At 55.2% G+C, this 57,671-nt stretch carries 51 protein-coding genes, 5 tRNA genes, 1 pseudogene and 1 riboswitch (1 of these 58 running past the window's edge); of the genes and pseudogenes, 22 read left to right on the top strand and 35 right to left on the bottom strand.

The window, feature by feature from the left end; translation table 11 throughout:
• Positions 1-558: 558 nt before the first annotated feature.
• Together purH and purD are read left to right on the top strand one after the other, a co-directional pair.
• The gene (gene purH, locus H2Z33_RS06400; RefSeq protein WP_023295751.1) at positions 559-2,148 is read left to right on the top strand and encodes a bifunctional phosphoribosylaminoimidazolecarboxamide formyltransferase/IMP cyclohydrolase; all 1,590 of its coding nucleotides are present in this window, start codon (positions 559-561) and stop codon (positions 2,146-2,148) included.
• Between the two features lie 15 nt (positions 2,149-2,163).
• Entirely contained in the window at positions 2,164-3,456 is a 1,293-nt protein-coding gene (gene purD, locus H2Z33_RS06405) for a phosphoribosylamine--glycine ligase (protein ID WP_063134730.1), read from the top strand.
• Positions 3,457-3,504: 48 nt separating this feature from the next.
• Here purD and H2Z33_RS06410 read toward each other — a convergent pair whose 3' ends face one another.
• From H2Z33_RS06410 to nudC, 6 genes are all read right to left on the bottom strand, one after another.
• A complete protein-coding gene (locus tag H2Z33_RS06410; protein WP_063134729.1) occupies positions 3,505-4,197 on the bottom strand; it encodes a DUF1481 domain-containing protein in 693 nt (230 codons plus the stop codon).
• A gap of 11 nt (positions 4,198-4,208) precedes the next feature.
• A complete protein-coding gene (gene hupA / locus H2Z33_RS06415) occupies positions 4,209-4,481 on the bottom strand; it encodes a nucleoid-associated protein HU-alpha (RefSeq protein ID WP_002445246.1) in 273 nt (90 codons plus the stop codon).
• Positions 4,482-4,667: 186 nt separating this feature from the next.
• Positions 4,668-5,258 (bottom strand): YjaG family protein, encoded by a 591-nt coding sequence (locus tag H2Z33_RS06420; protein WP_003862310.1) that lies wholly within the window; start codon positions 5,256-5,258, stop codon positions 4,668-4,670.
• Between the two features lie 41 nt (positions 5,259-5,299).
• Entirely contained in the window at positions 5,300-5,971 is a 672-nt protein-coding gene (gene nfi / locus H2Z33_RS06425) for a deoxyribonuclease V (protein ID WP_003862312.1), read from the bottom strand.
• Positions 5,972-5,980: 9 nt separating this feature from the next.
• Positions 5,981-7,045, bottom strand: a complete 1,065-nt coding sequence (gene hemE, locus H2Z33_RS06430; RefSeq protein WP_022650209.1) for a uroporphyrinogen decarboxylase — start codon at positions 7,043-7,045, stop codon at positions 5,981-5,983.
• 38 nt (positions 7,046-7,083) lie between these two features.
• A complete protein-coding gene (gene nudC, locus H2Z33_RS06435; protein WP_015569966.1) occupies positions 7,084-7,857 on the bottom strand; it encodes an NAD(+) diphosphatase in 774 nt (257 codons plus the stop codon).
• A gap of 95 nt (positions 7,858-7,952) precedes the next feature.
• Here nudC and H2Z33_RS06440 point away from each other — a divergent pair, with 95 nt between their 5' ends.
• The 10 genes from H2Z33_RS06440 to H2Z33_RS06485 all read left to right on the top strand — a co-directional run bounded on the left by H2Z33_RS06440 (position 7,953) and on the right by H2Z33_RS06485 (position 16,738).
• Positions 7,953-8,450 (top strand): Rsd/AlgQ family anti-sigma factor, encoded by a 498-nt coding sequence (locus tag H2Z33_RS06440; RefSeq protein WP_017384077.1) that lies wholly within the window; start codon positions 7,953-7,955, stop codon positions 8,448-8,450.
• 54 nt (positions 8,451-8,504) lie between these two features.
• Positions 8,505-8,614: riboswitch (TPP riboswitch) on the top strand.
• Between the two features lie 79 nt (positions 8,615-8,693).
• Complete coding sequence (thiC, locus tag H2Z33_RS06445) at positions 8,694-10,589, top strand: phosphomethylpyrimidine synthase ThiC (protein ID WP_063134727.1); 1,896 nt, start codon at positions 8,694-8,696, stop codon at positions 10,587-10,589.
• The gene (thiE, locus tag H2Z33_RS06450; RefSeq protein ID WP_063134726.1) at positions 10,589-11,230 is read left to right on the top strand and encodes a thiamine phosphate synthase; all 642 of its coding nucleotides are present in this window, start codon (positions 10,589-10,591) and stop codon (positions 11,228-11,230) included. The genes thiC and thiE overlap by 1 nt, the downstream gene beginning before the upstream one ends.
• On the top strand, positions 11,217-11,972 hold the full coding sequence (gene thiF, locus H2Z33_RS06455) for a thiazole biosynthesis adenylyltransferase ThiF (protein WP_023302918.1): 756 nt from the start codon (positions 11,217-11,219) through the stop codon (positions 11,970-11,972). The genes thiE and thiF overlap by 14 nt, the downstream gene beginning before the upstream one ends.
• Positions 11,956-12,156, top strand: coding sequence for a sulfur carrier protein ThiS (thiS, locus tag H2Z33_RS06460; protein WP_015569971.1), 201 nt, complete (start codon positions 11,956-11,958; stop codon positions 12,154-12,156). Before thiF ends, thiS begins: the two co-directional genes overlap by 17 nt.
• A gap of 1 nt (position 12,157) precedes the next feature.
• Positions 12,158-12,925: a thiazole synthase gene (thiG, locus tag H2Z33_RS06465; RefSeq protein WP_063134725.1), complete on the top strand. Its 768-nt coding sequence runs from the start codon at positions 12,158-12,160 to the stop codon at positions 12,923-12,925.
• Positions 12,925-14,052, top strand: coding sequence for a 2-iminoacetate synthase ThiH (gene thiH, locus H2Z33_RS06470; protein ID WP_032672128.1), 1,128 nt, complete (start codon positions 12,925-12,927; stop codon positions 14,050-14,052). The genes thiG and thiH overlap by 1 nt, the downstream gene beginning before the upstream one ends.
• 338 nt (positions 14,053-14,390) lie before the next feature.
• Entirely contained in the window at positions 14,391-15,932 is a 1,542-nt protein-coding gene (locus H2Z33_RS06475; protein WP_198091828.1) for a sensor domain-containing diguanylate cyclase, read from the top strand.
• A 180-nt stretch (positions 15,933-16,112) separates the two neighbouring features.
• Positions 16,113-16,421 (top strand): PTS sugar transporter subunit IIB, encoded by a 309-nt coding sequence (locus H2Z33_RS06480; protein ID WP_010425948.1) that lies wholly within the window; start codon positions 16,113-16,115, stop codon positions 16,419-16,421.
• A complete protein-coding gene (locus H2Z33_RS06485; protein ID WP_003862327.1) occupies positions 16,421-16,738 on the top strand; it encodes a PTS lactose/cellobiose transporter subunit IIA in 318 nt (105 codons plus the stop codon). Before H2Z33_RS06480 ends, H2Z33_RS06485 begins: the two co-directional genes overlap by 1 nt.
• Before the next feature lie 115 nt (positions 16,739-16,853).
• On the opposite strand, the gene rpoC is transcribed toward H2Z33_RS06485, so the two are convergent.
• The 14 genes and pseudogenes from rpoC to H2Z33_RS06555 form a co-directional block, all read right to left on the bottom strand.
• Positions 16,854-21,077, bottom strand: coding sequence for a DNA-directed RNA polymerase subunit beta' (gene rpoC / locus H2Z33_RS06490; protein ID WP_017384083.1), 4,224 nt, complete (start codon positions 21,075-21,077; stop codon positions 16,854-16,856).
• Positions 21,078-21,153: 76 nt separating this feature from the next.
• On the bottom strand, positions 21,154-25,182 hold the full coding sequence (gene rpoB / locus H2Z33_RS06495) for a DNA-directed RNA polymerase subunit beta (RefSeq protein WP_008503453.1): 4,029 nt from the start codon (positions 25,180-25,182) through the stop codon (positions 21,154-21,156).
• A gap of 319 nt (positions 25,183-25,501) precedes the next feature.
• Complete coding sequence (gene rplL, locus H2Z33_RS06500) at positions 25,502-25,867, bottom strand: 50S ribosomal protein L7/L12 (protein WP_002445276.1); 366 nt, start codon at positions 25,865-25,867, stop codon at positions 25,502-25,504.
• Positions 25,868-25,933: 66 nt separating this feature from the next.
• Positions 25,934-26,431, bottom strand: a complete 498-nt coding sequence (rplJ, locus tag H2Z33_RS06505) for a 50S ribosomal protein L10 (protein ID WP_003862338.1) — start codon at positions 26,429-26,431, stop codon at positions 25,934-25,936.
• A gap of 289 nt (positions 26,432-26,720) precedes the next feature.
• Entirely contained in the window at positions 26,721-27,425 is a 705-nt protein-coding gene (rplA, locus tag H2Z33_RS06510) for a 50S ribosomal protein L1 (RefSeq protein WP_006810530.1), read from the bottom strand.
• Positions 27,426-27,428: 3 nt separating this feature from the next.
• Complete coding sequence (gene rplK / locus H2Z33_RS06515; protein ID WP_003862340.1) at positions 27,429-27,857, bottom strand: 50S ribosomal protein L11; 429 nt, start codon at positions 27,855-27,857, stop codon at positions 27,429-27,431.
• A 156-nt stretch (positions 27,858-28,013) separates the two neighbouring features.
• Positions 28,014-28,559, bottom strand: a complete 546-nt coding sequence (nusG, locus tag H2Z33_RS06520; protein WP_003862341.1) for a transcription termination/antitermination protein NusG — start codon at positions 28,557-28,559, stop codon at positions 28,014-28,016.
• 1 nt (position 28,560) lies between these two features.
• Positions 28,561-28,944 (bottom strand): preprotein translocase subunit SecE, encoded by a 384-nt coding sequence (secE, locus tag H2Z33_RS06525; RefSeq protein ID WP_003862342.1) that lies wholly within the window; start codon positions 28,942-28,944, stop codon positions 28,561-28,563.
• Between the two features lie 227 nt (positions 28,945-29,171).
• Positions 29,172-29,252, bottom strand: coding sequence for a hypothetical protein (locus H2Z33_RS23565; protein ID WP_000340867.1), 81 nt, complete (start codon positions 29,250-29,252; stop codon positions 29,172-29,174).
• A gap of 2 nt (positions 29,253-29,254) precedes the next feature.
• A pseudogene (gene tuf / locus H2Z33_RS06535) lies at positions 29,255-30,510 on the bottom strand (elongation factor Tu); the annotation flags it as partial.
• A gap of 118 nt (positions 30,511-30,628) precedes the next feature.
• Positions 30,629-30,704: transfer RNA gene (locus tag H2Z33_RS06540), tRNA-Thr, on the bottom strand.
• Between the two features lie 6 nt (positions 30,705-30,710).
• Positions 30,711-30,785, bottom strand: a tRNA-Gly gene (locus H2Z33_RS06545).
• A 116-nt stretch (positions 30,786-30,901) separates the two neighbouring features.
• Positions 30,902-30,986, bottom strand: a tRNA-Tyr gene (locus H2Z33_RS06550).
• A gap of 8 nt (positions 30,987-30,994) precedes the next feature.
• A tRNA-Thr gene (locus H2Z33_RS06555) sits at positions 30,995-31,070 on the bottom strand.
• A gap of 317 nt (positions 31,071-31,387) precedes the next feature.
• On the opposite strand from H2Z33_RS06555, the gene coaA reads away from it, so the two are divergent.
• Positions 31,388-32,338 (top strand): type I pantothenate kinase, encoded by a 951-nt coding sequence (gene coaA / locus H2Z33_RS06560; protein ID WP_015569977.1) that lies wholly within the window; start codon positions 31,388-31,390, stop codon positions 32,336-32,338.
• A gap of 42 nt (positions 32,339-32,380) precedes the next feature.
• Here the strand turns inward: coaA and dppF are convergent, their stop codons facing one another.
• The 9 genes from dppF to H2Z33_RS06605 all read right to left on the bottom strand — a co-directional run bounded on the left by dppF (position 32,381) and on the right by H2Z33_RS06605 (position 42,833).
• Entirely contained in the window at positions 32,381-33,394 is a 1,014-nt protein-coding gene (gene dppF / locus H2Z33_RS06565) for a dipeptide ABC transporter ATP-binding subunit DppF (RefSeq protein ID WP_017383568.1), read from the bottom strand.
• Entirely contained in the window at positions 33,391-34,374 is a 984-nt protein-coding gene (dppD, locus tag H2Z33_RS06570) for a dipeptide ABC transporter ATP-binding protein (protein WP_063134724.1), read from the bottom strand. Before dppD ends, dppF begins: the two co-directional genes overlap by 4 nt.
• Positions 34,375-34,384: 10 nt before the next feature.
• Positions 34,385-35,287, bottom strand: a complete 903-nt coding sequence (gene dppC / locus H2Z33_RS06575; protein ID WP_017383569.1) for a dipeptide ABC transporter permease DppC — start codon at positions 35,285-35,287, stop codon at positions 34,385-34,387.
• A 9-nt stretch (positions 35,288-35,296) separates the two neighbouring features.
• Entirely contained in the window at positions 35,297-36,316 is a 1,020-nt protein-coding gene (gene dppB / locus H2Z33_RS06580) for a dipeptide ABC transporter permease DppB (RefSeq protein WP_006810536.1), read from the bottom strand.
• Between the two features lie 161 nt (positions 36,317-36,477).
• Positions 36,478-38,085, bottom strand: a complete 1,608-nt coding sequence (gene dppA, locus H2Z33_RS06585; RefSeq protein WP_003860756.1) for a dipeptide ABC transporter periplasmic-binding protein DppA — start codon at positions 38,083-38,085, stop codon at positions 36,478-36,480.
• Between the two features lie 621 nt (positions 38,086-38,706).
• A tRNA-Pro gene (locus H2Z33_RS06590) sits at positions 38,707-38,783 on the bottom strand.
• A gap of 91 nt (positions 38,784-38,874) precedes the next feature.
• Positions 38,875-40,569: a kdo(2)-lipid A phosphoethanolamine 7''-transferase gene (gene eptB / locus H2Z33_RS06595; protein WP_017383570.1), complete on the bottom strand. Its 1,695-nt coding sequence runs from the start codon at positions 40,567-40,569 to the stop codon at positions 38,875-38,877.
• A 238-nt stretch (positions 40,570-40,807) separates the two neighbouring features.
• A complete protein-coding gene (locus H2Z33_RS06600) occupies positions 40,808-42,010 on the bottom strand; it encodes an MFS transporter (RefSeq protein ID WP_015569982.1) in 1,203 nt (400 codons plus the stop codon).
• 238 nt (positions 42,011-42,248) lie between these two features.
• Complete coding sequence (locus H2Z33_RS06605; protein ID WP_063134723.1) at positions 42,249-42,833, bottom strand: hypothetical protein; 585 nt, start codon at positions 42,831-42,833, stop codon at positions 42,249-42,251.
• 117 nt (positions 42,834-42,950) lie between these two features.
• Here H2Z33_RS06605 and tag point away from each other — a divergent pair, with 117 nt between their 5' ends.
• Together tag and H2Z33_RS06615 are read left to right on the top strand one after the other, a co-directional pair.
• Positions 42,951-43,532 carry a DNA-3-methyladenine glycosylase I gene (gene tag / locus H2Z33_RS06610; protein WP_063134722.1) on the top strand — a complete coding sequence of 194 codons (582 nt, stop codon included), beginning with the start codon at positions 42,951-42,953 and terminating at the stop codon, positions 43,530-43,532.
• Complete coding sequence (locus H2Z33_RS06615) at positions 43,510-43,950, top strand: N-acetyltransferase (protein ID WP_015569985.1); 441 nt, start codon at positions 43,510-43,512, stop codon at positions 43,948-43,950. Before tag ends, H2Z33_RS06615 begins: the two co-directional genes overlap by 23 nt.
• Here the strand turns inward: H2Z33_RS06615 and H2Z33_RS06620 are convergent.
• Positions 43,919-46,288, bottom strand: a complete 2,370-nt coding sequence (locus tag H2Z33_RS06620) for a molybdopterin guanine dinucleotide-containing S/N-oxide reductase (protein WP_063134721.1) — start codon at positions 46,286-46,288, stop codon at positions 43,919-43,921. The genes H2Z33_RS06615 and H2Z33_RS06620 overlap by 32 nt on opposite strands.
• A gap of 122 nt (positions 46,289-46,410) precedes the next feature.
• Here H2Z33_RS06620 and H2Z33_RS06625 point away from each other — a divergent pair, with 122 nt between their 5' ends.
• The 6 genes from H2Z33_RS06625 (at position 46,411) to ghrB (ending at position 52,463) form a co-directional block, all read left to right on the top strand.
• Entirely contained in the window at positions 46,411-47,073 is a 663-nt protein-coding gene (locus tag H2Z33_RS06625; protein ID WP_015569987.1) for an OmpA family lipoprotein, read from the top strand.
• A gap of 179 nt (positions 47,074-47,252) precedes the next feature.
• A complete protein-coding gene (locus H2Z33_RS06630; RefSeq protein ID WP_015569988.1) occupies positions 47,253-48,269 on the top strand; it encodes a LacI family DNA-binding transcriptional regulator in 1,017 nt (338 codons plus the stop codon).
• A 102-nt stretch (positions 48,270-48,371) separates the two neighbouring features.
• The gene (locus H2Z33_RS06635) at positions 48,372-49,121 is read left to right on the top strand and encodes a sugar phosphate isomerase/epimerase family protein (protein ID WP_033486944.1); all 750 of its coding nucleotides are present in this window, start codon (positions 48,372-48,374) and stop codon (positions 49,119-49,121) included.
• 3 nt (positions 49,122-49,124) lie between these two features.
• Entirely contained in the window at positions 49,125-50,063 is a 939-nt protein-coding gene (locus tag H2Z33_RS06640) for a sugar kinase (protein WP_063134720.1), read from the top strand.
• Between the two features lie 117 nt (positions 50,064-50,180).
• Entirely contained in the window at positions 50,181-51,461 is a 1,281-nt protein-coding gene (locus H2Z33_RS06645) for an MFS transporter (RefSeq protein ID WP_001089079.1), read from the top strand.
• 27 nt (positions 51,462-51,488) lie between these two features.
• Positions 51,489-52,463, top strand: coding sequence for a glyoxylate/hydroxypyruvate reductase GhrB (ghrB, locus tag H2Z33_RS06650; protein WP_047062489.1), 975 nt, complete (start codon positions 51,489-51,491; stop codon positions 52,461-52,463).
• Positions 52,464-52,521: 58 nt separating this feature from the next.
• Here the strand turns inward: ghrB and cspA are convergent, their stop codons facing one another.
• Together cspA and H2Z33_RS06660 are read right to left on the bottom strand one after the other, a co-directional pair.
• A complete protein-coding gene (gene cspA / locus H2Z33_RS06655) occupies positions 52,522-52,734 on the bottom strand; it encodes an RNA chaperone/antiterminator CspA (protein WP_003860775.1) in 213 nt (70 codons plus the stop codon).
• Between the two features lie 244 nt (positions 52,735-52,978).
• On the bottom strand, positions 52,979-53,689 hold the full coding sequence (locus H2Z33_RS06660) for a DUF3053 domain-containing protein (protein ID WP_017383576.1): 711 nt from the start codon (positions 53,687-53,689) through the stop codon (positions 52,979-52,981).
• A 330-nt stretch (positions 53,690-54,019) separates the two neighbouring features.
• Between H2Z33_RS06660 and H2Z33_RS06665 the strand changes: the two genes are divergently transcribed.
• Complete coding sequence (locus H2Z33_RS06665; RefSeq protein ID WP_003860776.1) at positions 54,020-54,307, top strand: HTH-type transcriptional regulator; 288 nt, start codon at positions 54,020-54,022, stop codon at positions 54,305-54,307.
• Positions 54,308-54,345: 38 nt separating this feature from the next.
• On the opposite strand, the gene H2Z33_RS06670 is transcribed toward H2Z33_RS06665, so the two are convergent.
• The 3 genes from H2Z33_RS06670 to ubiD form a co-directional block, all read right to left on the bottom strand.
• Positions 54,346-55,965, bottom strand: coding sequence for an ABC-F family ATP-binding cassette domain-containing protein (locus H2Z33_RS06670; protein WP_063134719.1), 1,620 nt, complete (start codon positions 55,963-55,965; stop codon positions 54,346-54,348).
• A gap of 216 nt (positions 55,966-56,181) precedes the next feature.
• Positions 56,182-56,883 carry an NAD(P)H-flavin reductase gene (gene fre / locus H2Z33_RS06675; protein ID WP_003860778.1) on the bottom strand — a complete coding sequence of 234 codons (702 nt, stop codon included), beginning with the start codon at positions 56,881-56,883 and terminating at the stop codon, positions 56,182-56,184.
• A 39-nt stretch (positions 56,884-56,922) separates the two neighbouring features.
• A protein-coding gene (gene ubiD, locus H2Z33_RS06680) for a 4-hydroxy-3-polyprenylbenzoate decarboxylase (protein ID WP_023295742.1) crosses the window boundary here: on the bottom strand, positions 56,923-57,671 show its 3' portion. Its footprint extends 748 nt past the window's final position; only the last 749 of its 1,497 coding nucleotides appear in the window; the start codon falls outside the window, past its right edge; it ends in the stop codon at positions 56,923-56,925.

The following is a 57,671-nucleotide window of genomic DNA, read 5'->3' on the forward strand; positions in this document are numbered from 1 at the left end:
TTTGATGCTCAATGAATTAAACTTCGTAATGAATTACGTGTTCACTCGTTGAGACTTGGTATTCATTTAGTGTCCGAGGACATTAAGAATCCATGTCACTTTGAGTGCCCACACAGATTGTCTGATAAATTGTTAAAGAGCAGTTGCGACGCGCTTCAGCGCTCTGTCGCGAGGTGGCGTATATTACGCTTTCCTCTTTCAGAGTCAACCCGTTATTTCAGGATTTTTTCTCTTCAACCGACCGGGTTATCTGTGAAGTGATTCACATCCGCCGTGTCGATGGAGGCGCATTATAGGGAGTTCTCCGCAGGCCGCAACCGCTAAATGACAGAAAAATGACTGACTGCTGCATTCCACAGCAAAACCCCGCCTTATACCTTTTTACGCACAGACTTATCCACAATGATACGAAAAAGTAAAAATGTGCGAGCGTTGCGCAAACGTTTTCGTTAAAATGCTCGCGCTTCACAAGGATGCCTCGTCAGGTGTGTTAGATGAGTTTTTCACAGGAAAATTCATCTAACGCTCTCTGTAATCGTGAAATCCAGGGGATTTACCATGCAACAACGTCGTCCAGTCCGCCGCGCTCTGCTCAGTGTTTCTGATAAAGCCGGTATCGTCGAATTCGCTCAGGCACTTTCTGCACGTGGCGTAGAGCTGCTTTCTACAGGCGGTACCGCTCGCCTGTTAGCAGATAAAGGTCTGCCGGTAACCGAAGTGTCCGATTACACCGGTTTCCCGGAAATGATGGATGGACGCGTCAAAACCCTGCACCCGAAAGTGCACGGCGGTATTCTGGGCCGTCGCGGTCAGGACGACGGCATTATGGAGCAGCACAATATTGCCCCCATCGACATGGTGGTTGTTAACCTCTACCCGTTCGCCCAGACCGTTGCCCGCGAAGGCTGTTCTCTGGAAGACGCTGTTGAGAATATCGACATCGGCGGCCCGACCATGGTGCGCTCCGCAGCCAAGAACCATAAAGATGTGGCCATCGTGGTAAAGAGCAGTGACTACAACGCCATTATTAATGAGATGGATGCCAACGAAGGGTCCCTGACGCTTGAAACGCGTTTCGATCTCGCCATCAAAGCCTTCGAGCATACCGCCGCCTACGACAGCATGATCGCCAACTACTTCGGTAGCCTGGTACCTGCCTACCACGGTGAAAGCAAAGATCCATCTGGCCGCTTCCCGCGCACGCTGAACCTGAACTTCATTAAGAAGCAGGATATGCGTTACGGCGAGAACAGCCACCAGCAGGCTGCCTTCTATATAGAAGAAGAGGTAAAAGAAGCCTCTGTAGCGACTGCCCAGCAGGTACAGGGCAAAGCCCTCTCCTATAACAACATTGCCGATACCGACGCCGCGCTGGAATGCGTGAAAGAGTTCAGCGAGCCAGCCTGCGTTATCGTCAAGCACGCCAACCCATGCGGCGTTGCGGTAAGTGCGTCTATTCTGGAAGCTTACGATCGCGCCTACAAAACCGACCCGACCTCCGCGTTCGGCGGCATTATCGCCTTCAACCGCGAGCTGGATGCGGAAACCGCGCAGGCCATCATCTCCCGTCAGTTTGTCGAAGTGATCATCGCGCCATCAGCATCCGAAGAGGCGCTGAAAATCACCGCGGCGAAACAGAACGTGCGCGTACTGGTTTGCGGCCAGTGGGCAGAACGCGTCCCGGGCCTGGACTTCAAGCGCGTGAACGGCGGGCTGCTGGTTCAGGACCGCGATCTGGGTATGGTGGGCGAAGCCGATCTGCGTGTCGTCACCAAACGTCAGCCAACCGAGCAGGAACTGCGTGACGCGCTGTTCTGCTGGAAAGTGGCGAAGTTTGTGAAATCCAACGCCATCGTCTACGCCAAAGAGAACATGACCATCGGAATAGGCGCAGGCCAGATGAGCCGCGTTTACTCTGCGAAAATCGCGGGTATTAAAGCAGGTGACGAAGGTCTGGAAGTCAAAGGTTCCGCCATGGCCTCTGACGCCTTCTTCCCGTTCCGCGACGGTATCGACGCGGCCGCTGCTGTGGGCATCACCTGTGTGATCCAGCCTGGCGGTTCAATCCGTGATGACGAAGTGATTGCCGCTGCCGACGAGCATGGCATCGCAATGATCTTCACCGACATGCGCCACTTCCGCCATTAATCCCCGGAGCAGAAAATGAAAGTATTAGTGATTGGTAACGGCGGGCGCGAGCACGCCCTGGCGTGGAAAGCAGCGCAGTCTCCGCAGGTTGAAACCGTCTTTGTGGCACCGGGTAACGCCGGGACCGCGCTGGAGCCCGCACTACAGAACGTCGCCATCGGCGTAACCGACATCCCGGCGCTGCTGAGCTTTGCCCAAAACGAGAATATCGATCTGACGATTGTTGGCCCGGAAGCACCGCTGGTGATCGGCGTTGTAGATGCCTTCCGCGCCGCGGGCCTGAAAATTTTCGGCCCAACGGAAGGGGCTGCGCAGCTGGAAGGCTCAAAAGCCTTCACCAAAGATTTTCTCGCGCGTCATAACATCCCGACGGCGGAATATCAGAACTTCACCGAGGTAGAGCCTGCTCTGGCTTACCTGCGTGAAAAAGGCGCGCCGATTGTGATCAAAGCCGACGGCCTGGCTGCCGGGAAAGGCGTTATCGTGGCGATGACCCTCGAAGAAGCGGAAGCCGCCGTGCAGGATATGCTGGCGGGTAACGCCTTTGGCGACGCGGGCCACCGCATCGTGATTGAAGAGTTCCTCGACGGCGAAGAAGCGAGCTTTATCGTGATGGTTGACGGCGAGCACGTTCTGCCGATGGCGACCAGCCAGGATCACAAGCGCGTAGGCAATGCCGACACGGGACCAAACACCGGCGGGATGGGAGCTTACTCCCCTGCTCCGGTGGTCACTGACGAAGTACACCAGCGCACCATGGACCGCATCATCTGGCCAACCGTGAAGGGGATGGCTGCGGAAGGCAATACCTACACCGGTTTCCTTTACGCAGGCCTGATGATCGACAAGCAGGGTAACCCGAAGGTGATTGAATTCAACTGCCGCTTCGGCGATCCGGAAACCCAGCCGATCATGCTGCGCATGAAGTCCGATCTGGTTGATCTGTGTCTGGCGGCGTGCGAAGGCAAGCTGGACGAGAAAACTTCCGAGTGGGACGAGCGTGCCTCTTTAGGTGTGGTGATTGCTGCGGGTGGCTATCCGGGTAGCTACAACACCGGAGATGAGATCCACGGCCTGCCGCTGGAAGAGATTGACAGTGCGAAGGTGTTCCACGCCGGTACAAAGCTCTCTGACGACGACCGCGTGCTCACCAACGGCGGTCGCGTGCTGTGTGCGACCGCGCTGGGCCAGACCGTGGCAGAGGCGCAGAAGCGCGCCTATGCGCTGATGGCGGATATTCACTGGAATGGCAGCTTCAGCCGCCAGGATATCGGCTATCGTGCCATTGCGCGGGAGCAGGGAGAGTAATTTCACACCCTCACCCTAACCCTCTCCCACAGGGAGAGGGGATTTACGTCAGAAACTCTTCTCTGTCGGCTGCCAGGTGCAGAAATCTTCATTCGCCACCAGCAACAGCTGAGAGCCTTCCGGCGCTTCCAGCCATGCCACACTCACCTCCACAGATGAATGCCGCTGACGACGCTGAATGTGTTCGGTTGCCCAGGATTCAAGCTCAGGCTTCACCGTCTGCCCTTCGCAGGTGGTCACCGTGCCGTCGGCATGCCAGCGCCCCTGGCGCAGCACCACGCGGCCCTGACGCAGCGCATCGCTGGTCTGGCGGAGTTGTTCAGCACGGTAGCGGTAGAGAGCGACCTGATCGCTGGAAAGCTGCTGTTTCAGTCCACTGACCTCATGCTGCATAAAGCTCAGCTCGCCGTGGTCGTCGAAACGCACCTTCACGTGTTCGGGAGTCTTACTGTAGATATTCAGTTCAATGAGCGACAGCGCATCGCCCTGCCAGCGGTATTCTGCGGTCAAGGTGTTGCCGTTATGCCACGGGCTGAATGCGGTGAGCATATGGACTTCATCGCTGGAATCTTTGCGCCAGATCCTGACCGCACCCTGGTTGTCAGCGTAGCCGCTGGCGGTAAACGGGGGGAGTGAGGAATCATGGCTACAGGCAGACAGCAACAGTACGCCTGCCAGCGCGAGCGTTCCACGCCAGAATGACAAAAGGGGCGTTGCCGCCCCTTCGTTAAAACTGTTCACTGCCACGCGTCTTACTTAACTGCGTCTTTCAGTGCTTTACCAGAAACAAATGCCGGCACGTTAGCTGCGGCGATTTTGATTTCTTTACCGGTCTGCGGGTTGCGGCCAGTACGCTCAGCGCGGTGGTTCACTTTGAAGGTACCGAAACCAACCAGTTGTACAGCATCGCCTTCTTTCAGAGACTCAGTAATAGCAGCCAGGGTAGATTCCAGAGCAGCTTTAGCCTGCACTTTAGACAGATCAGCCTTGTCCGCAATTACATCAATCAGTTGAGTCTTGTTCATAAGTTATCCTTTCAATGTGTTTATCGCTTGCTAAGCATCGAGTGCGACGAAAATGCCAAAAAAGCACTCTCCTGCATACACGCACCGATAGCCACTTTTTTTCGCCCCCCAAATGTAGACCAGACGGGGGGCGAAAGGGAAGAGTCGAGGAGTGACAAAACAGGCGTTAAATCACGTTTTGTTGTCTCATTGGTTAAAAATTATACCAATATTGCTCTCACCGGCCTCGCGAAGGTCCGCGCGAAGCCCTTTGATCAGCTCAATATCACGTTCTTCACACTCCGCCAGCAGACGGAAAATTTCCCACTGAATATCCCATTCCTGTTCAACCGCCGGGTTAGCACGCAGCTCCTCGTCGGTCATTTCACGGCCTTCCTGGGTCATTTCCAGCATCGCAACGGTGGTAATGGATGCCTTGCTGACTTCAATGGCGTGTTCCAGGGTTTCACCGCTCAGACGGGAGTGGATCAGCTCGCTCAACGCCACACAGGCATCAATGGCCGGGTAGACGCCATACAGGTCGAAATCATCCGCAGCCGGAATAGCCTCTTCCAGCTTTTCGAGCTGAGAGTCAAAATTTACCTTCGCATCTTTGACCGTCAGCGTCTCCCAGATTAAATCCAGGATACGACGATAAATCTGGCCTTCGCCAAACGCCGTCTGCTTGCAGAACGCGGCATAGTTGGGATACATGCGCTCGCACAGGCAAGCCATAAACGTCACGTGCTGCCAGCTTTCCAGCTTCTCAAGGCGCAGATGAATCGGGTTTTGTAACATGATGATGTCTCGAATCGAAAATTAGCCGCAGTTTACCTGAATCACGGCTGAATTTCCTGCCAACGAATGAATGCCGGACGTGAAGAGGCCACGGCGTCGGCCCAGCGGGTTGGCTCCGGTAAACGGTAGCCCTTCATACAGCGTTGCACCCACGCCAGGGCGCTATCCATGCTGACCCGATGCCCGGTGGCGATAAACAACGGGTTGCAGCGCGCTTTACTGCGCCAGACCCACGCCAGCTGCTCGCCTTTATGGATAAGCGGCGCCAGTGCGCCCGGTTCGGCAGAGAGCGGCTCAAACGCGCCGCACAGGCGTTTTTTCGCCACGCCGATGGTCGGCACGTCCACCAGCAGACCAAAGTGGCTGGCGACGCCTAAGCGACGCGGATGGGAGATACCATGCCCATCAACAAACAGCAGATCGGGTTTTTGCGAGAGTTGCTCCCACGCGGCCAGCAGCGCGGGATATTCGCGGAAGGAGAGAAAGCCGGGGATATAGGGCATGGTGGTGGCGATACGCGCCACCTTGTACTCCACCAGCTCCAGCGAAGGGTATTTCAGCACCACCATCGCCGCTCGCGTCACTTCACCGCCCTGCTCAAATCCGACGTCCGCCCCGCCAATGTACCGCGGAGGGTCCGTATCCAGACGATCCTCGCGGATCACTGATGAAGCCAGTTCGATTTGCTGAGCGCGTAGCGACGCGAGATCCATAACCACTCCTTACTTATGATACTGGGCAGAAAGCCGATGCACCGCCTCCACAAATACGCCAGCGTGTTCTGGCGGTACATCCTGATGAATACCGTGACCGAGGTTGAAGACGTGGCCTTCGCCCTGGCCGAAACCAGACAGTATAGTCGACACTTCTTCTTCGATACGGGCAGGCTGCGCATAGAGCATGGACGGATCCATGTTGCCCTGGAGCGCCACTTTGTCCCCCACGCGACGGCGCGCATCGGCAATATCGGTGGTCCAGTCGAGGCCCAGCGCGTCGCAGCCGGTGGCCGCCATCGCTTCCAGCCACTGACCGCCGCCTTTGGTAAACAGCGTCACTGGCACGCGACGGCCTTCGTTTTCACGCAGCAGGCCATCGACAATTTTGTGCATGTAGTACAGGGAGAACTGCTGATAATCACGTCCGGTCAGCACGCCGCCCCAGGTGTCGAAAATCATCACCGACTGCGCGCCCGCTTTAATCTGCGCGTTGAGATAGAGCGTGACGCTCTTCGCCAGCTTGTCGAGGAGGGCATGCAGGGCCAGCGGCTCGGCGTACATCATCTTTTTGATGACGGTAAAGGCTTTGCTGCTGCCGCCTTCCACCATGTAGGTGGCCAGCGTCCACGGACTACCGGAGAAGCCAATCAGCGGCACGTCGCCTTTCAGTTCGCGGCGAATGGTGCGCACGGCGTTCATCACATAGCCCAGCTCGCCTTCAGGATCGGGGATCGGCAGCTTATCAACGTCGGCTTTGCTTTTGATCGGAGAGGTAAAACGCGGGCCTTCTCCGGTTTCGAAATAGAGCCCAAGGCCCATCGCATCCGGAATGGTGAGAATGTCCGAAAAAAGAATGGCGGCATCGAGCGGGAAGCGGCGCAGCGGCTGGAGCGTCACTTCACAGGCCAGCTCGGCGTTTTTGCACAGCGACATAAAATCGCCTGCCTGCGCGCGCGTGGCTTTGTACTCTGGCAGATAGCGTCCCGCCTGGCGCATCATCCACACCGGGGTGACATCAACGGGCTGGCGCAGCAGCGCACGCAGATAACGATCGTTCTTCAGTTCGGTCATTTTGCAGTTCCTTATTGCGTCAGTCCGTCAGTGTAACACTACTCATACTCGGCCCGACACATTGCCACGGTATCTTCTATCAGGCGACGCGCCACCGTTCCCGGTGGGGGCAGCAGCGGTAAATCGTCGTAGCGATACCAGTTCGCCTCCAGCAGCTCTTTCTGATCGATAACAATCTCGCCGCTGTCGTATTCCGCCATAAACGCGGTCATCAGGGACATCGGGAACGGCCACGGCTGCGACGTCACATAGCGCAGGTTTTTCACCTTAATGCCGCTCTCCTCCATCACCTCGCGCGCCACCGCCTGTTCCAGCGTTTCGCCGACTTCCACGAACCCGGCGAGGACGGTGTGAATGCCGTTGCGATGGCGGGTATGCTGCGCCAGCAGGATGGAATCATCACGGCGGATGGCGACAATGATGCACGGTGCGATTTGCGGGTAGTAGCGTTCACGGCAGTGGCCGCAGAGCATTGCCCACTCGGTTTTGCTCGGGTGCATGGTGTGGCCGCAGTAGCCGCAGTATTTGTGCGAGCGGTAAAACTCCGCCAGCTGCACGCCGCGCCCCGCCAGCTGGAACAGGCCGACATCCCGATCCAACACCTGACGAACGGATCCCATATCCTGACGACGAGCCTGTTGGATCAACCATACCGGATCGCCCTGCCACTCGCCGATCCGCAGCGCCGGTTGGCCGACGAGATCGAAGATGTCTGCCGCACCGTAGGGTATCTCCCCACCGGGCAGCCATAATTTTTGTTCGTGACTGACGATCCACCAACCCAGATCTGATTTTTCAATAATACGATCCATATCTATTGCACTACCTTCGCTTCACTGACATGTTGTTAGCATTATGGTTACATTTTGGATAAGCAGATCCCATTCTAAACCTTATGGAGTCGACCATGTTAAACCAGCTGGAAAGCCTGACTGAGCGCGTTGGAGGAAGTAACACCCTGGTGGATCGCTGGCTACATGTGCGCAAGCATCTACTCGTGGCGTATTACAATCTGGTTGGTCTTAAGCCTGGCAAAGAATCCTTTATGCGGCTGAATGAAAAAGCGCTGGACGACTTCTGTCAGAGCCTGGTCGACTACCTCTCCGACGGCCATTTCAACCTTTATGAACGCATTATCCGCGAAATGGAAGGGACAACGCCGTATTTAGCGGCCAGCAAACTCTGTCCGCTGCTGGAAGCCAACACCCAGCAGATAATGGACTACTACGATTCCACGCTAGAGAACGCTATCGATCACGATAACTATCTTGAGTTTCAGCAGGCGCTTTCCGATCTTGGCGAAGCGCTGGAAGAGCGATTCACGCTGGAAGACAAGCTCATCGCCCTCGTGCTGGACAACAACCTGAATATCAGCACCAGCGATAACGTTGCGCGCCCTGCTTGAGTTCTTAATCGTTAACGAGTAATTTACAACCATTCGCCCCTCTCACGAGGGGGATTTTTCTTGTCGGAGTGCCCAGTGTGAAAGCACGGGCTGAGACCGTTAATTCGGGATCCGCGGAACCTGATCAGGTTAATACCTGCGAAGGGAACAAGAGTCACACTGCTGTTGTATCGCCCCTGAGGCGATCTTCTCTTGCTTCATCCGTCGTCTGACAAGCCATGTCCTTCACATCTGGAATGAGCTATGTCTACAACAAAACTGACCCGCCGCGAACAGCGCGAACACGCCCAACGCTTCATCGACACCCTGGAAGGCACCGCTTTCCCGAACTCGAAACGCATCTACATTTCCGGCTCACAGGCTGATATCCGCGTGCCGATGCGCGAAATCCAGCTCAGCCCGACGCTTATCGGCGGCAGCAAAGAAAACCCGCAGTTTGAAGACAACGAAGCCGTGCCGGTATACGACACCTCCGGCCCGTACGGCGACCCTTCTGTTGCTATCAACGTACAGCAGGGTCTGGCAAAACTGCGCCAGCCGTGGATTGACGCCCGTAACGACTGCGAAGAACTGAGCGTGCGCAGCTCGGCGTATACCAACGCGCGCCTGGCCGACGACGGTCTGGACGAGCTGCGCTTTACCGGCCTGCTGACGCCGAAACGCGCTAAAGCGGGCAAATGCGTCACCCAGCTGCACTACGCGCGCCAGGGTATCGTCACGCCGGAGATGGAGTTCATCGCCATCCGCGAAAACATGGGCCGCGAGCGCATCCGCAGCGAAGTGCTGCGCCACCAGCATCCTGGTGAAGGGTTTGGCGCTCGCCTGCCGGAAAACATCACGCCGGAATTTGTGCGTGACGAAGTGGCCGCCGGGCGCGCCATTATCCCCGCCAACATCAACCACCCGGAATCCGAGCCGATGATTATCGGCCGCAACTTCCTGGTGAAGGTCAACGCCAACATCGGCAACTCAGCGGTGACGTCATCCATCGAAGAAGAGGTGGAAAAGCTGGTCTGGTCGACGCGCTGGGGCGCGGACACGGTGATGGACCTTTCCACGGGCCGCTATATTCACGAAACCCGCGAGTGGATCCTGCGTAACAGCCCGGTGCCGATTGGCACCGTCCCGATTTATCAGGCGCTGGAGAAGGTCAACGGCATCGCCGAAAACCTCACCTGGGAAGCGTTCCGCGACACGCTGCTGGAGCAGGCCGAGCAGGGCGTGGACTACTTCACCATCCACGCGGGCGTGCTGCTGCGCTACGTGCCGATGACGGCGAAACGTCTGACCGGTATCGTCTCACGCGGCGGTTCGATTATGGCTAAATGGTGCCTTTCCCATCATCAGGAAAACTTCCTCTACGAACACTTCCGCGAAATCTGCGAAATTTGCGCCGCGTACGACGTCTCCCTGTCGCTGGGCGACGGCCTGCGTCCTGGCTCCATCCGCGATGCTAACGACGAGGCGCAGTTTGCCGAGCTGCACACGCTGGGCGAGCTGACCAAAATCGCCTGGGAGTACGACGTGCAGGTGATGATTGAAGGCCCGGGCCATGTGCCGATGCAGATGATCCGTCGCAACATGACCGAGGAGCTGGAGCACTGCCACGAAGCACCGTTCTACACCCTGGGGCCGTTGACCACCGATATTGCGCCGGGCTACGACCACTTCACGTCAGGCATTGGCGCGGCGATGATCGGCTGGTTCGGCTGCGCCATGCTCTGCTACGTGACGCCGAAAGAGCACCTCGGGCTGCCAAACAAAGAGGACGTGAAGCAGGGGCTGATCACCTACAAGATTGCCGCCCACGCGGCGGATCTGGCGAAAGGCCATCCGGGCGCGCAAATTCGCGACAACGCCATGTCCAAAGCGCGCTTTGAATTCCGCTGGGAAGACCAGTTTAACCTGGCCCTCGATCCGTTCACCGCCCGCGCCTATCACGACGAAACCCTGCCGCAGGAATCGGGCAAAGTTGCGCACTTCTGCTCCATGTGCGGACCTAAATTCTGCTCGATGAAGATCAGCCAGGAAGTACGCGATTACGCCGCCGCGCAGACCATTGAAGTCGGCATGGCGGACATGTCGGAAACCTTCCGCGCGAAAGGCGGCGAAATCTACCTCAAAAAGGAGGAGGCGTAATGTACCAGCCCGATTTCCCCTCCGTGCCCTTCCGCTTAGGGCTTTACCCGGTGGTGGACAGCGTGGAGTGGATCGCCCGCCTGCTGGAAGCTGGCGTTCGCACCCTCCAGCTACGCATCAAGGATAAACGCGATGAAGAGGTGGAGGCCGACGTGATCGCCGCTATCGCGCTGGGACGTCGCTACCACGCCCGCCTGTTTATCAACGACTACTGGCGGCTGGCGGTTAAACACCAGGCGTACGGCGTGCATCTGGGACAGGAAGATCTGGAAACGACCGATCTCACCGCGATCCGTGACGCCGGTCTGCGGCTGGGCGTTTCTACCCACGATGATATGGAGATCGACGTGGCGCTGGCGGCCCGCCCCTCTTACATCGCGCTCGGGCACGTTTTCCCAACGCAAACTAAACAGATGCCGTCCGCTCCACAGGGTTTGACGCAGCTGGCGGCCCACGTTAAGCGCCTTGCCGATTACCCCACCGTCGCCATCGGCGGGATCAGTCTTGAACGTGCGCCCGCGGTGCTGGAGACCGGCGTCGGCAGTATCGCCGTCGTCAGCGCTATCACCCAGGCGGCAGACTGGCAGGCCGCCACCGCGCAGCTTTTACAACTGGCAGGAGCAGGCGATGAAAGATCGTGATTTTATGCGTTACAGCCGCCAGATCCTGCTGGAGGATATCGCCATCGAGGGGCAGCAAAAGCTGCTCGCCAGCCGGGTACTGATTGTCGGTCTGGGCGGATTAGGCACCCCCGCCGCGCTGTATCTGGCCGGCGCGGGCGTGGGCACGCTGGTGCTGGCCGATGACGACGAGGTACATCTCAGCAATCTGCAACGGCAAATTCTCTTTACGACAGAAGATATCAACCAGCCTAAAGCGCACGTTACGCGCCAGCGGCTGAACCAGCTTAACCCCGATATCGAACTGGTCGCACTCCAGACGCGGCTGAGCGGGGAAGATCTGCAACGCGAAGTGGCCCTTGCCGACGTGGTGCTGGACTGTACGGACAATATGGCGACACGTCAGGCCATCAACGCGGCCTGTGTTGCGCAGAACACGCCGCTGATCACCGCCAGCGCGGTCGGTTTCGGTGGGCAAATAATGGTGCTTACGCCGCCGTGGGCACAGGGCTGCTACCGCTGCCTGTGGCCGGACGAGGCTGAACCGGAGCGTAACTGCCGCACGGCAGGCATTCTGGGCCCGGTGGTGGGCGTGATGGGTACTCTTCAGGCGCTGGAGGCCATCAAGTTGCTCAGCGGCATGGAGACAGAACGCAACACGCTGCGGCTGTTCGACGCCCGCTCCAGCGGCTGGCGCCATCTGGCGTTAAACCGTGCCAGCCACTGCCCGGTATGCGGAGGCCGCAATGCGCATTCTGTTTAACGATGAGCCGATGACGTGCGACGACGATCTCACCGTTGCCGCCCTGCTCGACATGCTGCGCCAGCTGAAGCCGGGAACGGCGCTGGCGCTCAATCAACAGATCCTGCCGCGCGAGCGGTGGGAACATCAGCAGGTCAATGAGGGCGACCAGATCCTGCTGTTTCAGGTTATCGCAGGGGGCTGAGATGTTACGTATTGCCGACAAAGTCTTTGATTCACATCTGTTTACCGGAACCGGAAAATTCGCCTCCCCGCAACTGATGGTGGATGCCATTCGTGAAAGCGGCAGCCAGCTGGTGACGCTGGCGATGAAGCGCGTGGATTTGCGTCAGCACAACGATGCCATACTTGCGCCGTTACTGGAGGCAGGCGTGACGCTCTTACCGAATACCTCCGGTGCGAAAACGGCCGAGGAAGCAATTTTCGCTGCGCAACTGGCGCGGGAAGCGCTCGGCACCCGCTGGCTGAAGCTGGAAATTCACCCGGACGCCCGCTGGCTGTTGCCCGATCCGATGGAAACCCTGAAAGCGGCAGAGAAGCTGGTGCAGCAGGGATTCACCGTTCTGCCCTACTGTGGTGCCGACCCCGTGCTCTGTAAGCGTCTGGAAGAGGTCGGCTGCGCGGCCGTAATGCCGCTGGGCGCCCCCATTGGCTCCAACCAGGGGCTGGAGACCCGCGCGATGCTGGAAATCATTATTGAGCAGGCGACCGTGCCGGTGGTGGTGGATGCGGGCATCGGCGTACCCAGTCACGCCGCGCAGGCGCTGGAGATGGGGGCCGATGCGGTGCTGGTCAATACCGCGATTGCGGTGGCCGACGACCCGGTGATGATGGCGCGTGCGTTCCGCCTTGCCGTGGAGTCCGGTCTGCTGGCTCGGCAGTCCGGCCCCGGCTCGCGCAGTGTTCAGGCGCAGGCCACCAGCCCGCTGACCGATTTTCTGGAGGCGCTCTGATGGCTACCTTTACCGATCGCTGGCGTCAGCTTAACTGGGACGATATTGCCTTACGCATCAACAGTAAAACCTCTGCGGACGTAGAGCGGGCATTAACAGCCAAACATTTGACGCGCGAGGATTTGATGGCCCTGCTTTCTCCGGCAGCCTGCGCGTACCTTGAACCGATGGCCCAGCGCGCGCAACGCCTCACCCGCCAGCGCTTTGGCAACACGGTGAGCTTTTACGTGCCGCTCTATCTTTCTAACCTGTGCGCCAACGATTGCACCTACTGTGGTTTCTCCATGAGCAACCGTATTAAGCGTAAAACGCTGGATGAGCATGAGATCGCCCGCGAGTGTGCGGCTATTCGTGAGATGGGTTTTGAACATCTCCTGCTGGTGACGGGTGAACATCAGGGCAAAGTGGGGATGGACTATTTTCGCCAGCATCTTCCGGCCATCCGCCGCGAATTTGCCTCGTTGCAAATGGAAGTACAGCCTCTGTCGCAGGAGGAATATGCAGAGCTGAAAACCCTCGGGCTGGACGGCGTAATGGTTTATCAGGAAACCTACCATGAGGCGACCTATGCCCGGCATCACCTGAAAGGGAAGAAGCAGGATTTCATCTTCCGGCTGGAAACACCGGACAGGCTGGGGCGCGCCGGTATCGATAAAATTGGGCTGGGCGCGCTTATCGGTCTGTCCGACAGCTGGCGGGTGGACTGCTATATGGTGGCGGAGCATCTGCTGTGGCTACAGCAGCAGTACTGGCAAAGCCGCTATTCCATCTCTTTCCCGCGGCTGCGTCCCTGTACGGGAGGCGTTGAACCCGCCTCGCTGATGGATGAGCGCCAGCTGGTGCAAACCCTGTGTGCATTTCGCCTGTTCGCGCCGGAAGTGGAATTGTCGCTCTCCACGCGTGAATCCCCCGCGTTTCGCGATCGCGCGATCCCGCTGGCGATCAATAACGTCAGCGCCTTTTCCAAAACGCAGCCGGGCGGTTACGCGGACGATCACCCGGAACTGGAACAGTTTGCACCGCACGACGGCCGACGGCCCGAAGCGGTGGCGGAAGCCCTGACTGCACAGGGGCTACAGCCGGTGTGGAAAGACTGGGATAGCTGGCTGGGAAGAGCCTCGCATTAGCGCTGAAACTGTCTGCAAAAATGCGAAAAGGTTACGAGGCGGCTCGTAAGATCATAACCGGGCGATTGAGGCGATCTGCCCGGTTTTCTTATGCTTAACCACGTCAGCAACGGACGCTGACCAGGGTGAAAATGCTTCTTCCTCGTTTCGCCCTGCCCTCCGCCTCTTAAACAAAATTCAATTGATACAATAAATACGTCGTTTCTTATCTACGCTTAAGATAAATCATCTCGTCGGTAATCGCCTTCTGTATAATTTACTACCAGCAACCGGACAGCGACTATGCTGAGGGTATCGACAGACGCAACGCGTCTACCATCTGGATTGATGTACAACTCATGGCACTCCACAGTAAAAAGCTCTCTTTTACCCGGCCAATTATGGTCAGCTTCGCGGGGATACTGTTCAGTTTCGCGCTGATCGCCGTCCTGGTCGTCCTTTCACAGAGAAAGGATTTTCTTGAGGATTATCATAAGATTAATGGTAACTTCACCCATAATCTGGCGGTGAACTATACCGAATCCATCCTGCGAGAAAATGACTATATTCTTGGTCGCGCTGCGATGTACTTCGCCCGTAATGACAGAGTGAATCAGACAATAAATATCGATCCGACACACGGTTTGCAGATGTTGATGCATTTGCAGAACCTGATGCCGACGGTGTCGTCTATCTCTCTGGCGGACACAGAAGGGCGCCATCTGCGCGCGCCGGAAGTGCTGCCAACGGAGAAAAGTAAGTCGTTCGACGCCAGAACCCGCCCATGGTTTGTCGGGCAAGCGGAAGCCAGCAACTTTCCTCACTACACCCGCCCCTATCTGGACTATTTCACCCAACATCCTACTGTCACCCTCTATAAGCCGGTCATTTCACCGGAAGGCCGTCTGAAGGGCACGCTCGCTTTCCATCTTGATTTAACGTCCATGGGGTATACCCTGCGCCAGATGGTGGCGCCGGTTCAGGGTGAGTTTTTTGTCGTGGAGCGTGACGGCGCCGTTGTGCTGCATCCGGACACGGGGGCGCTCTTTAAGCAGTACGTAAGCGAAGCGCTGATGGACAAAATGACCAGCGGCGAAGGCCGTCTTTTCGACCCCAAAAGTAAAACCTGGTATTACTACTACTCTTTCACCAATCCGGACTGGTTTGTGATTTATCGGGTCTCCGATACCACGCTTACCGTCATCACCCGGCATGAAACCACCGTCGTCGGCTGGGGATTTGCGCTGGCGGCAATCATCATCATTCTGTTCGGGCTTTATCTTCGTCATGCCTCGCGTTCTGTGCTGATGAACATTATCAACGCCATCAAAACCGGCGACGTCAACCAGGCGCCACGCCTTGAGGCGATGCTCAGCCATACCATTCGAACCAATAAAGAACGCGAGCTGGCCTATGTCCGTCAGGCCACCCATGATGCGCTGACAGGCTGCAAAAATCGCCGTGCGTTCGATAACGATGTGGATGAGCTGCTGACCGCTCATCAACCCTTCGTTCTGGCGCTGATCGACATCGATAACTTCAAATCCATTAACGACACCTGGGGCCACCTGAGCGGGGATATTGTGCTGCGCAACGTGGCGCGGGAAGGTATTCAGATCATGCAGCCGCACCACGTTTCCGTTTACCGCTACGGTGGAGAAGAGTTCGGCGTGATATTCCCGGCCGAGCTGATGAACTCCGCGCACGCGCTACTGGAAGCCTGGCGCACCGCCGTTGAAAAGCGGACCTGGCGGGAAGAGAACCTGCGAGTGACCTTCAGCGCCGGGATGGGAGAGTGGCACTTCGAACCGCTGGAACAATTTATCGGTAGCGTAGATGAAGCGCTGTATACCGCTAAACAACAGGGTAAAAACCGCATCGTAAGCACGGCCAGCCGATAATACCCTTCCTCAAATTCTGCCCGATCTGACGGGCAGAATGCTCTCCGCTGTAAAATTGTAACCGGTTTCAGGAAAATGCCGATTTCTTTGTGATGCCTGACACACAATCGCGGTAAAGCGGTTGTTGAAGCGGTCTGCACGGGATAATTATCAATAAACACATGTAGATCGAGGCTGACTATGAAGAACATCGTTTTATGCTGTGCAGCGGGAATGTCAACCAGCATGCTGGTTCAACGTATGAAAGATGCCGCGCAGAAAAAAGGAGTCGAAGTAACCATTAAAGCCGTTCCGGTCGCGGAGTTTAAAGATAACATCGCGACGGCTGATATCGTATTACTGGGGCCACAGGTTAAATACGAACAGGCAAAACTCCAGGCGCAGGCCGATCCGCTCGGAAAAAAGGTTGCGGTCATCGACATGATGGATTACGGCATGATGAAAGGTGATGCCGTACTGGAAAAAGCGCTCAAACTTCTGGAGTCATAATGGAAGACTTAGAAACCACGATTATGGAACTGCTGGTCAACGCAGGCGCAGCGCGCAGCGCGGCCCTGACGGCGTTACAGATGGCGCGAAAAGGCGACTTTGATGAAGCCGAGAAAGCGATGGAAGAATCGCGTGAATATGTGAAACATGCGCATACGATCCAGACGCAGCTTATCGGTCTTGATGAAGGGACCGGGAAACTTCCGGTTAACCTGATCACCGTTCACTCTCAGGATCACCTGATGAACGCGATGGTTATTCAGGATCTGGCGGGCGATATGATTGAGCTTTATCGACGTATCCCGTTAGTGAACTGAAGACATACAGATGTAAAAAAACCCGCCGAGGCGGGTTTTTTATTGTCGGGTGGCGCTACGCTTACCCGACCTGTGATTCATATGCCCGGTAATTTTACCTACCGGGCATCAACGATTACTCGTTGTCGGAACCGCCCAGACCTGCGTTCAGCAGTTCTGCAAGGCTCGCGGATGCATCTTCGGCAGTCACCTGCGGTGCAGCTGGCAGTTCGCCCGCTGCGCGACGACGCATACGATCCTGGTGGTACGCATAACCGGTACCGGCCGGGATCAGACGACCCACGATAACGTTCTCTTTCAGACCGCGCAGTTCATCACGTTTACCTGCAACAGCCGCTTCGGTCAGGACACGAGTGGTTTCCTGGAACGATGCAGCAGAGATGAAGGACTCGGTTGCCAGAGACGCTTTGGTGATACCCAGCAGATCGCGTGCGAAGGTCGCACCGATTTTGCCGTTCGCTTCCAGATCGCGGTTAGCGATCTTAACGCGTGAGTATTCAACCTGCTCGCCTTCCAGGAAGTCGGAGCTGCCCGCGTTTTCGATGGTTGCTTTACGCAGCATCTGACGAACGATAACTTCAATGTGTTTATCGTTAATCTTAACGCCTTGCAGACGGTATACGTCCTGTACTTCGTTAACGATGTAACGGGTAACAGCATGCACACCACGCAGACGCAGGATGTCGTGCGGCGCTTCTGGACCATCGGAAACCACGTCACCACGTTCTACGCGTTCACCTTCGAACACGTTGAGCTGACGCCACTTAGGAATCATCTCTTCGTACGGCTCGCTGCCATCTACTGGCGTAATAACCAGGCGGCGCTTACCTTTGGTCTCTTTACCGAAGGAGATGATACCGCTGATTTCAGCCAGGATCGCAGGCTCTTTCGGACGACGTGCTTCGAACAGGTCCGCAACGCGTGGCAGACCACCGGTGATGTCCTTGGTACCGCCGGATTCCTGAGGAATACGCGCCAGGGTGTCACCAGAGCTGATCTGTACGCCATCTTCCAGCTGTACAATCGCTTTACCCGGCAGGAAGTACTGCGCAGGCATATCGGTACCAGGGATCAGAACGTCGTTACCCTGAGCATCAACGATTTTCAGTGCAGGACGCAGATCTTTACCGCCGGTAGTACGTTCAGCAGAATCCAGAACCACCAGAGAAGACAGACCGGTCAGCTCGTCGGTCTGACGAGTAATGGTCTGGCCGTCGATCATGTCAGTGAAGCGGATGAAACCACTTACTTCGGTGATAACCGGCATGGTGTGTGGATCCCAGTTTGCAACGGTTTCACCGCCAGCAACCTGCTCGCCATCACCTTTCGCCATAACCGCACCGTAAGGCACTTTATAGCTCTCTTTGGTACGACCGAATTCGTCGATCAGCTTCAGCTCGGTGTTACGGGAAGTGATAACCAGTTTACCGCTGGAGTTCACAACCGACTTCGCGTTGCTGAGCTTGATGCTACCTTTGTTTTTCACCTGGATGCTGGATTCAGCAGCCGCACGAGATGCCGCACCACCGATGTGGAACGTACGCATCGTCAGCTGTGTACCCGGCTCACCGATGGACTGTGCCGCGATAACGCCGATAGCCTCACCTTTGTTGATGATGTGGCCACGCGCCAGGTCACGACCGTAGCAGTGCGCACACACACCAAAGTCGGTGTCACAGGATACAACGGAACGCACTTTCACGGAGTCAACAGAGTTCGCTTCCAGCAGGTCACACCACTGTTCGTGCAGCAGGGTGTTGCGTGGAACCAGAATGTCTGCGGTGCCCGGCTTCAGAATGTCTTCCGCGGTCACACGACCCAGTACGCGATCGCGCAGCGGCTCTTTAACATCACCACCCTCGATAACCGGGGTCATGGTGATACCTTCGAGGGTGCCACAATCGTCTTCGGTGACGACCAGATCCTGCGCAACGTCAACCAGACGACGCGTCAGATAACCGGAGTTCGCCGTTTTCAGTGCGGTATCCGCCAGACCTTTACGCGCACCGTGCGTGGAGATGAAGTACTGGAGTACGTTCAGACCTTCACGGAAGTTCGCGGTGATTGGCGTTTCGATGATGGAGCCATCTGGCTTCGCCATCAGACCACGCATACCTGCCAGCTGACGAATCTGTGCCGCAGAACCACGCGCACCGGAGTCGGCCATCATGTAGATGCTGTTGAAGGAGACCTGCTGCTCTTCTACGCCGTCACGGTTAATCACGGTTTCGGTTTGCAGGTTATCCATCATCGCTTTAGATACACGATCGTTCGCCGCAGCCCAGATATCGATAACTTTGTTGTAACGTTCGCCTGCGGTTACCAGACCAGACTGGAACTGCTCCTGGATCTCAGCAACTTCAGCTTCCGCTTCAGAGATGATCTCGTGTTTCTTCTCTGGGATGACCATGTCATCGATACCAACAGATGCACCTGAACGCGCTGCATAAGCAAAGCCGGTGTACATTGTCTGGTCAGCGAAGATAACGGTCGGCTTCAGACCCAGAATGCGGTAACAGGTGTTCAGCATTTTGGAGATCGCTTTCTTGCCCAGCGCCTGGTTGACGATGGAGAAAGGCAGACCTTTCGGTACGATCATCCACAGAATGGCACGGCCAACGGTCGTGTCTTTCAGGCTGGTGTGCGCAACGAACTCGCCGTTTTCATCTTTTTCGTATTCGGTGATACGCACTTTAACGCGCGCATGCAGAGAGGCCAGGCCAGCGCGATAAATACGCTCAGCTTCTTTCGGGCCAGTCAGCACCATGCCTTCGCCTTTGGCGTTAACACAGTCACGGGTCATGTAGTACAGACCCAGTACAACGTCCTGAGAAGGAACGATGATAGGTTCACCGTTCGCTGGAGACAGGATGTTGTTGGTAGACATCATCAGCGCACGCGCTTCGAGCTGGGCTTCCAGCGTCAGCGGTACGTGAACAGCCATCTGGTCACCATCGAAGTCGGCGTTATAGGCCGCACAAACCAGCGGGTGCAGCTGGATCGCTTTACCTTCGATCAGGACTGGCTCAAAGGCCTGGATACCCAGACGGTGCAGAGTTGGTGCACGGTTCAGCAGTACCGGGTGTTCGCGGATCACTTCGTCCAGGATATCCCAAACGACAGCTTCTTCACGCTCAACCATTTTCTTCGCGGCTTTGATGGTGGTGGCGAGGCCACGCAGTTCCAGCTTGCCGTAGATGAACGGTTTGAACAGCTCCAGTGCCATTTTCTTCGGCAGACCGCACTGATGCAGACGCAGGTATGGACCTACGGTGATTACAGAACGACCGGAGTAGTCAACACGCTTACCGAGCAGGTTCTGACGGAAACGACCCTGCTTACCTTTGATCATGTCGGCCAAAGATTTCAGAGGACGTTTGTTAGAACCGGTGATCGCACGACCACGACGACCGTTATCCAACAGGGCATCGACTGCTTCCTGAAGCATACGTTTTTCGTTGCGTACGATGATGTCCGGCGCAGCCAGATCCAGCAGACGTTTCAGACGGTTGTTACGGTTGATCACGCGACGGTACAGATCGTTCAGATCCGACGTTGCGAAACGACCGCCATCCAGCGGAACCAGCGGACGCAGATCTGGCGGCAGAACCGGCAGAACGGTCAGGATCATCCACTCTGGTTTGTTACCAGACTGAACGAACGCTTCCAGCAGTTTGATACGCTTGGTCAGCTTTTTACGCTTGGTTTCGGAGTTGGTTTCGTTCAGCTCTTCGCGCAGAGTTTCACACTCTTGCTCCAGATCCATGCTCTTCAGCAGGGCCTGGATAGCTTCCGCACCCATCTTCGCGTCGAATTCGTCACCGAACTCTTCCAGCGCGTCCAGATACTGTTCTTCGGTCAGGATCTGGTTACGTTCCAGATTGGTCATCCCGCCTTCGATAACCACATAAGATTCGAAGTACAGAACACGTTCGATATCGCGCAGCGGCATATCCAGCAGCAGACCGATACGGGACGGCAGAGATTTCAGGAACCAGATGTGAGCGGTCGGAGACGCCAGCTCGATGTGGCCCATACGCTCACGGCGTACTTTGGTCTGGGTCACTTCAACGCCGCACTTCTCACAGATCACACCACGGTGTTTCAGGCGCTTGTACTTACCGCACAGGCACTCGTAATCTTTTACTGGCCCGAAAATACGCGCACAGAAAAGGCCGTCACGCTCAGGTTTGAACGTACGGTAGTTAATGGTTTCCGGCTTTTTAACTTCACCGAAAGACCATGAACGGATCATGTCTGGCGAAGCCAGAGCAATTTTGATCGCATCAAACTCTTCGGTTTTAGTTTGCGCTTTCAGAAACTTTAATAAGTCTTTCACGGATTTGCTCCCGTCGGAGTTAGCACACTCTGCTGTCGGGCGTTAACCCGACAGCAGTGACCTGTTTGAGCGAGAATTACTCGTCTTCCAGTTCGATGTTGATACCCAGCGAACGAATCTCTTTCAACAGTACGTTGAAGGATTCTGGCATGCCCGGTTCCATCTGATGGTTGCCGTCTACGATGTTCTTATACATCTTAGTACGACCGTTCACGTCATCAGACTTAACGGTGAGCATTTCCTGCAAGGTGTATGCTGCGCCGTATGCTTCCAGCGCCCACACTTCCATCTCCCCGAAGCGCTGACCACCGAACTGAGCCTTACCACCCAGCGGCTGCTGAGTAACCAGGCTGTAAGAACCGGTAGAACGAGCGTGCATCTTGTCGTCGACCAGGTGGTTCAGTTTCAGCATGTACATGTAACCTACGGTTACCGGACGCTCGAACTGTTCACCGGTACGGCCGTCAAACAGCGTAATCTGACCAGACGTTGGCAGACCACCCAGTTGCAGCAGCTCTTTAATTTCAGCTTCTTTTGCACCGTCGAATACCGGCGTTGCAATTGGCATACCTTTGCGCAGGTTCTCTGCCAGACGCAGCACTTCTTCATCGCTGAAGGTGTTCAGGTCGACTTTCTGACGAACGTCGGTACCCAGATCGTAGGCACGCTGGATGAACTCGCGCAGTTTCGCGACTTCCTGCTGCTGTTTCAGCATGGCGTTGATCTTATCGCCGATACCTTTCGCAGCCATACCCAGGTGGGTTTCCAGAATCTGACCGATGTTCATACGAGACGGTACGCCCAGTGGGTTCAGTACGATATCTACCGGCGTACCGTTAGCATCGTGCGGCATATCTTCGATCGGGTTGATCTTAGAGATAACACCCTTGTTACCGTGACGACCTGCCATCTTATCACCAGGCTGGATCTGACGTTTAACAGCCAGATACACCTTAACAATCTTCAGCACGCCTGGTGCCAGATCGTCGCCCTGAGTGATTTTGCGGCGTTTCGCTTCGAGTTTTTTCTCGAACTCGTGTTTCAGTTCGTCATACTGCTCAGCCAGCTGTTCCAGCTGATTCTGTTTCTCTTCGTCGGTCAGGCCCAGTTCCAGCCAGCGATCGCGTGGCAGTTTGTCGAGCTTCTCAGCTTCAACGCCACCGGCAACCAGCACCGCATAGATACGGCTGAACAGACCTGCTTCGAGGATTTGCAGTTCTTCAGACAGGTCTTTCTTAGCCTGTTTGAGCTGCATCTCTTCGATTTCCAGCGCACGCTTATCTTTCTCAACGCCGTCACGGGTGAAGACCTGAACGTCGATAACCGTACCGGAAACACCGTTTGGTACGCGCAGAGAAGAGTCTTTAACGTCAGACGCTTTCTCACCGAAGATAGCACGCAGCAGTTTCTCTTCTGGCGTCAGCTGGGTTTCGCCTTTCGGCGTGACCTTACCAACCAGAATGTCACCGCCGGTCACTTCCGCGCCGATGTAAACAATACCGGATTCATCCAGTTTAGAGAGCGCAGCTTCACCCACGTTCGGGATGTCAGCGGTGATCTCTTCTGGCCCCAGCTTGGTGTCACGGGACACACATGCCAGTTCCTGAATGTGGATGGTGGTGAAACGATCTTCCTGAACCACACGCTCGGAGACGAGGATGGAGTCTTCGAAGTTGTAACCGTTCCACGGCATGAACGCTACGCGCATGTTCTGACCGAGCGCCAGTTCACCGAGGTCGGTGGACGGACCGTCTGCCAGCACGTCGCCGCGCTCAACTGGCTCACCCAGAGACACACATGGCATCTGGTTGATACAGGTGTTCTGGTTAGAACGGGTGTATTTGGTCAGGTTGTAGATGTCGATACCCGCTTCGCCCGGATACATCTCGTCTTCGTTAACTTTGATAACGATACGGGATGCGTCAACGTACTGAACGGTACCGCCACGCTTAGCAACTGCTGTAACACCAGAGTCAACGGCAACAGCACGTTCCATACCGGTACCAACCAGCGGCTTATCAGCACGCAGAGTTGGAACGGCCTGACGTTGCATGTTCGCACCCATCAATGCACGGTTGGCGTCATCGTGTTCCAGGAACGGGATCAGGGACGCACCGACGGATACCACCTGCTGGGTGGATACGTCCATGTAGTCAACCTGGTCGCGGCTGAACAAGCTGGATTCGCCTTTGCTACGGCAGGTAACCAGATCTTCTACAAAGTGGCCTTCGTCATCCAGGTTGGAGTTCGCCTGAGCGATAACGTAGTTGCCTTCTTCGATAGCAGACAGGTAATGAATTTCGTCAGTAACAACACCGTCGGTCACTTTACGATACGGGGTCTCGAGGAAACCGTATTCGTTCGTCTGTGCGTACACGGACAGGGAGTTGATCAGACCGATGTTTGGACCTTCAGGCGTTTCGATTGGACATACGCGACCGTAGTGAGTCGGGTGTACGTCTCGAACTTCAAAGCCTGCGCGTTCACGGGTCAGACCGCCTGGGCCGAGTGCGGAGATACGACGTTTGTGCGTGATCTCAGACAGCGGGTTGTTCTGGTCCATGAACTGAGACAGCTGGCTGGAACCGAAGAACTCTTTCACTGCCGCAGAAATCGGCTTCGCGTTAATCATATCCTGAGGCATCAGGGTATCCAGATCGCCCAGAGACAGACGCTCTTTCACCGCACGCTCTACACGTACCAGGCCAACGCGGAACTGGTTTTCCGCCATTTCGCCTACGGAACGGATACGACGGTTGCCGAGGTGGTCGATATCGTCCACTTCGCCTTTACCGTTACGGATATCGATGAGCTTCTTCATCACTTCAATGATGTCGTCTTTGCTCAGGATACCGGAACCTTCGATCTCGTCGCGCAGCAGAGAACGGTTGAACTTCATACGACCAACCGCGGACAGATCGTAGCGGTCTTCGGAGAAGAACAGGTTCTCGAACAGGCTTTCAGCCGCTTCGCGAGTTGGTGGCTCACCAGGACGCATCATGCGGTAGATTTCGACCAGCGCGCTCAGACGATCGTTGGTTGGGTCGACGCGTACAGTCTCAGAGATGTACGGACCGTGGTCCAGATCGTTGGTGAACAGCGTTTCGATACGTTTGTGGCCAGCCTGGCTCAGCTTAGCCAGCAGATCCAGGCTCAGCTCCATGTTCGCCGGGCAGATCAGCTCGCCAGTTGATTCATCAACGTAATCTTTCGCGGCTACTTTTCCTGCAATGTATTCAACCGGAACTTCGATGTGTTTGATATCATCTTTTTCCAGCTGGCGGATGTGGCGCGCGGTGATACGGCGACCTTTTTCCACATACACTTTGCCGTCGGCTTCGATGTCGAACGACGCGGTCTCACCACGCAGACGTTCCGGCACCAACTCCATCTGCAACTTGTTGTCGCGGATTTCAAAGATCACTTTCTCAAAGAACAGGTCCAGGATCTGCTCAGTGGTATAGTTCAGTGCACGCAGAATGATGGTTGCAGGCAGCTTACGACGACGGTCGATACGGACAAACAGGTTGTCTTTTGGATCGAATTCGAAGTCCAGCCATGAACCACGGTAAGGAATGATGCGTGCGTTATACAGTACTTTACCGGAAGAGTGCGTTTTACCTTTATCGCTGTCGAAGAAGACGCCCGGGCTACGGTGCAGCTGGGAAACGATAACACGCTCAGTACCGTTGATAACGAAAGTACCGTTGTCCGTCATGAGTGGAATTTCACCCATGTAGACTTCTTGTTCTTTAATGTCTTTTACGGTGCCTTCCGGCGCTTCGCGCTCGTAGATCACCAGACGCAGTTTTACGCGCAGCGGTGCGGAATAGGTCACGCCACGGATCTGACATTCCTGAACGTCAAACACCGGTTCGCCAAGGCGGTAGCTGACGTACTGCAGCTCGGAATTACCGCTGTAGCTCTGAATCGGGAACACGGAACGGAAGGCTGCTTCCAGGCCGTACTGCCCTTCAGGATCTTGCTCGATAAACTTCTGGAACGAGTCAAGCTGGATAGAAAGGAGATATGGAATGTCCAGAACTTGTGGACGTTTACCAAAATCCTTACGAATACGTTTTTTCTCGGTATAGGAGTAAACCATAGGGTTCCTCAGCTCGCTGACAAGTCGACCCATCTGTCCGACGAAGGGACAGTTTGTGCAACACCATTTTGTGGACCGGAAAATTGAATACTTTCCGCAATACCTGTTGCTATCACGCTTAAACCATTTCATTGCGATTTACACAGAGCGAGCACCCTGTCGCAGTATATTAAGTCGTCGATAGAAACAAGCATTGTCAGGACAACCAGCAGTCAAACAGTGTGAAATGCTGCTGATGCCTTACAGCGCAAAAAGGCTGGTGACTAAAAAGTCACCAGCCATCAGCCTAATTACTTAGGCTGCAACCAGAAAAGTTGGCTTATTTAACTTCAACTTCAGCGCCAGCTTCTTCCAGAGATTTTTTCAGTGCTTCTGCGTCGTCTTTGCTCACGCCTTCTTTCAGCGCAGCTGGAGCAGATTCTACCAGGTCTTTAGCTTCTTTCAGACCCAGGCCAGTTGCGCCACGTACTGCTTTGATTACAGCAACTTTGTTCGCGCCAGCAGCTTTCAGAATTACGTCGAATTCAGTTTTTTCTTCAGCAGCTTCAGCCGGGCCCGCAGCTACAGCTACAGCAGCAGCAGCAGAAACACCGAATTTTTCTTCCATTGCAGAAACCAGCTCTACAACGTCCATTACGGACATAGCTGCTACTGCTTCAATGATTTGATCTTTAGTGATAGACATTTAAATTGTTCCTGAAAATCAGAATAAGTTTATACGTAAGCAAATGCTTTATAAAGATAACTGCGATTAAGCAGCTTCTTTCGCATCGCGTACAGCAGCCAGAGTGCGAACCAGTTTGCCAGCCGCAGCTTCTTTCATGGTTGCCATCAGGCGTGCAATTGCTTCTTCGTAGGTCGGCAGGGTTGCCAGGCGATCGATTTGCGATGCCGGGATCAACTCACCTTCAAAGGCTGCAGCTTTGACCTCAAATTTTGCATTCGCTTTCGCGAACTCTTTGAACAGACGAGCAGCAGCGCCCGGGTGTTCCATAGAGTATGCAATCAGGGTCGGACCAACAAACGTGTCTTTCAGGCACTCGAACTGAGTACCTTCAACTACGCGACGCAGCAGGGTGTTACGAACAACACGCATGTATACGCCAGCTTCACGACCTGCTTTACGCAGTTCAGTCATTTTGTCTACAGTAACGCCACGGGAATCCGCAACTACTGCAGACAGCGCGCCTTTGGCTACTTCGCTGACTTCAGCAACAATCGCTTGTTTGTCTTGAAGATTTAAAGCCATTAGCTTTGCTCCTGGATGTTTGCCGGAACTCATGTTCCGGAACTCACTTCACTCGACCCAACGGGAAGAGCGTCTTAATACGGTGAGCAGAAACAAGCCAGAGTATTTAAAATAATCTTAGCGTTCTGTCACCGTCTACGCAGGGGATTAAGTTTCTTGCGAAACACCTGCGGTCTTCGACGGAGGCCTGGATAGGCCAGGCTCCAACGAACAATTCTTTTAGCCGCTAACTTTTGTTAGCAAACGTGGGGGTAAGATTGTAGACAAAATCACCGCCCACGTAAAGGCATTAGTTTGCAGCAGCGCTCAGGCCAGCCTGGTCAACTGCAACACCTGCACCCATGGTGGTGGAGATGCTAACTTTCTTGATGTACACGCCTTTCGCCTGAGTTGGTTTTGCTTTTTTCAGCGCAACCAGCAGAGCTTCCAGGTTTTCTTTCAGTTTGTCAGCGTCAAAGTCCACTTTACCGATGGTGGTGTGGATGATGCCGTTTTTGTCGTTACGGTAACGAACCTGACCTGCTTTAGCGTTCTTAACTGCTTCAGCAACGTTAGGCGTTACAGTACCCACTTTCGGGTTTGGCATCAGGCCGCGTGGACCCAGAACCTGGCCCAGCTGGCCAACAACGCGCATTGCATCTGGAGAAGCAATAACAACGTCAAAGTTCATTTCGCCTTTCTTGATCTGATCAGCCAGATCTTCCATACCTACCAGTTCAGCGCCGGCAGCTTTAGCAGCTTCAGCGTTTGCACCCTGAGCAAATACAGCTACGCGTACGGAACGGCCAGTACCGTGTGGCAGTACAGTTGCGCCACGAACGTTCTGATCGGATTTACGAGCGTCGATGCCCAGGTTAACGGCAACGTCAACGCTTTCAACGAACTTAGCAGTTGCCAGTTCTTTCAGCAGAGCGATAGCTTCGTTGATGTCGTACTGTTTGGTCGCATCAACTTTGTCACGGATCACGGACATGCGCTTGGTCAGTTTAGCCATTTCTTAGTCCTCCACTACCAGGCCCATGGAACGTGCAGTACCTTCGATGGAGCGAGTCATCGCTTCAATGTCGGAACCAGTCATGTCGGCAGCTTTGGTCTGCGCGATTTCCTGCAACTGAGCGCGGGAAATTTTACCCACTTTGTCTTTGTTCGGCTTACCGGAACCAGACTTGATGCCCGCTGCTTTCTTCAGCAGAACTGCTGCTGGAGGGGTTTTGGTAACGAAAGTGAAAGAACGGTCAGCGTAAACAGTGATTACAACTGGGATTGGCAGACCTTTTTCCATGGATTCAGTTTTGGCGTTGAACGCTTTACAGAATTCCATGATGTTCACACCCTGCTGACCCAGAGCTGGACCAACTGGTGGACTTGGGTTCGCCATACCTGCTGCAACCTGCAGCTTGACGTAGGCTTGTACTTTCTTAGCCATTCTAAAATCCTCTGATTGGGTAATAACGCCTCGGAGAGGCTCCCCGTGAATAAAATTCGTTTTACGGGCCGGGGCCCATAAAAACAAAAGGCGCGAAATTGTATTCCAATCTCGCGCCCTGTGCAACGATTAAATCGTCGCTTTTTTGATCGCTGCTTAGGCTTTTTCTACCTGAGCAAAGTCCAGCTCTACCGGGGTCGCACGACCAAAGATAGAAACGGAAACTTTCAGGCGGGACTTCTCGTAGTCCACTTCTTCGACGACGCCATTGAAGTCAGCAAACGGACCGTCGTTAACACGAACCATCTCACCCGGTTCAAACAGCGTTTTCGGACGCGGTTTATCACCAACCTGCTGGAGGCGGTTCATAATCGCATCAACTTCTTTGTCGCTGATTGGCGCCGGACGGTCAGATGTGCCGCCGATAAAGCCCATCACGCGTGGTACGCTGCGCACCAGGTGCCAGCTCGCGTCGTTCATCACCATCTGAACCAGCACGTAACCCGGGAAGAATTTACGCTCGCTTTTGCGACGTTGGCCGCCACGGATCTCAACCACTTCTTCGGTCGGAACCATAACTTCGCCAAATAACTCTTCCATATTGTGTAATTTGATATGCTCACGCAGCGACGTAGCTACGCGGCCTTCAAAACCGGAAAACGCCTGAACGACGTACCAGCGCTTTTTAGGGGCTTCAGACATCTCAGAACCTCAGGCCAGTGATAAAGGATACCAGGCGAACCAGAATACCATCCAGTCCCCACAGGATCAGTGACATTACAGCGGTTACCGCCGCTACAATCAGCGTGGTGTGCAATGTTTCCTGGCGAGTCGGCCAAATGACCTTGCGGACTTCGGTACGCGCTTCGCGGGCAAACGCAACGGTCGCTTTGCCTTTCGTCGTCAACAGCGCGACACCACCCGCCGCAGCAATCAGAATTACCACTGCAAGCGCGCGTAGCGGCAGCATCATGTCACGATAAAGATAGTTGCCGACAATCGCCACAATCAGCAGCACGGCTACAACTACCCATTTCATCGCTTCCAGGCCGCGCCCGCTCCCTTGAGCTTCGGTATTCGCACTCATAAACCAACCTGTCAGAAGTATTCTACAAACATTTTCACCCCGCGTGTGCGAGGCAAACCAATCGAAATGCTATTCGCTTTTCGTATTATACGCTCTCCGCAGAGCCTGTCTCAGCAATGATTATGACAAAATTAATCACTGATGAGCCAGGTTCTGATGTGAAAGCGTGCAAAAAGGGCATCAAATGATGCCCTTTTATTGCGCATTGCGTCAAATGTTATCAGCGATTAGCCGAGAACTTTAGCAACAACGCCCGCGCCAACGGTACGGCCGCCTTCACGGATTGCGAAACGCAGACCGTCGTCCATCGCAGAACTTTAGCAACAACGCCCGCGCCAACGGTACGGCCGCCTTCACGGATTGCGAAACGCAGACCGTCGTCCATCGCGATTGGGTGGATCAGCGTCACAACCATCTTGATGTTGTCGCCTGGCATTACCATCTCTACGCCTTCTGGCAGTTCGATGGTACCGGTCACGTCAGTTGTACGGAAGTAGAACTGTGGACGGTAGCCTTTGAAGAACGGAGTATGACGGCCGCCTTCGTCTTTGGACAGAATGTACACTTCAGATTCGAACTTGGTGTGTGGCTTGATTGAGCCTGGCTTCGCCAGAACCTGACCACGTTCGATTTCTTCACGTTTGATACCACGCAGCAGAACACCAACGTTCTCACCAGCACGGCCTTCGTCCAGCAGTTTGCGGAACATTTCAACGCCAGTACAGGTAGACTTCGCAGTCTCTTTGATACCAACGATTTCAACTTCTTCACCCACTTTGATGATACCGCGCTCTACACGACCGGTAACAACGGTACCACGACCGGAGATGGAGAATACGTCTTCGATTGGCAGCAGGAATGGCTTGTCAATCGCACGCTCTGGTTCTGGGATGTAAGAATCCAGGTAGCCAGCCAGTTCGATGATTTTCGCTTCCCACTCTGCGTCGCCTTCCAGCGCTTTCAGCGCGGAACCACGAACGATTGGAGTGTCGTCGCCTGGGAAATCGTACTGAGACAGCAGTTCACGAACTTCCATCTCTACCAGTTCCAGCAGCTCTTCGTCATCAACCATGTCGCATTTGTTCAGGAACACGATGATGTAAGGAACGCCTACCTGACGACCCAGCAGGATGTGCTCACGAGTCTGAGGCATAGGGCCGTCAGTCGCAGCAACAACCAGGATCGCGCCGTCCATCTGCGCAGCACCGGTGATCATGTTTTTAACATAGTCGGCGTGGCCTGGGCAGTCTACGTGTGCGTAGTGGCGAGTCGGGGTGTCATACTCAACGTGAGAGGTGTTGATGGTGATACCACGAGCTTTTTCTTCTGGTGCGTTATCGATCTGGTCGAAAGCACGAGCAGCACCGCCGTAGGTTTTAGCCAGTACGGTCGAGCTTTTTCTTCTGGTGCGTTATCGATCTGGTCGAAAGCACGAGCAGCACCGCCGTAGGTTTTAGCCAGTACGGTAGTGATTGCAGCGGTCAGCGTTGTTTTACCATGGTCAACGTGGCCGATAGTACCGACGTTAACGTGCGGTTTTGTACGTTCAAACTTTTCTTTAGACATCGATTGTCCCTCTAAGACACGGATAAATCGGTGATATCACCACATCAACCAGGCGAAAATGCCTGAACTGTTGAATACATTTACATTGAAACAGAGAGAAAGGGAGGGAGAAGTGAAGTGGTGCTGATACCCAGAGTCGAACTGGGGACCTCACCCTTACCAAGGGTGCGCTCTACCAACTGAGCCATATCAGCACGTATTGGAGCGGGCAGCGGGAATCGAACCCGCATCATCAGCTTGGAAGGCTGAGGTAATAGCCATTATACGATGCCCGCATCCTGAAACTCGGCTACCCAGTTCTTTCTGTAACAAAAAAAGAGATTTCTCTCTTTTCTGTTCGAGCTGGTCAATTTTTCCAACCAGCTCCGGCGGCGTTGTCGCTGCCAGAAAGTGGTGGTGGGGGAAGGATTCGAACCTTCGAAGTCTGTGACGGCAGATTTACAGTCTGCTCCCTTTGGCCGCTCGGGAACCCCACCGGACTTGATGGTGCCGACTACCGGAATCGAACTGGTGACCTACTGATTACAAGTCAGTTGCTCTACCTACTGAGCTAAGTCGGCATCAAGTAGCGCGCATTCTATGGAGACCTGCGCAGTCATGCAACTAAAAAATTGCATAAAACGTTCTTTCGCTCACATTTTATTCGAAACCAGGGCTAACCGCTGTAAATTCATCCGCTCACGGTTAAAAATTCAACATGAACGCCTGATTTCGGCACGCTATAGCCCCAGGTGATGCCTGCCCGGTTAAGCATCGCTTTCCCATATTTTTTCTTATTATTCCTCTCATCTGGTGTTAACCTCCTGCCCATTGTCCAAAATTAACTATGTGATGAGCCCGCACCCGCCGTTTCGTGATGGTTCACAGAAGCATGCTTATGAGCAAAAAAGAGCAAACGTTAATGACGCCCTATCTTCAGTTTAACCGTAGCCAGTGGGCAGCCCTGCGTGACTCCGTCCCTATGACACTGACGGAAGGTGAAATCGCACGGCTAAAAGGGATAAACGAAGATCTCTCCCTGGAAGAGGTGGCAGAAATCTATCTCCCCCTCTCTCGCTTGCTTAACTTCTATATCAGCTCCAATTTGCGTCGTCAGGCCGTACTGGAACAGTTCCTCGGCACGAACGGTCAACGTATTCCTTATATCATCAGTATTGCGGGCAGCGTGGCAGTGGGTAAAAGTACCACCGCGCGCGTGCTACAGGCGCTGCTGAGCCGCTGGCCGGAACACCGCAGCGTGGAGCTGATCACCACCGACGGCTTCCTGCATCCCAACGAGGTGTTGAAAGAACGCGGCCTGATGAAAAAGAAGGGCTTCCCGCTCTCTTATGATATGCACCGCCTGGTAAAGTTTGTTTCAGATCTAAAATCGGGCGTACCTCACGTTACCGCGCCGGTTTACTCGCATCTGATCTACGACCGCATCCCGGATGGCGACAAAACGGTTGTGCAGCCCGACATCCTGATTCTGGAAGGCTTAAACGTCCTGCAAAGCGGGATGGATTATCCTCACGATCCGCATCATGTGTTTGTCTCTGACTTTGTCGATTTCTCAATTTATGTCGATGCGCCGGAAGATTTGCTGCAACGCTGGTATATCAACCGCTTCCTGAAGTTCCGCGAAGGGGCGTTCACCGACCCGGATTCCTACTTCCACAACTACGCCCAGCTCTCTGAAGAAGAGGCTATCAGCGTGGCGACCGGGCTGTGGAATGAGATCAACTACGTCAACCTCAAAGAGAACATCCTGCCGACGCGCGAACGCGCAAGCCTGATCCTCACCAAGAGTGAGAAACACGCCGTCGACCAGATTCGTTTACGGAAATAGATCTCAGACGTAAAAAAACCGGCTTAGCGCCGGTTTTTTTATTTATGCCTGCGGCTTTTCGCCGTTTTCATCCTGATCGACCGCGAAGCAGGCCACCAGCTGTCCGCCATAATCCTTCAGCTGTGGCTGCAACTGCGTGCACGGACCGAAGCGGCGACGGCAGCGGGCGTTGAACGCACATCCCGGCGGTGGGTTAAGCGGGCTTGGCAACTCGCCGGTCAGCTTAATGCGCTCCCGGCGGTCATCCGGGTTCAGTCTCGGCGTTGCAGACAGCAGCGCCTGCGTATACGGATGACGCGGGTTAGTAAAGATCTGATCTTTCGTCCCCTTCTCCACGCAGCGTCCCAGATACATCACCATCACCTCATCGGCAATGTGCTCAACCACGGACAGGTCATGGGAGATGAAGACGTACGACAGTCCCAGATCCTGCTGTAAATCCATCATCAGGTTAAGCACCTGCGCGCGAACGGACACGTCAAGCGCTGAGACCGGCTCATCGGCAATCACCACGTCCGGGTCAAGCATCAGCCCACGGGCGATGGCAATACGCTGACGCTGACCGCCAGAGAACATATGCGGGTAACGATCGTAATGCTCGGTTTTAAGCCCCACCTTCGCCATCATCGCCAGCGCTTTTTCACGACGCTGCTCTTTGCTCAGATTGCTGTTAATCAGCAGCGGCTCTTCCAGAATCTGCCCCACTTTTTTACGCGGGTTTAAAGAACCGTACGGGTTCTGGAACACAATCTGGATTTTTTGACGACGCAGCTTCTGCGCCTGCGGATCGTGCTTGAGCAGATCCTGGCCCTGATAGTAAAGCTCGCCGCCGGTTGGCGTTTCGATCATCGTCAGCAGACGGCCCAGCGTGGATTTCCCACAGCCCGACTCCCCTACGACCGCCAGCGTTTTACCGCGTTCAAGGCTGAAGGAGACGCCGTCCAGCGCTTTTACCAGGCGCTCGGGGGCAAAAATCCCCTTCTTCACCGGGTAATGTTTTTTCAGGTCGATAGCCTGCAACAGCGGCTGTTGCGTGGTGGCCTCGTGCGTACTCATAGTGTTGGCCTCCCGGCATCATCGAGTGGGTAGTGGCATTTTGACTGCCGACCATCGGCCAGCAGATTCAGCTCTGGCTCCTCGGCGCGGCATTTATCCGTCGCATACGGGCAGCGCGGATTCAGCAGGCAGCCCTGCGGACGGTCATATTTACCCGGAACCACACCCGGCAGTGACGCCAGACGCGCTTTGTCCTGGGCAAACTCCGGCAGCGCGCGCAGTAACGCCTGCGTATACGGGTGACGCGGCGCGCGGAAGATATCATGCGAACTTCCGGTCTCCACCACCTGACCCGCGTACATCACGATGATTTTGTGTGCCGCTTCCGCCACCAGCGCCAGGTCGTGCGTAATCAGCACCAGCGCCATATTCTCTTTTTGCTGCAACTCCAGCAGCAGCTCGATGATTTGCGCCTGGATGGTTACGTCCAGCGCGGTAGTTGGTTCATCCGCAATCAGCAGTTTTGGTCGACAGGCAATCGCCATGGCGATCATCACGCGCTGGCTCATGCCGCCGGAAAGCTGATGCGGGTAAACGTCCAGACGCGATGCTGGGTCAGGTATCCCCACCAGGTTCAGCAGATCGATAGCACGCTGACGACGGGTTTTCTTGTTGCCGCCCTGATGCACCTTAATGGCTTCCATAATCTGGAAACCGACGGTGTAGCATGGGTTCAGGCTGGTCATGGGGTCCTGGAAGATCATCGCCACTTCCGCGCCCACCAGCTGGCGGCGCTGTTTTTCGGAAATGCGTTTCAGATCCTGACCGTTGAACTCCAGATTTTCCGCCATCACGCGGCCGGGGTAGTCAATCAGCCCCATAATCGCCAGCGAACTCACTGACTTACCGGAGCCCGACTCTCCTACAATCCCGACCACTTCGCCCTGATTAACGCTGTAGCTGATGCAGTCCACGGCGCGAAACGGTGTGCCTTCGTCGCCAAAGTGCACGGATAATTTATCTACATTTAATAACGCCATCTCGTGCCTCTTACTGCTTCAGTTTGGGATCAAGTGCATCACGCAGACCGTCACCCATCAGGTTAAATGCCAGCACCGTCAGCAGAATCGCCAGACCCGGGAAGGTGACGACCCACCAGGCGCTTTGCGCGAACTGCAACACGTCGGAGAGCATGGTGCCCCACTCCGGTGTTGGCGGCTGCGCACCCATGCCAAGGAAGCCAAGAGCGGCCATATCAAGAATGGCGTTAGAGAAACCGAGCGACGCCTGAACAATCAGCGGCGCAAGGCAGTTTGGGAAGATATTGATAAACATCTGACGCATAGCACCGGCACCCGCCACGCGAGAGGCGGTAACGTAGTCGCGGTTCACTTCCACCAGCACCGCCGCACGGGTCAGACGCACGTAATGCGGTAGCGCAACAAACGTCAGCGCAAGCGCGGCGTTACCAATCGACGGACCAAAGATCGCCACCAGCACCAGCGCCAGCAGCAGGCTTGGCAATGCCAGCATAATGTCGACGACGCGCATGATGATGTTATCAACAATGCCACCGAAGTAGCCTGCCACCAGGCCGAGTACGATCCCCATGATCAGCGACAGTACGACAACGAGGCAGCCAACCAGCAGCGACAGGCGTGCGCCGTACATCAGGCGCGACAGCACATCGCGGCCCACGTCGTCGGTGCCCAGCAGGTGCGTCAGGCTTCCGCCGTCCTGCCATGCAGGAGGTGCCAGCAGCGCATCGCGGAACTGATCAGCCGGGTTATACGGCGCAAGAAAGTTCGCAAACACCGCAATCAGGATCATGATGGAAACATACACCAGCCCGACGACCGCGCCTTTGTTGCGCTTGAAGTAGTGCCAGAACTCCTGCATCGGCGTCATTGGCACCGGTGCGGTGACCACTTTATTTTGAGTAACTTGTGACATGATGGCCCCTTACTTCTTATGACGAATACGCGGGTTCACCACGCCGTACAGCAAATCGACCAGCAGGTTGACGAGGATAATCATCGTCGCGACCAGCAGTACACCGCCCTGCACAACCGGATAGTCACGGCGTTGCAGCGCATCAATCAGCCAGCGTCCAAGACCCGGCCAGGAGAAGATGGTTTCGGTCAGGATCGCCCCCGCCAGCAGCGTACCGACCTGCAAACCGATAACGGTCACCACCGGCAGCATAGCGTTACGCAGGGCATGAATGATGATGACGCGCATACGGGTCAGGCCTTTAGCGCGGGCTGTACGAATATAATCCTCGCCCAGCACTTCCAGCATGGAGGAACGGGTCATACGCACGATCACCGCCAGAGGGATGGTGCCCAACACCATTGCAGGCAGGATCATGTGCGCAACCGCATCAATGAAGTTGCCCTCTTCGCCCCAGATCGCCGTATCAATCAGCATAAAGCCGGTTAACGGGTTGGTGTCGTCAAGGAAAACCATGTCGCTGACGCGTCCGGAGACCGGCGTCAGGTTCCACTGCACCGAGACCAGCATGATCAGCATCATGCCCCACCAGAAGATAGGCATAGAGTAGCCGGTCAGTGCCAGGCCAACAGCGGTGTGGTCGAAAATAGAGCCACGCTTAACGGCAGCCAGTACGCCAACGGGGATCCCTACCGCGGTCGCGAAGATCATGGCGCAGATACCGAGTTCCAGCGTCGCTTTAAAGCGCGGTACGAACTCGTCCCACACCGGAAGACGGCTTTTCAGTGAAATCCCTAAATCGCCGTGCAACACGCCCCAGATATAGTGGAGATACTGCTGCCACATCGGCTTATCAAGGCCGAGTTCAGCCAGCAGTTGCGCATGACGTTCAGGGGAGATACCACGCTCGCCTGCCATAATCATTACCGGGTCACCCGGGATCATATGGACGAAGGCAAAAGTGAGAAGGGTGATACCGATAAACGTCGGGATAACCAGTCCCAGACGTCGGAGGATGAACTGCAACATAACCCGGATTCTCTCTGATGACGCACGCCCAGTGGCGTGACGTCTGTATTGCTCACAAATGTAAATTCCCTCTCCCTGTGGGAGAGGGTTAGGGTGAGGGGGTGCATGCACGACCCTCACCCCTGCCCTCTCCCAAAGGGAGAGGGAGAACACCCTACTTATTATTCAACAGACACGTTTTCGAAGTGGTGTTTGCCCAGTGGATCGACCACGTAGCCCTTCACTTCTTTACGCACTGGCTCGTACACGGTGGAGTGAGCAACAATCAGCGCCGGAGCCTGATCGTGCATGACAACCTGAGCTTGCTTGTACAGTTCAATACGTTTGTTGTGATCGTCGGTCGCACGCGCCGGCTGGATCAGATCTTCAAACGGCTTGTAGCACCAGCGAGAATAGTTTGAACCGTCTTTCGCTGCCGCACAGCTGAACAGGGTCGCGAAGAAGTTGTCCGGATCCCCGTTGTCGCCGGTCCAGCCCATCATGACCGCCTGGTGTTCGCCCGCTTTAGCGCGCTTCAGGTACTCGCCCCACTCGTAGGTCACAATTTTGGCCTGTACGCCAATCTTCGCCCAGTCAGCCTGAACCATTTCCGCCATACGACGTGCGTTCGGGTTGTAAGGACGCTGTACCGGCATCGCCCACAGCTCGACGGTGAAGCCTTTGTCCTGGCCCGCTTCTTTCAGCAGCGCTTTCGCTTTCTCAGGATCGTAGGTGTAGTCCTTAATGTCGTCGTTATAACCCCACATGGTTGGTGGGATCAGGTTCTTGGCCGCAACGCCCGCGCCCTGGTAAACGGCTTTGATGATCGCTTCTTTGTTCACCGCGTAAGTCAGCGCCTGACGCACTTTCACGTCATCGAACGGTTTCTTCTCGGTGTTGAAGGAGAGATAACCCACGTTCAGGCCCGCCTGCTCCAGCAGGTTGATATTTTTGTCCTGCTTCATGCGCGCGATGTCAGCCGGGTTTGGATACGGCATCACCTGACATTCGTTTTTCTGCAATTTTGCGTAACGCACGGATGCGTCAGGCGTGATGGAGAAGACCAGACGGTCGATCTGCGGCTTGGTGCCCCAGTAGCCCGGGAAGGCTTTATACAGAATACGGGAATCTTTCTGGTACTGAAGCAGCTGGAACGGGCCGGTACCGATTGGGTTCAGGTCCACTTTTTCCGGCGTGCCGGCTTTCAGCATGTTGTCAGCGTACTCTTTAGAGAGAATCGAGGCGAAGTCCATCGCCAGGTCAGCCAGGAATGGCGCTTCCGGACGCGTCAGCACAAACTGAACGGTTTTATCGTCCACTTTTTTCACTTCAGCGATCAGGTCTGGCAGACCCATCCCTTCGAAGTATTCATAGCTGCCGCCAGACACTTTATGGTACGGATTCTGGGCATTTTTCTGACGGTCGAAGGAGAACACAACGTCGTCGGCGTTAAAGTCGCGCGTAGGTTTAAATTCTTTGCTGTCCTGCCACTTCACGCCCTGGCGCAGGTGGAAGGTATAGGTTTTACCGTCTTCGCTGATATCCCACTTTTCAGCCAGGCCAGGAATTACTTCCGTGGTGCCGGTTTTAAATTCAACCAGACGGTTATAGATCGGTACAGAGCTTGCGTCGTAAGTCGTACCAGAGGTAAAGAGCTGTGGGTTAAAGCCTTCCGGAGAGCCTTCAGAACAGTAAACCAGGGTTTTTGCCTGTACGCTTGCTGCAACGGTCATGGCCACCAGGCTCAGACCAAGCTTCAGCATCCCTGACTTCTTCAAGGAAATACTCATTATTGTGCTCCAATGTGATGTTTTGCTTTGTTGTGTTACGCCGCCTGACCTTTATTTATTTTTTACCCGGTCCGGTCGGTGATGCCCGAAGGCGTTAAAAGGGATAGAGAATCCTTTCAGAAGAGCGTTTGAGTTGCAGCGCAGATCCTCCCTGAAATGCCCCTCGTGCCCTACAATCTGTCAACAGAATGTGAAAACGTCAATACAGGTGGCGGGGATTTACGTGGAGTGTGAGAAACCGCAAACAAAGATTAAAAAAACCCTGACCGTGAGTTTTCAGCAGAGAAATTTATGCTACTCGCCATGATGCAGCACAATTATCTTCATATTTCGCAACACTCAGTGATTAAGTTTTATTCAGAATGGGTAAATTTTCTTACAGAATGGTGATTATCTGAGCACTAAATACCGCGAACGTTAAAACGCACAGCGAAAAATGCTGAGGTTATCCATAAGCAACGCGAAAAAAGATCAAACTATATATAAAAAAATACAATGGATTATGTCACAAAACCGCAAGCAGGCAGGGGGAAGCAGGGCTAAGGGGTATTTTGAGGACTCGTGCGGGGTAACGCGTTAATGCAAAAAGGGCTAACCTTGCGGTTAGCCCTTTTTAGAATGTGGTCGGCGAGAGAGGATTCGAACCTCCGACCCACTGGTCCCAAACCAGTTGCGCTACCAAGCTGCGCTACTCGCCGAATGCGGAGCGCATCTTACTGCTGAGGTGCGCCCCCGTCAATCCCTTATTTTCAAAAAGCCATTCAACTGGCGATATTCTCGCCAGACCAGCTACTGCGCGGCTTTTGTGGTGTTATCAGGGAGTTTACACCAGTTGTTGTTTTCGTTAATCCCACCGTTCGGTGAGGTATAGCCGAGACAACCCATAATGGTGTCGTACAGCTCAACGTGACGGCGCGGTACCTTGATCTCTGCCTGCTGTTTCAGATGGGCAAACATTTTGGCTTTGTCCGGGTTTTCCAGGTACTTATCCGACATCCACATGATCATCGGCACGCGGAACTGCTCAGGCGGGGCCAGCTTACGCGGCGTGCCGTGTAAATGCTCTTTCTCGTTGATGGACTCGCCGTGGTCGGCCGCGTAAATCACAATCGCTTTCTTATCGCGAAGCTGGTCGATCACCCGGCTGAGGAAGGTATCCACATACAGAATCGAGTTATCATAGGCATTGATCAGCTCCTGCTTGCTACAGTTCTTGTTAATGCCGACGCACTCAGGCGTCCATTTGGCGAAATCGCGCGTGTAACGCTGATAGTAGCTGTAGTGTGAACCTTTGGTATGCAGAACAATAAGGTGCTTACCCTGCGGATGGTTTTTCAGCGACTGTTCCATCTCAGAGAGCAGCAGCATATCATCAACGTTCTTTCCGCGGTTACGCGGCTCGGCGCCAATCTGCTCGCGGTAGGCGATGTTATCCGCCATGGTGTTGGTGTAGAACCACATCTCACTTTGCATGGCGAACAGATCGGAGCTAAATCCAAGCTGCTTCAGAACAGCAAACACGTTTTGCTCTTTGAGAGTGCGCTGAGGATTATCACTCGCACCGCCCTCACGAACAAACATACAGCGCAACGAAAGCTTCGTGGCGGTATCGCAGGAGTAGCCGCGGTATGCCACCAGGTTCTTTTCCTGCGCCAGTTTCGGGGTGGTATCGCGGTCATAACCGAGAATACCCATATGATCCCAGCGCGTCGTTTCGCCGATAACGAAGACCACGTAAGTATCATCCAGCCCGTCAGCCGGAGCCTGGTAGGTGAACTTTTTGGTCGGGTTAATCAGCGATTTCACATCGCTGGATTCGTCCGCCTGGGCCCAGGCATAAAGACCTAACGCCGACAGCCAGTTAGACGGCAGATACGAGTTAGCCACCACGCCGCCGTAGCTTGGCATATCTACGCCTGTCGCTTTTTCGATCCGCTTTTGCTGTTTTTCCATCAGGCGAATAGGCGCCCATACCAGCAGACCCGCCAGAAGAACGACGGCGACGTTGCGGATGCGTTGCCCACGGGTACGCAGCTGGCGTAACAGGGTATAGCGACAGGTATTACTCCAGATAAAGAAGAGCGGGATCAGGCAGGTCAAAATCGTCCACATGATGAACCCTTGCCCCACCACCTCTTTCGAGAGGTCGATGTCCGTGGTCATCACCGAGGCCACAATACCGTAGCCAATGACCACATTCATGAATGTCATGTAATAGCTTGCGGCGGCAGAGATAATCACCACCAGCGAGGCCAGAACCTGCCATGTACGTCTGCCAAAAAGCGAGAGCAGACGTAGCAGGAAGAAGGTTGCCAGAATTGAGCCAAACACTTCAATCGCGGCGAAAATCCCGTTTCTTACGGTGAGGTGTTCAAAATAACCTTCCACTCTTCTGAACAGCACCGCGCCATTCAGAAACAAACCGATATAGACAGCCAGCATCAGACACAATCTTTGCTGGGTAAGAGACCTGATATATTTCATGCAAACAACCCTGGGGGAAGGGGTATAAAGACCCGCCGAATCTCATTGAGAAAGCAGACAGAGTAAGTAGGTGCGAGATAAACCGTTATCAGAAACGTCTACAAGCGCGATAAGTAGACCACAGCGAGGAAGAAAAGTGGCAGCAGAGAATGTGAATCGATGAAAATTTTTACAAAATAACAAGTCCGGAAGTGATATGGCGATAAAAAAAGAGGCCCTGCGGCCCCTTTTTATCGAATCATGCATGCGCTTCTTTATATACCTCGCGCTGCGGCTGACGAATCGTGGTGGACAGCGCCAGTGAAATAATCAGCAAGGCAAATATCACGCAGAATGTCACGTAGAAGCCACCAAACAGCGAGGCAATCAGCGATCCGCAAATACTGCCGATACCGAAGCCGAGATAAATCACACCGTAGTTTTTCGCCAGATTGTTCAGCCCGAAGAACTCGCTCACCAGCGACGGGAAGACGGTAATGGTGCCGCCAAAGTTAAAGGCTACGCAGGCTATCGCCGCAAAGAATGTCGCTTCGTTCAGCGGAGCGAACAGCAGCGCTGCCATCCCCACCAGGGAGATCACCTGCCCCAGCGTAATCACACGGATCCTGGCGATTTTGTCAGAAAGGATACCCAGTACCAGACGACCCGAGAGGTTAGCGATGGAGATGACCGTTACCGCGTTCGCCGCCGTCGCCGCGTCCAGTTTCACCATTCCCTGCGCGATATCTTTCGCCACGCCGATGACATACAGACCGCTCATGCAGGCCGTCAGGAACATCACCGCCAGCATCCAGTACTGCGGTTTACGCATGGACTGTGCAAGGGTGAAATCATTCTCCACCACACCGTTAACGGTTTTCACTTCCTGCTGCGGCGCGTCTTTCATCAGCGTTGCGCCGAAGAGGATCATCACCAGCACAATCACGCCCCAGATCATAAAGGTTTTCTCAAGCCCCACCGAGGCCAGCAGATGCGCATCGATGAATTTGAAGCCGAGGCTGCCCAGGCCATATGAACCGATGGCAAACGCGGAGATAAGCCCTTTACGCTCCGGGAACCACTTCACGCAATTAGACAGCGTCAGCAGGTAACCTGCGCCGTCCGCCAGCCCCACCAGCACCCCGGCGCTCAGCCACAGCATCATCAGGTTGTCGGAATATGCCGTCAGGAAGAAGCCCACGCCCAGCAAGATCCCGGAGGCCATGGTTACACGCTTCACGCCGAAGCGCTCCTGAAGTTTGCCCGCCACGGAAGAGGAAATTGCTAACCCAAGACTCAGCAAGCCGAAGGAGAACGCCACCTGGCTTATCGGCGCGCCGATCTTATCAGACAGGGCGCTGTTAAACAGGCTCCAGGTATAGACCGATCCCAGTGCGAACTGGGTAACGATGGTGCCGAATAGCGTCAGCCAACGCGTGCGGTTATAAGTTGATGTGTTCATGGCAGTGTCCTGCAAGATAAGTTAAGGAAATTCGCTGAGGACACGATAAACAAAACCCCATAACGCCAGGGGTAAAACGGCATGAAATGCAGGAGAAACGGAATGAAATGCCTGGAAGCGGGAATGAATGACCTTGCCGGAGAAGAAAAAGCTCAAAGGTGAGCGATCACTATCGCTACAGTCCCTGCCGTTATTGTATTAAATATGTTACCGCAGCGTTTAAAAAAGTGACAACCCTTTAAAATTTGGCGCTCAATCCCAGCGTATATAAATATTCTTCTTCAGTTTGCTGGTTATAGCTGATCTTCGCCCAGGGGTGTAAATCACCATACTGCGTATCGACACGCCACCCCAATGAGTTCACGCTGGCATGCCAGAGTGGATCGGTAAGCGACTGCGTGGTGGTTGTATCCTCAAACGCATTCACTGGTGCGGAGGGAGCGTCATCAGTGCGCCACGCCATTACGGGCCCGGTGGTGAAATGTCCCGCCACGGGAAAATTCCAGCCAACGCTCAGAACGGTTTCCGCATCCGAACCGGAGGGATCGTTCAGGGTAAACCCCGCAGCATTCTGCGTGCGGTTAATACGCTCCGCGAGAATATCTTCATAACGAGGTTGGTGATCGGCGTCCCATGTATAGCGTTCCATCGTATTACTTTGAGCATCTGAAACGATATATTCCTGTTGCCACGCAAAAGCGGTGTTACAAAAAAGCAGGCAGACTGAAACACCCACCAGGCCAGAAGCAGCATGGCGACCACTGATTTTTTTATCATCATCAAAGCGACTCCAGAAAGAGCCGAGTTCGGCGATATATGTCATTGTTCGAAGAGGTATTAGGGCGTATAGCCCTGTATTAACTATTGTCTCTTTAGCAGACACGTCAAGCCGGGCAGATTGAAATTTTTGCGTTTACCGTATCAGGAAGGGAGATGACCTATGCAACGTTGCGGCTGGGTAAGCCAGGATCAGCTTTATATCGATTATCACGACAAGGAATGGGGCGTACCGGAAACCGACGGTAAAAAACTGTTTGAAATGATTTGCCTTGAAGGCCAGCAGGCCGGACTGTCGTGGATCACCGTTCTGAAAAAGCGTGAGAACTATCGCAAAGCCTTCCACCAGTTCGATCCGGCTGCGGTTGCCGCCATGACCGACGACGACGTGGAAAGGCTGGTTCTGGATATCGGTATCATCCGCCATCGCGGTAAAATTCAGGCCATTATTGGTAACGCGCGTGCTTATCTGGCGATGGAGCAAAACGGCGAACCCTTCTCAGCATTCGTCTGGTCGTTTGTGGATAACGAGCCGAAGGTGACGCAGGCCGCCACGCTTGCAGAGATCCCAACGTCGACCCCCGCCTCAGATGCCCTGTCGAAAGCGCTGAAAAAACGCGGCTTTAAGTTTGTGGGCACCACCATCTGTTACTCCTTTATGCAGGCCTGCGGGCTGGTCAATGACCACATTACGGGCTGCTTCTGCCATCCGGAGGGCCACCATGATCCGCAAATGGCAAAGTGAGGACACCGCTCCGCTTTTGAGTCTGTGGCTGGAGAGCACCACCGAGGCGCATCCGTTTATCGACGCAAGTTACTGGCAAGCGAATGAAGCGGTAGTGCGGGATGAATACCTTCCCGCCGCCGAGACCTGGGTCTGGGAAGAAAACGGTACCCTGTGCGGTTTTATCAGCGTCATGCAGTTCCAGTTCGTGGGGGCGTTGTTTATCGCCCCGGCGTTCATCGGAAAGGGGATCGGGCGTGCGCTGCTGAACCACGTTCAGCAGCACTATCCGTATTTAACTCTGGAGGTGTATCAGAAAAACGTGCGGGCGGTGAATTTCTATCATGCTCAGGGTTTTCGCATCGAAGACAGCGCCTGGCAGGATGATACCCAACACCCGACGTGGATCATGAGCTGGCAGGCGGATCAAACGCCGTAAGGGTAAGCGCCGGCCCCTCATATTTCTCCACCCATGCCAGCGCCGTATTCCCCGCGCAGCCATTCCCCAGCTTCGAGCTGGGGAGATCTTTGGTCAGCACGTTTACGGCGCCGTTCTTACAAATACCGCCCTCGTCCAGCGCCAGATCCGGCCATGCGCCCTGATGAATGCAGAAAACGCCAGGGCGGATCCCGTCACTCACCACGGCGCCTGCCAGCACCTGCCCGCGCGCGTTCCAGACCCGAACGAGGTCGCCGTGGTTAATCCCCCGCGCCTTTGCGTCATCGCTGTTCAGCGCAATCGGCTCACGACCCGCCACCGCATACTGCTCGCGCAAAGCCGAATAGTTGAGCTGGCTGTGCAGACGATGGGCGGGATGGGCAGACAGCAGCTGAAGCTGCCCCGGCTGCGCATTGCCATGCCATTCGTCCGGCTCCAGCCACGCCGGATGTGGCGGACAGTCCGCGTAGCCAAAGCTGGCGATGCGTTCGCTGTAGATCACAATCTTCCCGCTTTCGGTTTTTAACGGATGATTCTCCGGATCGCGACGGAAGTCAGCAAAGCGCACAAACCGCGCATTCTGCTCGCTTTCCGGCATTTCGAAGAGTTGATTCGCCTCCCAGAACTCAGCGAATGGCGGCAGCGTCACGCCCTGCGCAGCCCCGCGCTGGCTGGCAATCTGGTAAAACGTTTCCAGCCATTGCAGATCGGTTTTGCCCTCGGTGAAACGCTCCCGACCGCCCGCTTCCCACATTTCACTCAGGTCGGCAAAGACATCAAAATCATCCCGCGCTTCATCCCGGGGAGCCACGACGCGCTTCATCGGCACCATATGCTGATTACTGTAATCCCCCGTCATGGTGAGATCGTTACGCTCGAACGAGGTCGTGGCGGGCAAAACGATATCAGCATGTTTCGCTGACGCGGTCCAGAAGCACTCCGAGATCACCACCAGCTCCGGTTTCTGCCAGGCGCGGATCAGGCGGTTAGTATCCTGGTGATGGGTGAAGTTGGCCCCACCCGCCCACCAGACAAACTTAATATCCGGGAAATGCCGATCCTGGCCGTTGTGCTGATAAAACCCGCCTGGGTTCTCCAGGGCTTCAACAATGCGTGCCACCGGAATTTTATCTACCGCGTCCACGCCACCCTGCACCGAGCCCTGCATGGAGGCCAGCACCGCGGCTTTTCGCGTCGGGTTGCCGCCGTTAGCAAAGTGATAGGAAAGCCCAAAACCGCCGCCGGGTGTGCCAATCTGCCCGAGCATCGCGGCGAGCGTCACCAGCATCCAGTGCTTCTGCTCGCCAAACTGCTGGCGCTGCATCCCCCAGCCGGACATGAGCATCGTGACACAGCTATGGAATAACGTCGCCAGTTCGCGGATTTTAACGGCATCAACGCCGCAAATCGCCGCAGCCCACTCTGCGGTTTTGGCGATACCGTCGGTTTGTCCCGTCAGGTAGTCGGCAAATTTATCGAAACCCGTGGTGCAGCGCGCCAGAAATTCCGTATCGTGCCAGCCGTTCTCCACCAGGGTGTGGGCGATGCCCAGCATCATCGCCACGTCGGTGCCCATATGCGGCGCGATCCACTCGGCGCTGTCGCCGAAGAAATCCAGCGTTTCAGAACGCATCGGATCGATACAGATGATGCGCTTGCCGCTTTTGCGCAGCGCATCAAAGTAGGAAACGCCCTGCTCGTCGGACGCATTCCAGGCAATTTTCAGGGTATTGAGCGGGTTGGCGCTCCAGAGCACCACTACCTCCGCATGCTCCAGCACCAGCGGCCAGCTGGTCTGCTGCTGATAAACCTCATTCCCGCCCACGACATACGGCATGATCGCCTGCGCCGCGCCGGTCGAGTAATCGCCCAGATGGCCGGTGTATCCTCCGGCCAGGCTCATATAGCGTTGCAGCAGGGTTGCGGCCTTATGCAGCACGCCGTTCGAGCGCCAGCCATAGGAGCCAGCAAAAATGGACGACGGGCCATAGCTGTCGCGAATGCGTTTATGCTGGGTATGGATCAGCGCCAGCGCGTCGTCCCAGCTCACGCGTACGAACTCATCCTGCCCACGAATACCCTGCGGCTTATCCGGTGACGACAGAAAGCCTTTACGCACCATCGGCCAGCGGACGCGGGTTTTACTGTGTACCTGATCGCGAACGACGGTCTGTAAAGAGTTGAGATGGCGCGAAGGCAAAGCCCCGCGAGACGACAGCACAGTGTCGCCATCGGTTTCGACCAGCATCGGCCCCCAGTGGGCGGCGGTCAGAATGGTTTTTGTTGAGGTGCTCAAAGCGTGCGCTCCTGGTTGCGTGCAGGTGTTTCGGCCTTTCATTGAGGCAGTTTATCGTTTGTGACAAATTTCAGAGTTATACACTGAATTTTCTCCGTATCCGGACGTCATAATCCACTGCCACGTCCATCGTGGCAAAGAATAAAAAGGATTAAGGAAATAAGATGAAAAAACGCGTACTCGTTATTGCCGCTCTGGTGAGCGGCGCACTGGCTGTTTCTGGCTGCACAACCAACCCTTACACCGGTGAACGCGAAGCGGGCAAATCCGGCATTGGCGCGGGTATTGGTTCCCTGGTGGGAGCTGGCGTTGGCGCACTCTCCTCCTCCAAGAAAGATCGCGGCAAAGGTGCGCTGATTGGCGCAGCGGCAGGCGCAGCCCTGGGCGGCGGCGTGGGTTATTACATGGACGTGCAGGAAGCAAAACTGCGTGACAAAATGAAAGGTACGGGCGTGAGCGTGACGCGCAGCGGTGACAACATCATCCTGAACATGCCAAACAACGTGACCTTTGACAGCAGCAGCGCGACGCTGAAACCCGCCGGCGCAAACACCCTGACCGGCGTGGCCGCGGTGCTGAAAGAGTACAATAAAACTGCCGTGAACGTGATTGGCTACACCGACAGCACCGGCAGCCAGGATCTGAACATGCGTCTGTCCCAGCAGCGCGCCGATTCCGTGGCCAGCTCGCTGATCGCCCAGGGCGTAGAAGCGAACCGCATCCGCACCAGCGGCATGGGTCCGGCTAACCCGATCGCCAGCAACAGCACGGCGGAAGGCAAAGCGCAGAACCGCCGCGTTGAGATTACGTTAAGCCCGGTGCAGTAGGTAAAAGCAAAACGGCAACCCCGTTGCCGTTTTTAGTGTTTGCGCCCTCTCCCGTGGGAGAGGGTTGGGGTGAGGGCATCAGACCGCAACCTCCGGTAAGCGCAGCGCCACCCGGCAAATTGCTTGATTCGCCAGATTTTCCCGCTAAGGTATTCTCACTAAATTCAGGGAAATCAGCGATGATCAAACCAACCCGGGCCACCATCAGCGACGTGGCGAAAGCCGCCAAAACCGGTAAAACCAGCATTTCACGCTACCTCAACGGCGAGAAACACCTGCTTTCCGATGCGCTGCTGGCGCGAATCGAACAGGCCATTGCCGATCTCGACTACCGTCCCAGCCTGATGGCGCGCGGCCTCAAGCGGGGCCGCACCCGTCTGATTGGCCTCATCATCGCCGATATCACCAACCCCTACTCCGTAAACGTCCTCAGCGGCATCGAAGCGGCATGCCGTGAGAAAGGCTTTACCCCGCTGGTCTGTAACACCAATAACGAGGTTGATCAGGAGCTGCATTACCTCGATCTGCTGCGCAGCTATCAGGTGGAAGGGATTGTGGTGAATGCCGTCGGGATGCGAGAAGAGGGGCTAAATCGTCTGCAACAATCGTCTCTGCCAATGGTGCTTATTGACCGAAAAATCCCGGAATTTGCCTGCGATGTGGTCGGGCTGGATAACACCCAGGCGGCTACCACCGCCACCGAGCACCTGATTGAACAGGGCTTCGAAGCCATTTTATTCCTGAGCGAACCGCTGGGCATGGTTAACACCCGCCGCGACCGCCTGGCTGCATTTCGTGCCACGCTGGCGCGATATCCCGGCGTGATCGCCGAGAATGCCGAAATCCCCCTGCATGAAGCCGGGCAGCTGGATAATACTCTGCGCCAGTTCCATACCCGCCATCGGGGTATGCGCAAGGCGGTGATCTCCGCGAACGGGGCGCTGACGCTTCAGGTTGCCCGCTCGCTTAAACGCATTGGCCTGCACTGGGGCAGCGACATCGGCTTACTCGGCTTTGATGAACTGGAGTGGGCAGAACTTGCTGGCGTAGGCATCACCACCCTCAAACAACCCACCTGGCAGATCGGCTATGCCGCGGTTGAACAAGTGGTCCGCCGCATTGAAGGCACCCGCGACGCCGTACGCGAGCAGGTTTTTTCCGGCGAACTGATCGTTCGCGGCTCTACTGCCCGTTAATTTCCCCTTCGTGACAGCGATCATAAATTCAGCATCCCGATCTTTTCTTTGGAACCGGTTCCATCTAGCGTAATACTATCGATTACGCTCTGGAGTCAGGAAATGAGCAGGAAAATTATGGTGGTCACCGCCGCGTATGGTGCGGATCAGGTGCGACAGGCAGGCGGTCAACGGGCAATGCTTCCCGTTATTGCCGGCGCGGGAGCTGATGGCGTTGAAATCCGCCGCGAGCTCTTCAGCAACGACGAGTTAATGGCCCTGCCTGCGCTCGGCGAGTCCATTGAACTGCTGGGTTTACTGGCGTGCTACTCCGCCCCGGCCCCCCTGTTTATGCCCGATGGCACCCTCAACACGGATCTCCCGCGCTACCTTAGCGAAGCCAGCGCCCTGAACGCGCTGTGGCTTAAAGTCTCGCTGGGTCATTTCAGCGACAAACAGCCGCTTGAAGCCCTGCGCGCACTGCTGGATGAAAGCGGCATGACGCTGGTGGTGGAAAACGACCAGACCGACTGCGGGCAGCTCGCGCCGATGCAGCGCTTCAAAGCCGCCTGCCGGGTAATGGCGCTGCCGGTCACGCTGACGTTCGATATGGGCAACTGGCTGTGGGTTGGCGACTCTCCGGAAGAGGCTGCACGTCAGCTGGCTCCCGCCGTGAGCTATATTCATGTGAAGTCCGCAGTCCCGCATAAGGCGCAGTTCCGCGCCGTTGCGCCGGATCAGACCGATTCTCGCTGGCGGGATCTGCTTAATCAACTCCCTGCCGATGCGCCACGCGGTATCGAATTTCCGCTGGAAGGGACGGATCTCACCGCCGTCACCCGCCATTACGTCAACCTGCTGCGCGAGGAGTAAACCATGCACAAGACGCTGGATGTCATCACCATTGGCGAGGCCATGGCGATGTTTGTCGCCACCGAAACGGGCGAGCTGAGCGCAGTGGAGTACTTCATTAAACGCGTGGCAGGTGCCGAGCTGAATGTTGCTACCGGCCTTGCGCGGCTGGGGCTGAATGTCGGCTGGGTAAGCCGCGTGGGAAATGACAGCTTTGGCCATTTTGTTCTCGACTCGCTGAAAAAAGAGGGCATTGATGCCGCAGGCGTGACCCTCGACGGACGCTTTGCGACGGGCTTTCAGCTGAAATCTAAAGTTGAAAATGGAACCGATCCCATCGTGGAGTATTTCCGCAAAGGCTCAGCGGCAAGCCATCTCTCCGTGGATGATTATCACGCCGCGTATTTCTCCTCCGCGCGCCACCTGCACCTGAGCGGCGTGGCGGCGGCGCTCTCGGCCAGCTCGTACGATTTACTGGATCACGCGGCTTCGGCAATGAAAGCGCAGGGCAAAACCATCTCCTTTGATCCGAACCTGCGCCCGGTGCTGTGGAAAAGCGAAGCGGAGATGGCTGAGAAACTCAACCGACTGGCATTTAAGGCGGACTGGGTTCTGCCTGGCATAAAAGAGGGAATGATCCTTACTGGCGAAAGCACGCCCGAAGGCATTGCTGATTTTTACCTCAACAGAGGGGTAAAAGCCGTGGTGCTGAAAACCGGTGCCGACGGCGCATGGTTCAAAACTGCCGACGGTGAGCAAGGCGCTGTCGCTGCGGTAAAAGTCGACAACGTGGTCGATACCGTGGGCGCGGGCGATGGGTTTGCCGTCGGGGTCATCAGCGCTCTGCTGGAGGGCAAACCGCTGTCGCAGGCCGTGGCGCGAGGCAACAAAATTGGTTCGCTGGCGATTCAGGTGCAGGGCGACAGCGAAGGATTACCAACACGAGCAGAGCTCGGCGTCTAAATTCCCTCTCCCTGTGGGAGAGGGCCTGGGTGAGGGCAGCAATCCGCACCAGATAATTAAGCCACCGTGTACCCTACAGACAACGGCGGCAACAACCTCAACAACAGAGGCAAGCCTATGAACAGTTCGACCAATGCAGTAAAACGCTGGTGGTACATCATGCCAATCGTGTTTATCACGTACAGCCTGGCGTACCTGGATCGTGCCAACTTCAGTTTCGCATCCGCCGCCGGGATCAACGAAGACCTCGGGATCACCAAAGGGGTCTCCTCCCTGCTGGGTGCCCTCTTCTTCCTGGGTTATTTCTTCTTCCAGATCCCCGGCGCGATTTACGCTGAACGCCGCAGCGTGCGAAAGCTCATTTTCATCTGCCTGATCTTATGGGGTGCCTGTGCGTCGCTTACCGGCGTGGTGAATAACATTCCTGCTCTGGCGGCTATTCGCTTTATTCTCGGCGTGGTTGAGGCGGCCGTCATGCCAGCAATGCTGATTTACATCAGCAACTGGTTCACAAAATCTGAGCGTTCACGTGCTAATACGTTCCTGATACTTGGTAACCCGGTCACCGTGTTGTGGATGTCGGTGGTTTCCGGCTACCTGATCCAGTCCTTCGGCTGGCGCGAGATGTTCATCATCGAAGGGGTTCCCGCGATTATCTGGGCCTTCTGCTGGTGGGTGCTGGTGAAAGATAAGCCAGCCCAGGCAAAATGGCTTTCAGAGGACGAAAAAGCCGCACTCCAGGCGCAGCTGGATAAAGAGCAGCAGGGGCTGAAAGCGGTGCGTAACTATGGCGAAGCCTTCCGCTCCCGGAACGTTATTCTGCTGTGCGCACAGTATTTTACCTGGAGTATTGGCGTGTACGGCTTTGTGCTGTGGCTGCCGTCGATTATCCGCAGCGGCGGTGAAAACCTTGGCATGGTGGAAGTGGGTTGGCTGTCATCGGTGCCTTACCTGGCTGCGACCATCGCGATGATTATCGTCTCCTGGGCATCGGACAAGCTGCAAAACCGTAAGCTGTTCGTCTGGCCACTGCTGCTGATCGCTGCTTTTGCCTTCATTGGCTCCTGGGCCGTGGGCGCAAACCACTTCTGGGCTTCGTATACGCTGCTGGTGATTGCGGGTGCGGCCATGTATGCCCCGTATGGTCCGTTCTTTGCCATCATCCCGGAAATGCTGCCGCGTAACGTCGCAGGGGGCGCGATGGCGTTGATCAACAGTATGGGCGCGCTGGGTTCGTTCTTTGGCTCGTGGTTTGTGGGCTATCTGAACGGCGCCACCGGCAGCCCATCGGCCTCTTACATCTTTATGGGGGTGGCGCTTTTTGCCTCGGTATGGCTTACTCTGATTGTTAAGCCTGCTAATAATCAACAGCTACCCGTCGGCGCACGCCACGCCTGAATCCTTTTAAAATCAACGGAGATTAGCATGAAGCCGTCCGTCATTTTGTACAAAGCACTGCCTGAAGACCTGCAAAAACGCCTGGAAGAACACTTTACCGTTACCCGGGTCAAGAACCTCAGCCCGGAAACCGTGGCACAGCACGCCGACGCGTTTGCCAGCGCCGAGGGCCTGCTGGGTTCGAGCGAAAAGGTGGATGCAGCGCTGCTGGAGAAAATGCCGAAGCTTCGTGCTACCTCAACCGTTTCGGTGGGATACGACAATTTCGACGTGGATGCGCTAAACGCGCGCAACATCCTGCTGATGCACACGCCGCATGCCCTGACGGAGACCGTCGCCGACACGCTGATGGCGCTGGTGCTCAGCACCGCCCGTCGCGTGGTGGAAGTGGCCGAGCGCGTGAAAGCGGGCGAATGGACGAAAAGCATTGGCCCGGACTGGTTCGGCGTGGACGTTCATGACAAAACGCTGGGGATTGTTGGGATGGGCCGCATCGGTCTGGCACTGGCACAGCGCGCGCATTTCGGCTTCAGCATGCCCATTCTGTATAACGCACGCCGTCACCACACTGAAGCTGAAGAACGTTTCAATGCCCGCTACTGCGAGCTTGATACGCTGTTGCGGGAAGCCGACTTTGTCTGCCTGATCCTGCCGCTGACGGATGAAACGCGTCATCTCATCGGCAAAGCGGCGTTTGAAAAGATGAAGAAATCGGCCATTTTCATCAACGCGGGTCGTGGTCCGGTGGTCGATGAGAAGGCGCTGATTGAGGCTCTGCAAAACGGTGAGATCCACGCTGCTGGTCTGGACGTGTTTGAACAGGAGCCGCTGCCGGTGGATTCTCCGCTACTGACCATGCCGAACGTCGTCGCCCTGCCCCACATCGGCTCTGCCACTCATGAAACACGCTACAATATGGCGGCGACCGCCGTGGATAATCTGATTGCCGCGCTCGGCGGTAAAGTGGATAAGAACTGCGTTAACCCACAGATACAACAGTAGATACGAAAAAACCCGCCAGAAGGCGGGTTTTTGAATTTTGTGCTACTGGGTTGGAAGCTTACAGGCTTACAACGTTACCAGCTGCTGGGCCTTTAGCGCCGCTTTCGATGGTGAAGGAAACTTTCTGACCTTCATCCAGAGATTTGTAGCCATCGTTCTGGATAGCAGAGAAGTGTACGAACACGTCTTTAGAGCCATCGTCAGGAGTGATGAAGCCGAAACCTTTATCAGCGTTGAACCATTTTACCAGACCAGTCATTTTAGCAGACATAGAAATTACCTTATTAACAAATATATTGTGCCTTCCGGCTTGATGGATTGCGTTACAGATTTTTAAGCGATGAAGGAAGGGTCACTACGAAGGGTATCTATGGATAACAATCTGGACTGCTTTACTAAACTGCTTTAGGTCTGTGTAACAAACCGACGAACATAGTTATACCGATGTGGTAGATGAATGACAAGCGTTATTTTCATCAAGCATAAAAAAAACCCCGCCGAAGCGGGGGTTTTTCTTATTCCGTAGCAGCGACCGCTGCGCTCCAGGCCTGGCTAAAGGCCTGATGCTGGGACGCGAGCGGCCCGATCAGCGCGTTGTACTGGCTCGCCTGCTGGGAGGTCGGGAACTGGATACCGTTAGAGACGAAGCTCACCTGCGTACCTTGTTCACTAATAAAGTCACCCACCTGAACCAGCTGCTGAGTAAAGACCTGCGCCGCCGGGATCAGCGGTTGCAAGGCGTTTGACGGCTTGGTCACGACTTTCTCATACACCTGGTCATAGACCGGTTTGAGATCCTCGCCCTGCTTCAACGCGGAACGCGACGCATCAGCCTGCATTTTGGCATTTTGCAGCTGCTGGCTCAGTACCCCAAGCGCGCCATTTGACTGGCGCAGCGGTTCGCGCTGGGTCATATAATCCTGTGGAACGCGGATGGCATTCACGCTATCCACTACCGGGCGAATACCGGAATCCATCGCCTGGCTTACCTGCTGTGAATAGCCATACAGAATGGCGTAATCCGACACGAATGGACCAAACTGTTTTTTCTGATCCGCAGTCAGCGTTGGTAAACGCTCGCCGCTACGCATCACTGTATTCTGTAGAAAATCGATAAACGCTTTGCGCTGATCGCCTTCTTTATCGAAACACCCACTCAGGCTAACAACCATCAACAACGCCGCAATAGGCGCAAACCAGCGAGAGCAGGACTTTCCTGTCGCCATTTTATTACTCCTTTCACCCAAAAAGCGCACACCGGCACACGCGTGCCCAACGCTGACAAGGATAGTCCAGGTCAGCCTTGCAAGATAGAGTTTTCATGCAAAACGGGTATTCCCGTTTTTGTACTGACTATTTACAAAAAAATACCTGTGCATCCCTACATATGACTAATCAGGTAATTAGCATAACTATCCATATAGCTGAAACGCGTAAAGCGATCGTTATCGCACAATTAATCACAGCCGTGACGATCCTGTGTCTGGTTTAGGGACTATTCTTAACAGGCTCTCTGATGTTCATGATCCCGATGTGTGATTTATGAGGAGTTCTCAATGGAATTAAAAGATCCTGAGTTTGAGCTGCTGAGCAGCCTGGAACAGATTATTTTTAAAGATGTACCGCCGACGGTTACCCTGAATCAAAAGTCCAATCCTTTTAGTGAATTTGAGCGTTTACGCAAAGGATCGGGCCTGAAAACAGATGAATTCGCAAGAGCGATGGGTGTCAGCGTAGCGATGGTGCTGGAGTGGGAGTCAAAACGTGAAAAACCTACCCCAGCCGAGCTAAAGCTGATGCGCCTGATCCAGGCAAACCCTGACCTTCGCAAGCAGTTAGCCTGATAAAGTTTGTTTGCCCCCGCCCTTGCGGGGGCTTGTGTTTACAGGCTTTCACATCGCCATCCCGTCTCTTCCCACACCAGTTCATGCGTCAACTTCAGCCCTGCCAGAAAGGCTTCATCATGCGACACCACCAGCAGCGCGCCGGGGTAATCGGCTAAGGCCGCTTCTATAGCCTGAACAGAGGCCAGATCAAGATGGTTGGTCGGCTCATCCAGAAGCAGCAGCTGCGTTGCCGCTTCACGCCACAATACGCAGGCCAGCGCGGCCTTCAGGCGCTCGCCGCCACTTAGTTCGGCCAGTGGTAGTGCCACTTTCTCTGCGCCCAGCTGAAGCTGCGCTAAACGGGTACGCAGCGCCCCTTCTTCGAGCGGCGTATTGCCGAGGCTAAGGTGAGTCATCACCGACTGCGACAGATCCAGCCGGGAAAGATGCTGATCGAGATAAGCACACCTGACGGAGACCTTACAGGTTCCCGTGACAGGGGCGGTTTCGCCCAACATCACTTTCAACAGCGTGGATTTTCCACAGCCGTTCGGCCCGCGTAGCGCCACGCGCATCGGGCCATCCATTCGCCAGTTTATCGGGGAGACAGGCACGTGCGGAAGCACCAGTTCTTCCAGCACCAGCACCTGTTTTCCTTCCGGGATTTCACTGCCCGGCAGGGTAAACATCACCGCGTTCTCCTCTTCAACCCGCTCGCGTGCCTGGTTGACCGCAGCGTTCAGAGCATGATTTTGATCGCTATGCTGTTTTTTCCAGGAACCAATACGCTCTTTCGCCGTCCCTTTGTATTTGACCCGTTCAAACGAGGCGATGTTAAGGCTGTCGACCGTGCGAAGCGTTTTGGCTGAACGCCGCAGGCTGTCGTCATGCTCTTTATGCATACGGGCGCGGGTACGCTTGCGTTCGGTGGCAGCATGTTCCAGCGCGGCGCGGGCAGCCAGCTGCTCAGCATCACGCTGGGTTCGATAGCCAGCATAATTCCCACCGTAGCTGCGCAAGCCCAATGCGCTCAGTTCAAGGATACGCGATACCTGGGCCAGCAACTCACGGTCGTGGGAGGCCACCAGCACCCCGCCCTGATACCGGGAAAGCTGCTCGTAGAACCACACGCGGCCTTGCCTGTCGAGGTGGTTGGTCGGTTCGTCCAGCAGCAGGTAATCAGCATCTGCGGCGAATGCGCCGCACAGCAAGGCACGAATGCGCTCGCCGCCGCTCAGCTCTGCCGCGCGTTTATTCGGGTCAAAAGGGGGAAGTTTTGCAGTGATAAAAGCCTGGCTCAGCCGTTCAGCCAGATCCCAGTAACCATCGAGCGTGTCGAGATCGTCGGGTTCATAATGACCGCTGTCGATGCGCGTGCGCGCCGCAAAGATCGCGTCGTAACCAAGCAGTCCGGCAAGAGTCGTATCCGCAGAAATATCCTGCTGCTGCGCCACATAGACGTGTGTGCCAAAGCGCTCAATATGACCGCTGGCGGGTTCATCAACCCCTGCCAGCAGCCGCAGAAGACGTGTTTTACCGCTGCCGTTGCGGCCAACCAGCGCGCACACTGACGCATCCAGAGAAAGATTCAGCGGACCAAAAAGGATATCGCCCGTCGCAAACTGACAGGTGACCTGATGCAAAATAAAAGAGGGGGACTGCGCAAAATGAGCCATAAGCACTCCTGAATGAAGTCAAAACATCCCCTGCCGACGCGGTGCGTTGAGCAAGGATCGAAATTCATCAGTCGTGTTTGTTCATTTTTGGGGGGCGCTCCTGAGGGCGAAATTTAACGGGAACAAGAATAACGGCAATGCGCCGCCCATTTCAAGGTTAAATTTTCACCAGGCTAATGCCCGAGCGTAAAAAACCCGCCGAAGCGGGTCTCTCAATCAGATAAACGCAAACGCATCGCCAAACAGACGATCTTCCCGCGCGTCACGCTCGTTGCAGAACAGGTCGCGGGCAATTTTTGCCATTTCAAAGCGACCGGCAATATAGATATCGTGCCCGGCCAGCGTCCCATGATCCTGCAATACCGCAGTCAGCACCGTACCGCTGCGCCCGCGCCAGCCCTCTTCAGGCTGCTCGACAACCGGCTCGATGCGCAGGTTTGGATGATTTACGCTCAGCGCTTCCAGCTCAGACAGATCGTAAAGATGCTTCTCTTCACGGCCGCCCCAGTAGATGGTGATATCGCGATTCGGGTTGCGCGCCAGCGCGGTCAGCAGAATAGAGCGGACATAAGAGAAGCCCGTGCCACCGGCAATCAGGATCAGCGGACGGTCTTCGTCTTCACGCAGCCAGGCCTCGCCATGAGGAATATCGACCACGATTTCACGCTCTTTCAGGATGCGGTCCATCACGGCCATCGCGTACAGGTTAAGCTCAGACGCACCAATATGCAGCTCAATAAATTCCTTCTCTGCTGGCGTTGAGGCCATAGAGAAAGGACGCTTATCACGCTCGTCCATCACGACCATCAGGTACTGACCGGCACGGAATGAGAAGGCCGCTTCAGGAACCAAACGGACGCGATATACGGTGTCGGTAATAGCATCTACCGACGTCACTTTACAGCTTAAGGTTGTCATTCGCTCTCTCTGTCGGGAAGTCTATAGGGCTAAACGGTCTTATTCTGCCTTACCGTTATTCATTATGGCCAGCTCGTCCCAGATCGCGTCAATTCGCGCGGTCACGGCAGGATCTTTTTCGATCGGGCGACCCCATTCACGGTCGGTTTCGCCAGGCCATTTGTTCGTGGCATCCAGTCCCATTTTTGAGCCAAGTCCGGAAACCGGCGAGGCAAAGTCCAGGTAATCAATCGGCGTGTTTTCCACTAACACCGTATCACGCGCCGGATCCATACGCGTGGTGATGGCCCAGATGACGTCATTCCAGTCGCGGGCATTGACGTCATCATCGCAGACAATCACAAACTTGGTATACATAAACTGGCGCAGGAAAGACCATACGCCCATCATCACGCGCTTAGCGTGACCGGCATACTGCTTCTTCATCGTCACCACCGCCAGGCGATACGAACACCCTTCCGGCGGCAGATAAAAATCAACGATTTCCGGGAACTGCTTTTGCAGGATCGGCACAAACACTTCGTTCAGCGCCACGCCAAGCACCGCCGGTTCGTCGGGTGGACGGCCGGTATAGGTGGAGTGATAGATGGCATCTTCACGCTGGGTAATGTGCGTGACGGTGAACACCGGGAAGTTATCCACTTCGTTGTAATAGCCGGTGTGGTCGCCGTACGGCCCTTCGGGCGCCAGCTCGCCCTGTTCAATGTAACCTTCCAGCACAATCTCTGCGCTGGCCGGTACTTCCAGGTCATTGGAGATGCACTTCACCACTTCGGTTTTGGTGCCGC

This window comes from Enterobacter sp. YSU (genome assembly GCF_016082135.1).
Classification (GTDB): domain Bacteria; phylum Pseudomonadota; class Gammaproteobacteria; order Enterobacterales; family Enterobacteriaceae; genus Enterobacter; species Enterobacter hormaechei_C.

What these genes read in the sequence shown, in the direction of transcription:
- H2Z33_RS06660 (WP_017383576.1), bottom strand. Translation starts at nt 53,689, where the DNA reads ATGGCGACAGGAAAGTCCTGCTCTCGCTGGTTTGCGCCTATTGCGGCG.
- H2Z33_RS06620 (WP_063134721.1), bottom strand. Translation starts at nt 46,288, where the DNA reads ATGAAAGGCCGAAACACCTGCACGCAACCAGGAGCGCACGCTTTGAGC.
- nfi (WP_003862312.1), bottom strand. Translation starts at nt 5,971, where the DNA reads ATGGATCTCGCGTCGCTACGCGCTCAGCAAATCGAACTGGCTTCATCA.
- hemE (WP_022650209.1), bottom strand. Translation starts at nt 7,045, where the DNA reads ATGACCGAACTGAAGAACGATCGTTATCTGCGTGCGCTGCTGCGCCAG.
- dppA (WP_003860756.1), bottom strand. Translation starts at nt 38,085, where the DNA reads ATGAGTATTTCCTTGAAGAAGTCAGGGATGCTGAAGCTTGGTCTGAGC.
- H2Z33_RS06485 (WP_003862327.1), top strand. Translation starts at nt 16,421, where the DNA reads ATGGAAGACTTAGAAACCACGATTATGGAACTGCTGGTCAACGCAGGC.
- dppD (WP_063134724.1), bottom strand. Translation starts at nt 34,374, where the DNA reads ATGGCGTTATTAAATGTAGATAAATTATCCGTGCACTTTGGCGACGAA.
- ghrB (WP_047062489.1), top strand. Translation starts at nt 51,489, where the DNA reads ATGAAGCCGTCCGTCATTTTGTACAAAGCACTGCCTGAAGACCTGCAA.
- thiE (WP_063134726.1), top strand. Translation starts at nt 10,589, where the DNA reads ATGTACCAGCCCGATTTCCCCTCCGTGCCCTTCCGCTTAGGGCTTTAC.
- cspA (WP_003860775.1), bottom strand. Translation starts at nt 52,734, where the DNA reads ATGTCTGCTAAAATGACTGGTCTGGTAAAATGGTTCAACGCTGATAAA.
- H2Z33_RS06640 (WP_063134720.1), top strand. Translation starts at nt 49,125, where the DNA reads ATGCACAAGACGCTGGATGTCATCACCATTGGCGAGGCCATGGCGATG.
- purH (WP_023295751.1), top strand. Translation starts at nt 559, where the DNA reads ATGCAACAACGTCGTCCAGTCCGCCGCGCTCTGCTCAGTGTTTCTGAT.
- secE (WP_003862342.1), bottom strand. Translation starts at nt 28,944, where the DNA reads ATGAGTGCGAATACCGAAGCTCAAGGGAGCGGGCGCGGCCTGGAAGCG.
- H2Z33_RS06670 (WP_063134719.1), bottom strand. Translation starts at nt 55,965, where the DNA reads ATGGCTCATTTTGCGCAGTCCCCCTCTTTTATTTTGCATCAGGTCACC.
- thiH (WP_032672128.1), top strand. Translation starts at nt 12,925, where the DNA reads ATGGCTACCTTTACCGATCGCTGGCGTCAGCTTAACTGGGACGATATT.
- tag (WP_063134722.1), top strand. Translation starts at nt 42,951, where the DNA reads ATGCAACGTTGCGGCTGGGTAAGCCAGGATCAGCTTTATATCGATTAT.
- H2Z33_RS06600 (WP_015569982.1), bottom strand. Translation starts at nt 42,010, where the DNA reads ATGAACACATCAACTTATAACCGCACGCGTTGGCTGACGCTATTCGGC.
- rplJ (WP_003862338.1), bottom strand. Translation starts at nt 26,431, where the DNA reads ATGGCTTTAAATCTTCAAGACAAACAAGCGATTGTTGCTGAAGTCAGC.
- H2Z33_RS06615 (WP_015569985.1), top strand. Translation starts at nt 43,510, where the DNA reads ATGATCCGCAAATGGCAAAGTGAGGACACCGCTCCGCTTTTGAGTCTG.
- H2Z33_RS06635 (WP_033486944.1), top strand. Translation starts at nt 48,372, where the DNA reads ATGAGCAGGAAAATTATGGTGGTCACCGCCGCGTATGGTGCGGATCAG.
- nusG (WP_003862341.1), bottom strand. Translation starts at nt 28,559, where the DNA reads ATGTCTGAAGCCCCTAAAAAGCGCTGGTACGTCGTTCAGGCGTTTTCC.
- rpoB (WP_008503453.1), bottom strand. Translation starts at nt 25,182, where the DNA reads ATGGTTTACTCCTATACCGAGAAAAAACGTATTCGTAAGGATTTTGGT.
- rplA (WP_006810530.1), bottom strand. Translation starts at nt 27,425, where the DNA reads ATGGCTAAACTGACCAAGCGCATGTCCGTGATCCGTGACAAAGTTGAT.
- H2Z33_RS06420 (WP_003862310.1), bottom strand. Translation starts at nt 5,258, where the DNA reads ATGTTACAAAACCCGATTCATCTGCGCCTTGAGAAGCTGGAAAGCTGG.
- H2Z33_RS06630 (WP_015569988.1), top strand. Translation starts at nt 47,253, where the DNA reads ATGATCAAACCAACCCGGGCCACCATCAGCGACGTGGCGAAAGCCGCC.
- coaA (WP_015569977.1), top strand. Translation starts at nt 31,388, where the DNA reads ATGAGCAAAAAAGAGCAAACGTTAATGACGCCCTATCTTCAGTTTAAC.
- H2Z33_RS06645 (WP_001089079.1), top strand. Translation starts at nt 50,181, where the DNA reads ATGAACAGTTCGACCAATGCAGTAAAACGCTGGTGGTACATCATGCCA.
- H2Z33_RS06440 (WP_017384077.1), top strand. Translation starts at nt 7,953, where the DNA reads ATGTTAAACCAGCTGGAAAGCCTGACTGAGCGCGTTGGAGGAAGTAAC.
- nudC (WP_015569966.1), bottom strand. Translation starts at nt 7,857, where the DNA reads ATGGATCGTATTATTGAAAAATCAGATCTGGGTTGGTGGATCGTCAGT.
- H2Z33_RS06605 (WP_063134723.1), bottom strand. Translation starts at nt 42,833, where the DNA reads ATGACATATATCGCCGAACTCGGCTCTTTCTGGAGTCGCTTTGATGAT.
- dppC (WP_017383569.1), bottom strand. Translation starts at nt 35,287, where the DNA reads ATGTCACAAGTTACTCAAAATAAAGTGGTCACCGCACCGGTGCCAATG.
- H2Z33_RS06625 (WP_015569987.1), top strand. Translation starts at nt 46,411, where the DNA reads ATGAAAAAACGCGTACTCGTTATTGCCGCTCTGGTGAGCGGCGCACTG.
- dppF (WP_017383568.1), bottom strand. Translation starts at nt 33,394, where the DNA reads ATGAGTACGCACGAGGCCACCACGCAACAGCCGCTGTTGCAGGCTATC.
- thiC (WP_063134727.1), top strand. Translation starts at nt 8,694, where the DNA reads ATGTCTACAACAAAACTGACCCGCCGCGAACAGCGCGAACACGCCCAA.
- H2Z33_RS06475 (WP_198091828.1), top strand. Translation starts at nt 14,391, where the DNA reads ATGGCACTCCACAGTAAAAAGCTCTCTTTTACCCGGCCAATTATGGTC.
- thiS (WP_015569971.1), top strand. Translation starts at nt 11,956, where the DNA reads ATGCGCATTCTGTTTAACGATGAGCCGATGACGTGCGACGACGATCTC.
- dppB (WP_006810536.1), bottom strand. Translation starts at nt 36,316, where the DNA reads ATGTTGCAGTTCATCCTCCGACGTCTGGGACTGGTTATCCCGACGTTT.
- fre (WP_003860778.1), bottom strand. Translation starts at nt 56,883, where the DNA reads ATGACAACCTTAAGCTGTAAAGTGACGTCGGTAGATGCTATTACCGAC.
- H2Z33_RS06665 (WP_003860776.1), top strand. Translation starts at nt 54,020, where the DNA reads ATGGAATTAAAAGATCCTGAGTTTGAGCTGCTGAGCAGCCTGGAACAG.
- thiG (WP_063134725.1), top strand. Translation starts at nt 12,158, where the DNA reads ATGTTACGTATTGCCGACAAAGTCTTTGATTCACATCTGTTTACCGGA.
- H2Z33_RS23565 (WP_000340867.1), bottom strand. Translation starts at nt 29,252, where the DNA reads ATGGACGACGGTCTGCGTTTCGCAATCCGTGAAGGCGGCCGTACCGTT.
- purD (WP_063134730.1), top strand. Translation starts at nt 2,164, where the DNA reads ATGAAAGTATTAGTGATTGGTAACGGCGGGCGCGAGCACGCCCTGGCG.
- hupA (WP_002445246.1), bottom strand. Translation starts at nt 4,481, where the DNA reads ATGAACAAGACTCAACTGATTGATGTAATTGCGGACAAGGCTGATCTG.
- rplL (WP_002445276.1), bottom strand. Translation starts at nt 25,867, where the DNA reads ATGTCTATCACTAAAGATCAAATCATTGAAGCAGTAGCAGCTATGTCC.
- H2Z33_RS06480 (WP_010425948.1), top strand. Translation starts at nt 16,113, where the DNA reads ATGAAGAACATCGTTTTATGCTGTGCAGCGGGAATGTCAACCAGCATG.
- rplK (WP_003862340.1), bottom strand. Translation starts at nt 27,857, where the DNA reads ATGGCTAAGAAAGTACAAGCCTACGTCAAGCTGCAGGTTGCAGCAGGT.
- thiF (WP_023302918.1), top strand. Translation starts at nt 11,217, where the DNA reads ATGAAAGATCGTGATTTTATGCGTTACAGCCGCCAGATCCTGCTGGAG.
- eptB (WP_017383570.1), bottom strand. Translation starts at nt 40,569, where the DNA reads ATGAAATATATCAGGTCTCTTACCCAGCAAAGATTGTGTCTGATGCTG.